This is a genomic window from Arenibacter algicola, from assembly GCF_000733925.1.
Lineage (GTDB): Bacteria > Bacteroidota > Bacteroidia > Flavobacteriales > Flavobacteriaceae > Arenibacter > Arenibacter algicola.
On record NZ_JPOO01000001.1, the window covers coordinates 173,015 to 230,685 of the forward strand.

General features: G+C 39.8%; 59 protein-coding genes, 1 tRNA gene and 1 pseudogene (2 of these 61 running past the window's edge). 33 read left to right on the top strand and 28 right to left on the bottom strand.

From position 1 onward, the window contains the following. The 5 genes from U735_RS0100650 to U735_RS0100670 all read left to right on the top strand — a co-directional run. Positions 1-412: the 3' portion of an L-fucose dehydrogenase gene (locus U735_RS0100650; protein ID WP_031441980.1), read on the top strand. Its footprint begins 371 nt before the window's first position; only the last 412 of its 783 coding nucleotides appear in the window; its start codon lies off the left edge, out of view; its stop codon occupies positions 410-412. Between the two features lie 66 nt (positions 413-478). After that, a complete protein-coding gene (gene fucP / locus U735_RS0100655) occupies positions 479-1,789 on the top strand; it encodes an L-fucose:H+ symporter permease (RefSeq protein ID WP_031441981.1) in 1,311 nt (436 codons plus the stop codon). Between the two features lie 59 nt (positions 1,790-1,848). Next, positions 1,849-2,178 carry an L-rhamnose mutarotase gene (locus tag U735_RS0100660; RefSeq protein WP_031441982.1) on the top strand — a complete coding sequence of 110 codons (330 nt, stop codon included), beginning with the start codon at positions 1,849-1,851 and terminating at the stop codon, positions 2,176-2,178. Between the two features lie 35 nt (positions 2,179-2,213). Then, positions 2,214-3,473: a DUF6786 family protein gene (locus U735_RS0100665; protein WP_198036607.1), complete on the top strand. Its 1,260-nt coding sequence runs from the start codon at positions 2,214-2,216 to the stop codon at positions 3,471-3,473. 98 nt (positions 3,474-3,571) lie between these two features. Then, positions 3,572-4,732: an alpha-hydroxy acid oxidase gene (locus U735_RS0100670; protein ID WP_031441984.1), complete on the top strand. Its 1,161-nt coding sequence runs from the start codon at positions 3,572-3,574 to the stop codon at positions 4,730-4,732. A 53-nt stretch (positions 4,733-4,785) separates the two neighbouring features. Here the strand turns inward: U735_RS0100670 and U735_RS0100675 are convergent, their stop codons facing one another. The 8 genes from U735_RS0100675 to U735_RS0100710 all read right to left on the bottom strand — a co-directional run bounded on the left by U735_RS0100675 (position 4,786) and on the right by U735_RS0100710 (position 17,127). Next, positions 4,786-5,799 carry a LacI family DNA-binding transcriptional regulator gene (locus tag U735_RS0100675; protein WP_031441985.1) on the bottom strand — a complete coding sequence of 338 codons (1,014 nt, stop codon included), beginning with the start codon at positions 5,797-5,799 and terminating at the stop codon, positions 4,786-4,788. A 400-nt stretch (positions 5,800-6,199) separates the two neighbouring features. Further along, the gene (locus U735_RS0100680; protein WP_031441986.1) at positions 6,200-7,684 is read right to left on the bottom strand and encodes a sodium:solute symporter; all 1,485 of its coding nucleotides are present in this window, start codon (positions 7,682-7,684) and stop codon (positions 6,200-6,202) included. A gap of 353 nt (positions 7,685-8,037) precedes the next feature. After that, positions 8,038-9,504 (bottom strand): sulfatase, encoded by a 1,467-nt coding sequence (locus U735_RS0100685; RefSeq protein ID WP_051891805.1) that lies wholly within the window; start codon positions 9,502-9,504, stop codon positions 8,038-8,040. 331 nt (positions 9,505-9,835) lie between these two features. Next, positions 9,836-11,053, bottom strand: coding sequence for an exo-alpha-sialidase (locus U735_RS0100690; protein WP_198036608.1), 1,218 nt, complete (start codon positions 11,051-11,053; stop codon positions 9,836-9,838). 63 nt (positions 11,054-11,116) lie between these two features. Then, on the bottom strand, positions 11,117-12,277 hold the full coding sequence (locus tag U735_RS0100695) for a sialidase family protein (protein WP_034248174.1): 1,161 nt from the start codon (positions 12,275-12,277) through the stop codon (positions 11,117-11,119). Positions 12,278-12,348: 71 nt separating this feature from the next. Continuing rightward, the gene (locus U735_RS0100700; RefSeq protein ID WP_051891806.1) at positions 12,349-13,536 is read right to left on the bottom strand and encodes a sialidase family protein; all 1,188 of its coding nucleotides are present in this window, start codon (positions 13,534-13,536) and stop codon (positions 12,349-12,351) included. 91 nt (positions 13,537-13,627) lie between these two features. Beyond that, a complete protein-coding gene (locus U735_RS0100705; RefSeq protein ID WP_031441991.1) occupies positions 13,628-15,409 on the bottom strand; it encodes an L-fucose isomerase in 1,782 nt (593 codons plus the stop codon). A gap of 32 nt (positions 15,410-15,441) precedes the next feature. Next, complete coding sequence (locus U735_RS0100710; protein WP_031441992.1) at positions 15,442-17,127, bottom strand: ribulokinase; 1,686 nt, start codon at positions 17,125-17,127, stop codon at positions 15,442-15,444. A gap of 288 nt (positions 17,128-17,415) precedes the next feature. Between U735_RS0100710 and U735_RS0100720 the strand changes: the two genes are divergently transcribed. Continuing rightward, positions 17,416-17,487, top strand: a tRNA-Arg gene (locus U735_RS0100720). A gap of 236 nt (positions 17,488-17,723) precedes the next feature. Then, complete coding sequence (locus U735_RS0100725; RefSeq protein WP_051891807.1) at positions 17,724-18,998, top strand: site-specific integrase; 1,275 nt, start codon at positions 17,724-17,726, stop codon at positions 18,996-18,998. 343 nt (positions 18,999-19,341) lie between these two features. On the opposite strand, the pseudogene U735_RS0100730 reads toward U735_RS0100725, so the two are convergent. From U735_RS0100730 to U735_RS0100750, 5 genes and pseudogenes are all read right to left on the bottom strand, one after another. Beyond that, positions 19,342-20,607: pseudogene (locus tag U735_RS0100730) on the bottom strand (efflux RND transporter periplasmic adaptor subunit); the annotation flags it as partial. Between the two features lie 347 nt (positions 20,608-20,954). Beyond that, positions 20,955-21,497: a DUF3347 domain-containing protein gene (locus tag U735_RS0100735; protein WP_051891808.1), complete on the bottom strand. Its 543-nt coding sequence runs from the start codon at positions 21,495-21,497 to the stop codon at positions 20,955-20,957. A gap of 28 nt (positions 21,498-21,525) precedes the next feature. Then, the gene (locus U735_RS0100740) at positions 21,526-22,761 is read right to left on the bottom strand and encodes a TolC family protein (RefSeq protein ID WP_031441996.1); all 1,236 of its coding nucleotides are present in this window, start codon (positions 22,759-22,761) and stop codon (positions 21,526-21,528) included. Then, the gene (locus U735_RS0100745; RefSeq protein WP_031441997.1) at positions 22,758-26,537 is read right to left on the bottom strand and encodes an efflux RND transporter permease subunit; all 3,780 of its coding nucleotides are present in this window, start codon (positions 26,535-26,537) and stop codon (positions 22,758-22,760) included. Before U735_RS0100745 ends, U735_RS0100740 begins: the two co-directional genes overlap by 4 nt. A gap of 111 nt (positions 26,538-26,648) precedes the next feature. Next, positions 26,649-27,071: an HYC_CC_PP family protein gene (locus U735_RS0100750; RefSeq protein ID WP_031441998.1), complete on the bottom strand. Its 423-nt coding sequence runs from the start codon at positions 27,069-27,071 to the stop codon at positions 26,649-26,651. Positions 27,072-27,538: 467 nt separating this feature from the next. Here U735_RS0100750 and U735_RS24330 point away from each other — a divergent pair, with 467 nt between their 5' ends. The 8 genes from U735_RS24330 to U735_RS0100785 all read left to right on the top strand — a co-directional run bounded on the left by U735_RS24330 (position 27,539) and on the right by U735_RS0100785 (position 31,928). Further along, positions 27,539-27,778 (top strand): helix-turn-helix transcriptional regulator, encoded by a 240-nt coding sequence (locus tag U735_RS24330; protein WP_031441999.1) that lies wholly within the window; start codon positions 27,539-27,541, stop codon positions 27,776-27,778. Between the two features lie 104 nt (positions 27,779-27,882). Further along, positions 27,883-29,079 (top strand): primase-helicase family protein, encoded by a 1,197-nt coding sequence (locus tag U735_RS0100760; RefSeq protein WP_031442000.1) that lies wholly within the window; start codon positions 27,883-27,885, stop codon positions 29,077-29,079. A gap of 95 nt (positions 29,080-29,174) precedes the next feature. After that, on the top strand, positions 29,175-29,327 hold the full coding sequence (locus U735_RS25420) for a hypothetical protein (RefSeq protein ID WP_157364988.1): 153 nt from the start codon (positions 29,175-29,177) through the stop codon (positions 29,325-29,327). 6 nt (positions 29,328-29,333) lie between these two features. Next, positions 29,334-29,603, top strand: a complete 270-nt coding sequence (locus U735_RS25860; RefSeq protein ID WP_103103967.1) for a hypothetical protein — start codon at positions 29,334-29,336, stop codon at positions 29,601-29,603. Further along, positions 29,604-30,197, top strand: coding sequence for a toprim domain-containing protein (locus U735_RS24335; RefSeq protein WP_103103968.1), 594 nt, complete (start codon positions 29,604-29,606; stop codon positions 30,195-30,197). An 85-nt stretch (positions 30,198-30,282) separates the two neighbouring features. Then, complete coding sequence (mbpA, locus tag U735_RS0100775; RefSeq protein WP_031442001.1) at positions 30,283-30,579, top strand: mobilization protein MbpA; 297 nt, start codon at positions 30,283-30,285, stop codon at positions 30,577-30,579. After that, complete coding sequence (locus tag U735_RS0100780; protein WP_031442002.1) at positions 30,576-31,445, top strand: relaxase/mobilization nuclease domain-containing protein; 870 nt, start codon at positions 30,576-30,578, stop codon at positions 31,443-31,445. Before mbpA ends, U735_RS0100780 begins: the two co-directional genes overlap by 4 nt. An 18-nt stretch (positions 31,446-31,463) precedes the next feature. Continuing rightward, on the top strand, positions 31,464-31,928 hold the full coding sequence (locus U735_RS0100785; RefSeq protein WP_031442003.1) for a DUF6730 family protein: 465 nt from the start codon (positions 31,464-31,466) through the stop codon (positions 31,926-31,928). A gap of 422 nt (positions 31,929-32,350) precedes the next feature. Here U735_RS0100785 and U735_RS0100795 read toward each other — a convergent pair whose 3' ends face one another. Further along, positions 32,351-32,656 (bottom strand): type II toxin-antitoxin system RelE/ParE family toxin, encoded by a 306-nt coding sequence (locus tag U735_RS0100795; RefSeq protein WP_031442004.1) that lies wholly within the window; start codon positions 32,654-32,656, stop codon positions 32,351-32,353. Continuing rightward, complete coding sequence (locus U735_RS0100800) at positions 32,656-32,904, bottom strand: hypothetical protein (protein ID WP_031442005.1); 249 nt, start codon at positions 32,902-32,904, stop codon at positions 32,656-32,658. Before U735_RS0100800 ends, U735_RS0100795 begins: the two co-directional genes overlap by 1 nt. Positions 32,905-33,845: 941 nt before the next feature. Between U735_RS0100800 and U735_RS0100805 the strand changes: the two genes are divergently transcribed. The 7 genes from U735_RS0100805 to U735_RS0100845 all read left to right on the top strand — a co-directional run bounded on the left by U735_RS0100805 (position 33,846) and on the right by U735_RS0100845 (position 38,216). Next, complete coding sequence (locus tag U735_RS0100805; protein ID WP_031442006.1) at positions 33,846-34,205, top strand: hypothetical protein; 360 nt, start codon at positions 33,846-33,848, stop codon at positions 34,203-34,205. A 499-nt stretch (positions 34,206-34,704) separates the two neighbouring features. Further along, positions 34,705-35,133: an energy transducer TonB gene (locus U735_RS0100815; protein ID WP_031442008.1), complete on the top strand. Its 429-nt coding sequence runs from the start codon at positions 34,705-34,707 to the stop codon at positions 35,131-35,133. Between the two features lie 81 nt (positions 35,134-35,214). Then, the gene (gene map, locus U735_RS0100820; protein WP_031442009.1) at positions 35,215-35,979 is read left to right on the top strand and encodes a type I methionyl aminopeptidase; all 765 of its coding nucleotides are present in this window, start codon (positions 35,215-35,217) and stop codon (positions 35,977-35,979) included. A 297-nt stretch (positions 35,980-36,276) separates the two neighbouring features. Continuing rightward, positions 36,277-36,720 carry a molybdenum cofactor biosynthesis protein MoaE gene (locus U735_RS0100825; protein ID WP_031442010.1) on the top strand — a complete coding sequence of 148 codons (444 nt, stop codon included), beginning with the start codon at positions 36,277-36,279 and terminating at the stop codon, positions 36,718-36,720. Positions 36,721-36,722: 2 nt separating this feature from the next. After that, complete coding sequence (gene moaC, locus U735_RS0100830; protein WP_031442011.1) at positions 36,723-37,154, top strand: cyclic pyranopterin monophosphate synthase MoaC; 432 nt, start codon at positions 36,723-36,725, stop codon at positions 37,152-37,154. A gap of 56 nt (positions 37,155-37,210) precedes the next feature. Next, positions 37,211-37,585 carry a hypothetical protein gene (locus tag U735_RS0100835; protein WP_031442012.1) on the top strand — a complete coding sequence of 125 codons (375 nt, stop codon included), beginning with the start codon at positions 37,211-37,213 and terminating at the stop codon, positions 37,583-37,585. A 121-nt stretch (positions 37,586-37,706) separates the two neighbouring features. After that, positions 37,707-38,216: a hypothetical protein gene (locus U735_RS0100845; RefSeq protein WP_146032816.1), complete on the top strand. Its 510-nt coding sequence runs from the start codon at positions 37,707-37,709 to the stop codon at positions 38,214-38,216. A 122-nt stretch (positions 38,217-38,338) separates the two neighbouring features. Here the strand turns inward: U735_RS0100845 and U735_RS0100850 are convergent, their stop codons facing one another. Continuing rightward, on the bottom strand, positions 38,339-39,061 hold the full coding sequence (locus U735_RS0100850) for a hypothetical protein (protein WP_034247937.1): 723 nt from the start codon (positions 39,059-39,061) through the stop codon (positions 38,339-38,341). Positions 39,062-39,523: 462 nt separating this feature from the next. Between U735_RS0100850 and U735_RS0100860 the strand changes: the two genes are divergently transcribed. The 9 genes from U735_RS0100860 to U735_RS0100900 all read left to right on the top strand — a co-directional run bounded on the left by U735_RS0100860 (position 39,524) and on the right by U735_RS0100900 (position 47,262). After that, entirely contained in the window at positions 39,524-40,981 is a 1,458-nt protein-coding gene (locus U735_RS0100860; protein WP_051891809.1) for an arginine decarboxylase, read from the top strand. Positions 40,982-41,001: 20 nt separating this feature from the next. Continuing rightward, positions 41,002-41,946 carry an agmatinase gene (gene speB, locus U735_RS0100865; protein WP_031442017.1) on the top strand — a complete coding sequence of 315 codons (945 nt, stop codon included), beginning with the start codon at positions 41,002-41,004 and terminating at the stop codon, positions 41,944-41,946. Next, a complete protein-coding gene (locus U735_RS0100870) occupies positions 41,933-42,910 on the top strand; it encodes a deoxyhypusine synthase family protein (RefSeq protein ID WP_031442018.1) in 978 nt (325 codons plus the stop codon). Before speB ends, U735_RS0100870 begins: the two co-directional genes overlap by 14 nt. Positions 42,911-42,913: 3 nt before the next feature. After that, positions 42,914-43,228, top strand: a complete 315-nt coding sequence (locus tag U735_RS0100875) for a hypothetical protein (protein ID WP_031442019.1) — start codon at positions 42,914-42,916, stop codon at positions 43,226-43,228. A gap of 6 nt (positions 43,229-43,234) precedes the next feature. Next, entirely contained in the window at positions 43,235-44,020 is a 786-nt protein-coding gene (locus U735_RS0100880) for an RMD1 family protein (RefSeq protein ID WP_031442020.1), read from the top strand. Positions 44,021-44,192: 172 nt separating this feature from the next. Next, entirely contained in the window at positions 44,193-44,609 is a 417-nt protein-coding gene (locus tag U735_RS0100885) for a VOC family protein (protein ID WP_031442021.1), read from the top strand. 121 nt (positions 44,610-44,730) lie between these two features. Then, positions 44,731-46,107: a 30S ribosomal protein S6--L-glutamate ligase gene (rimK, locus tag U735_RS0100890; protein WP_031442022.1), complete on the top strand. Its 1,377-nt coding sequence runs from the start codon at positions 44,731-44,733 to the stop codon at positions 46,105-46,107. A gap of 167 nt (positions 46,108-46,274) precedes the next feature. Beyond that, positions 46,275-46,769 carry a hypothetical protein gene (locus U735_RS0100895; RefSeq protein WP_031442023.1) on the top strand — a complete coding sequence of 165 codons (495 nt, stop codon included), beginning with the start codon at positions 46,275-46,277 and terminating at the stop codon, positions 46,767-46,769. Positions 46,770-46,827: 58 nt separating this feature from the next. After that, positions 46,828-47,262, top strand: coding sequence for a nuclear transport factor 2 family protein (locus U735_RS0100900; RefSeq protein ID WP_084681048.1), 435 nt, complete (start codon positions 46,828-46,830; stop codon positions 47,260-47,262). A 97-nt stretch (positions 47,263-47,359) separates the two neighbouring features. Here U735_RS0100900 and U735_RS0100905 read toward each other — a convergent pair whose 3' ends face one another. The 4 genes from U735_RS0100905 to U735_RS0100920 form a co-directional block, all read right to left on the bottom strand. Continuing rightward, on the bottom strand, positions 47,360-48,064 hold the full coding sequence (locus U735_RS0100905; RefSeq protein WP_031442025.1) for a tetratricopeptide repeat protein: 705 nt from the start codon (positions 48,062-48,064) through the stop codon (positions 47,360-47,362). Between the two features lie 137 nt (positions 48,065-48,201). Then, positions 48,202-48,576, bottom strand: a complete 375-nt coding sequence (locus tag U735_RS0100910; protein WP_031442026.1) for a hypothetical protein — start codon at positions 48,574-48,576, stop codon at positions 48,202-48,204. A 122-nt stretch (positions 48,577-48,698) separates the two neighbouring features. Beyond that, positions 48,699-49,508, bottom strand: coding sequence for an SDR family oxidoreductase (locus U735_RS0100915; protein ID WP_031442027.1), 810 nt, complete (start codon positions 49,506-49,508; stop codon positions 48,699-48,701). Further along, positions 49,505-51,787, bottom strand: coding sequence for a M28 family peptidase (locus U735_RS0100920; RefSeq protein ID WP_031442028.1), 2,283 nt, complete (start codon positions 51,785-51,787; stop codon positions 49,505-49,507). The genes U735_RS0100915 and U735_RS0100920 overlap by 4 nt, the downstream gene beginning before the upstream one ends. 213 nt (positions 51,788-52,000) lie before the next feature. Between U735_RS0100920 and U735_RS0100925 the strand changes: the two genes are divergently transcribed. Further along, entirely contained in the window at positions 52,001-52,465 is a 465-nt protein-coding gene (locus U735_RS0100925; RefSeq protein WP_031442029.1) for a CBS domain-containing protein, read from the top strand. A 118-nt stretch (positions 52,466-52,583) separates the two neighbouring features. Here the strand turns inward: U735_RS0100925 and U735_RS0100930 are convergent, their stop codons facing one another. The 8 genes from U735_RS0100930 to U735_RS0100970 form a co-directional block, all read right to left on the bottom strand. Then, positions 52,584-52,934: a hypothetical protein gene (locus U735_RS0100930; protein WP_031442030.1), complete on the bottom strand. Its 351-nt coding sequence runs from the start codon at positions 52,932-52,934 to the stop codon at positions 52,584-52,586. A gap of 7 nt (positions 52,935-52,941) precedes the next feature. Next, entirely contained in the window at positions 52,942-53,550 is a 609-nt protein-coding gene (locus tag U735_RS0100935; RefSeq protein ID WP_031442031.1) for an LbetaH domain-containing protein, read from the bottom strand. After that, positions 53,547-53,933 (bottom strand): SMU1112c/YaeR family gloxylase I-like metalloprotein, encoded by a 387-nt coding sequence (gene gloA2, locus U735_RS0100940; RefSeq protein ID WP_031442032.1) that lies wholly within the window; start codon positions 53,931-53,933, stop codon positions 53,547-53,549. Before gloA2 ends, U735_RS0100935 begins: the two co-directional genes overlap by 4 nt. After that, positions 53,930-54,418: a DUF6265 family protein gene (locus U735_RS0100945; RefSeq protein WP_031442033.1), complete on the bottom strand. Its 489-nt coding sequence runs from the start codon at positions 54,416-54,418 to the stop codon at positions 53,930-53,932. The genes gloA2 and U735_RS0100945 overlap by 4 nt, the downstream gene beginning before the upstream one ends. 70 nt (positions 54,419-54,488) lie before the next feature. Beyond that, complete coding sequence (locus U735_RS0100950; RefSeq protein WP_031442034.1) at positions 54,489-55,061, bottom strand: pentapeptide repeat-containing protein; 573 nt, start codon at positions 55,059-55,061, stop codon at positions 54,489-54,491. A gap of 119 nt (positions 55,062-55,180) precedes the next feature. Continuing rightward, positions 55,181-55,558: a DUF1304 domain-containing protein gene (locus tag U735_RS0100955; RefSeq protein WP_031442035.1), complete on the bottom strand. Its 378-nt coding sequence runs from the start codon at positions 55,556-55,558 to the stop codon at positions 55,181-55,183. A gap of 177 nt (positions 55,559-55,735) precedes the next feature. Further along, the gene (locus U735_RS0100965) at positions 55,736-56,617 is read right to left on the bottom strand and encodes a DUF3037 domain-containing protein (protein ID WP_031442036.1); all 882 of its coding nucleotides are present in this window, start codon (positions 56,615-56,617) and stop codon (positions 55,736-55,738) included. Beyond that, entirely contained in the window at positions 56,614-57,408 is a 795-nt protein-coding gene (locus tag U735_RS0100970) for a HipA family kinase (protein WP_069859039.1), read from the bottom strand. Before U735_RS0100970 ends, U735_RS0100965 begins: the two co-directional genes overlap by 4 nt. Positions 57,409-57,559: 151 nt before the next feature. On the opposite strand from U735_RS0100970, the gene U735_RS0100975 reads away from it, so the two are divergent. Further along, positions 57,560-57,671, top strand: the start of a protein-coding gene (locus U735_RS0100975; protein WP_031442038.1) for an IS1595 family transposase. It continues 842 nt past the right edge of the window; 112 of the gene's 954 nt are visible here — the first part of the coding sequence; the start codon lies at positions 57,560-57,562; its stop codon lies beyond the right edge, outside the window.

The window sequence follows — 57,671 nt, forward strand, 5'->3', positions numbered from 1 at the left end:
TTATGCATTGCCAGAATTAAAGAAAACCCAGGGTGCCATTGTTAATATAGGCTCCAAGACCTCTGTAACCGGGCAGGGCGGAACATCGGGCTATGCCGCGGCCAATGGGGGTCGTAACGCAATAACACGGGAATGGGCCGTGGAACTATTGCCATATAATATACGGGTCAATGCGGTTATTGTGGCCGAATGTTACACCCCATTATACGATAGATGGATCAAGACTTTTGATAATCCGGAAGAAAAATTAAAGGCTATAACCGATAAAATTCCGTTGGGACAAAGAATGACTACGGCAGAGGAAATTGCAAGTACGGTAGCCTTTTTGCTTTCCAATAGGTCTAGTCACACTACAGGACAACTGCTCTTTGTAGATGGCGGATATACCCATTTGGACAGGTCAATTTCTTAAACACTTAAAAATAATAAACAACAAGGTAGACCAGATAATAATCAATTAACAATAATCAACAATTCAATGAAAGACCAAAGACCACCAGTAGTATCCAAGAAGGTACTAATTCCCTTTATTTTAATTACCTCCCTTTTCGCCCTTTGGGGCTTTGCCAACGCAGTTACCGATCCCATGGTACAGGCATTTAAAAAAGTATTGGAACTTTCAAATTCCCAGGCTGCTTGGGTGCAAATGGCATTTTATGGAGGTTACTTCTGTATGGCGCTTCCGGCTGCGCTTTTTGTGCGTAAATACTCTTATAAAGTGGGAGTTTTAATTGGGTTGGCCTTGTACGCAGGAGGGGCTCTATTATTCTATCCCGCGGCCATTACGGAACAATTTTGGTTTTTTTGTTTGGGACTCTATGTGCTTACTTTTGGATTGGCATTTTTGGAAACTACGGCCAATCCCTATATTTTGGCCATGGGCGCGCCCGAAACGGCTACCCAGCGTTTAAATCTGGCCCAGGCCTTTAATCCAGTAGGATTATTGTTGGGCTTGTTGGTGGCACAGCAATTTGTACTTAAGAAATTGCAGTCGGATGATATCGCGGATTATTCATCCCTTGATGAGGCTAAAAAAGCATTGATCAGGACTACGGACCTAATGGTAATTCGGGATCCCTATGTTATTCTGGGCTTGGTAATTTTGGCTGTTTTTGTCCTGATTGTTATAAGCAAAATGCCTCAGGCCAAGGATGAAGGTGGTGTTCCAAGTTTGGGGGATACTTTTAGCGGTTTGTTCAAGAATAAGAAATATGTGCTGGGTGTTGTGGCCCAAATATTTTACGTAGGTGCACAGATCATGTGCTGGACCTATATTTATCAATATGCAGAAGCTATAGGGATTTCTAGTGAGGATGCCGCCAATTACCAGTTTGCTGCCTTTATCCTTTTCTTGGTGGGCAGGGCCATTGGTACTTATATGTTACGATTTATGAGCCCGGGCAAACTGTTGATGTACTTTGCCGTATTTGCAACGCTATGTTGTGTAGGGACCATTTATATTGAAGGTATGATAGGATTGTACTGTTTGGTCGGAATTACCTTTTTTATGTCCCTTATGTTCCCTACCATCTACGGAATTGCTTTGAACGGACTAAATGAGGAGGAATCCAAGATTGGTGCAGCAGGTCTTGTGATGGCAATTGTAGGGGGGGCTTTAATGCCTAAACTGCAGGGAATGATTATTGATGCCGGGGGTAATGCAGTAAATGATATAAAGATAATGGGGGCCACCGAGGTGAATTTTTCCTTTATCCTTCCAGCCTTGTGTTTTGTCTATATCGCATGGTACGGATTAAGGGTATTTAAAAAATATGAACTAGCAGCTTAGGGTACAATTCTGCTACTTAGAGAGGATATTAATAATTATTAACTAAAAAATTTAAAGTGATGAAAAGATATTGTTTGGCGTTGGATCTTAAGGATGATCCTGAGTTGATCAAGGCCTATGATGACTACCATAAGGCGGTCTGGCCAGAGATCCTTCAAAGCCTTAGGGAATCGGGGATAAAGGACATGGAAATATATAGGGTGAGGAACCGTATGTTTATGATAATTGATGCGGATGATGATTTTTCCTTTGAAAAAAAGGCAAAGGTTGATGCAAAATATCCGGAAAATGAAAAGTGGGAGGTATTGATGTGGAAATACCAACAGGCACTTCCATTTGCAAAACCAGGGGAAAAATGGATGCTTATGGAAAAGGTTTTTCAATTATAAAAACCAAAAAAAAGCAAAAACTAAAAGATGGGAGCATGAAAAGTATAATTAATTTTTGCGGATCTGGAATGGTCCTTAGGTCAATGGTGTTTTGTACTCTTCTATGTTCTTTGGGATGTAAAACTAAAACTGAACAAAGTGCAAATACCTTGGGGAATGACGAGGTAGCATTTTCAAAGGGATCATATGGATATGACAGGGAGTTTTTATCCAGGCACTATAAAGACTTGGTAATTCTGGAAAATGGGGAGTCGAGCATCTTGATTTCTCCAGAACTTCAGGCTCGTGTTATGACCAGTACGGCCACAGGTGATGAGGGAAAAAGCTTTGGTTGGATCAATCATGATCTCATCAAGTCCGGAGAAAAGAACGAGCATTTTAATCCTACGGGTGGAGAGGAGCGTTTTTGGTTGGGACCTGAAGGCGGACAGTATTCCCTCTACTTTGAAAAGGATGCCAAGTTTGAGTTGGCCAATTGGTATGTTCCCAAGGAATTGGATACCGAAGCCTTTAATTTGGTACGAAGTACTGAAGATAAAGCCTTTTTTGAAAGGGATATGAAATTGGTGAATTATACCGGAACTACATTCGATTTGCGTGTTCAAAGGAATATTACACTTTTGGATAGGGAAGATGCTGCTGAAATTCTTGGGATCAATATTCCTGAGACCCTAAAAATGGTAGGATTTGCTTCGGAAAACAACTTGACCAATATTGGACCGGAGGATTGGGACAAGAAAACTGGCTTAATGTCCATCTGGATATTGAGCATGTTCAATGCTTCGGACCAGACCAGCATAATTGTACCATTCAAAAAAGGGGAGGATGAAATTTTGGGCAAGAAGGTAACGGACGATTATTTTGGGAAGATTCCCAAAGAGCGATTACAGGTCAAGGATAGTGTCCTATTTTTCAAGGCAGACGGAAAAGAGCGGGGTAAAATTGGAATTTCCCCCCAAAGGGCACTTCCAGTGATAGGGAGTTTCGATGCCAAAAACAAGGTACTTACCATTGCCAAGTTCAGCCTGCCCGAAGGTGCTACGGATTACGTTAATTCACTATGGGAGTTGCAGGAGTTTCCCTTTTCGGGGGACGCCGTAAATGCCTATAACGATAGCGGTGATTTAGGTCCTTTCTATGAATTGGAAAGCTCATCCCCAGCAATGGATCTAAAATCCAGTGAAAGTAGCAGCCATATTCATCGGACTTTTCATTTCGTTGGAGACGAAGGTGAACTGGACAAACTGGCCAAAGGAATATTGGGAGTGTCCATTACAGAATTATCAGGAGAGTAGTAAATAAAAATATCTTCTCCTTTCAGATTTTGCAATATTAATTTGGGAGCGGGAAAACAAAAGAAAAACATTCAAGAATAATTGCAGATTAAAATGCCATGGAGAAAAAAAAAGAAATAAAGATCAACAGCAAATATCCATCTGTTGTTGATTTGCGGAACAAAGCCCAAAAAAGGATACCCAAGTTCGCTTTTGAGTACTTGGACGGGGGTTGTAATGAAGATGTAAACCTACATAAGAATACTGCTGAAATTAGGGATATAGAGCTCTTGCCCTATTACCTTAGCAAGCATACCGGGTCCAGTATGAAGACCGAATTGTTCGGACATGTATATGATGCCCCGTTTGGAATTGCCCCAGTGGGACTTCAAGGATTAATGTGGCCCAATGCCCCTGAAATATTGGCTAAATCTGCCTTTGAACATAATATTCCTTTTATTTTAAGTACGGTGACCACCAGCAGTATAGAGCGCATAAGTGAGATCACCGAGGGTAGGGCCTGGTTTCAACTTTATCATCCTACAGAGGATGCCGTTAGGGATGACATTATTAAAAGGGCCGAGGCCGCAGAATGCCCTGTACTGGTTATTCTATGCGACGTGCCCACTTTTGGTTTCCGTCCTAGGGATGTGCGCAACGGACTGGCCATGCCTCCAAAAATGTCAGTAAAGAATATACTTCAGATAATGGGCAAGCCAAATTGGGCCATGCAGACCCTGATCCACGGGCAACCAAACTTCGAAACCCTGAAACCCTATATGCCAAAAGGCTTGGATTTGGCCCAATTGGGTAAATTCATGGACAAGACCTTTTCCGGGAGATTAAATGAGGAGAAGATTAAACCTATAAGGGATATGTGGAAGGGTAAATTGGTGATCAAGGGAGTTGCCAACGAGGCCGATGCGGAGAGTGCCATTAAACTTGGATTGGATGGTATTATCGTTTCCAATCACGGGGGTAGGCAATTGGATGCCGGTGAATCTACCATAAAGCCTTTGACAAGAATTGCAGCAAAATACGGTGACCAAATTAAGGTGATGATGGACAGTGGCCTAAGGGGTGGTCCGGATATAGCTAGGACCATGGCCAGTGGTGCGGAATTTACTTTTATGGGGCGTTCCTTTATGTACGGGGTAGCGGCATTGGGCGCCAAAGGTGGCGACCATACCATTTCACTTTTAAAAACGGAACTACAACAGGTAATGGAACAGATTTGCTGTGAAGAGGTAAAGGATTTTCCAAAGCATCTTATTTCATAGGAGTTTTTTTAGGAGTTCTATAGAACTAGTAGGCATTGGAACCCTAAAGGAATTTAGGGTTCCAATGAGCTGCTTTCCAATCTGGCGTCAAAAGATATCTGTTGCAACTCCAGGGTAGGTTCTTGGATCTGTTCTATTAGAATACGCAATGCTTTTTGTCCAATTTCCTTTATAGGTTGATGGAGATAGGGAATAGGGTCTTCCAAGAAATTGTACGATGAATTTTGGTCGAATACGACCACATCGACCTTTTTGAGTATTTTTCTGTCCAAGCCCAACATTTGAGTTAATCCTTCCTCGGCCAAGGTGTTGGTATGAAAATAGATGGCATCTACCCCAACATCCTGTACCAATTCTTTTACCACCCTTTTCATATCTGCTTTAAGGGACCTGTGATTAATTCTTTTGATCAATTCGGTATCTACGGTCAAGCCGGCCTTTTTAAGAGCTTCTACGTAGCCCTGAAGTCTTTCTTTGTAGTGGTGCAAGCTTGAATTGTAAAGCACGGCACCTATTTTTTTATTTCCCTTTCCCAGTAAATAATTGGTAGCCTGCATAGAGGCCTTAAAATTGTCTACGGTGACGTAATTGGTTTTAAGATCATTGAAAAATCTATCTATCAAAACAAAGGGAATTCCCGCTTTTGCCAGGTCGGCAATAATATCTTTGGAACCTTCGGGGGCCGCGATAATAAAACCATCGACCTGTCTCATTTTTAGAAAATCCAAAACTTTGTTGAATTTCTCTACCTTTTCGTCCGAAGATCCGAATATTACCGTATAGTCCTGGGAAAATGCCTCGTCCTCTATAGTCCTGGCCAAATTGGAGAAGAAGGGGTTGGAAATATCCGCCACTATAACTCCTATGGACCTTGTTTTGTTGGTTTTAAGACTTCTTGCATTCCAGTTGGGGTGATAGTTCAATTCCTTGGCTACCTCCCTTATTCTTTTTGCAGTCTTTTCGGATACCCTGTTTTCTTTTCCTTTATTGCTAAGAACATATGAAACCAAGGGTATGGAAACACCCACAATTTTTGCGATATCCTTTAATGATGTTTTAGGCTTCATGTTCGTCTTAGGTTAAAATTGTCGGTACCAATCAGATTTTAATTCGCTGTTAAACAATAAATTAACATGAGTTCGATATGTATTTTATTTAAAATCAGTTGTTTATATGACATCTGTCCGGTCGAGCGGAGTCGAGGCCTCATTGTAAATACATTACAGTAAAATAACCTCTCGACTCCTCTCGAGGGGACCGTAGCATTTAATATAACTTACATTAAATCAATGTGTTGATAATATTTTTATGTCGAACTCACGTTAAGTTATTTAATTTAGTGGGCAATAAATCCAAGATGTTAAAATTACGAAATTCATACTAAATAGAGATAATCTACCTTATGAGGTATTTGATTACATAATCCTATTGTTGCGCCCATTCAATCCCATAAAACTACTTTCTTATTTAATTTTCATAGATTTCATCGGTCTTTTTATTGAAAATGGATATCAGGAAGCCCACTAAGAATATGGCCGCGGTCCCAAATACAATGGTCAAATAGGTGTGGAAGGAAGCGCCTAGGGAATCCTCTCCGAAAAGCGTGCCGGATAGGCTCATCCAGACAATGACCAAAATACCTACCAATACCCCAATAAGGGCTCCTTTTACATTTTTAGTTTTGGAGAATAATCCCAAAAGTAGCAGCCCCAACATGCCCCCACTAAAAATGGAAGACAGTTTCCACCAGGCATCCAAGGCACTTTTTACATTGATCATAGCAATGGCAATAACGATCCCTATAACGCTAATGATAGCGGATGAAATATAGAGCACTCGCATGCCCTCTTTGTCGGACGCCGTCTTTTTAAAATATTTATTGTAATAATCCGTGAGAAAAACGGTTGCGGAACTATTAAAACTTGTTGATATGGTACTCATCCCAGCAGCAAAGATAGAGGCGATCATTAGTCCTGTTATCCCAGCAGGCAGGGCATTTACTATAAAATGGGGGAATACACTATCGCTCTTATTTATGTCCTGTAACTCTACGGGCAGGGTAGCTGCGGAATGGTAATAGGCAAAAAGCGAGGTGCCAATAAATAGAAATACCGCTGAAATAGGCAGATAGATCAGACCGCCTATCAGGGCCGATTTTCGGGCTTCCTTGTCAGATTTCGAGGCCATATATCGCTGAACATAATTCTGGTCTATACCATAATTCTGTAGGTTAATAAATATACCGTAAACAAGTACTACCCAGAAGGTAGGTTCGGTGAGACTAAGACTGAAACTTCCCAGTCCAAATTTATCATTCTCTGCAGCTATTTGGAAAACTTGTCCCGGACCTTCTGGCATATTAAAGAGAATAAAGCCAACACATACCACGGCACCAAAGATCAATATAATGCCCTGTATGGCATCTGTCCATAATACCGCTGTAATTCCGCCTAACATGGAGTAGATGGATACAACCAAACCGGTAAAAATAATGATGGTGACCATATCCCAACCAACAATGGCATTCAAGGTAAGGGCCAAGAGGTATAAGATGGTCCCTATACGCATTAACTGGGTCAATAAATAACACAGGGAGACATAGATTCTTGCCCAGGCCCCGAAACGTTGTTCCATATAGGTGTAGGCAGAAGGGCTATTGATCTTTCTGTAAAGGGGGACAAAATATTTTACTGCAATCAACGAGGCAATGGGAAGGGAAAGACTAAAAGCCAAGGCATTCCAATTGGATTGATAGGCGTTTCCCGGTAGTGCAAGGTAACTTATGCTACTTACAAAGGTGGCAAAAATGGACATGGTAACTACCCAGCCAGGGATATCGTTGTTGCCCATGGTGTAGGAGGAGGATGTTCTACTCTTCTTAAAAAACGAACCTCCGAAAAGGGCTATTCCCCCTATGTAAATGAAGAATACGATTAAATCTAAACTGTTCATTATTATTGGCTATTTAGTTTATTTGGTATAAGCTTTAAAAGTAGGATATTCGCGCTACTTAAGTGTTGGTTAATTGTAAATTCCTCAATTTGCTATAATGTTCAAAACAGAGGATTAATGAGTCGTATTAAATAAAATGGATTTTCAGACTGTTAATTATTGCTTTATCGATTAAGCAATGATAATTAATTATTTCCTGATTTCAAAAGAAAGTGGGTTTATTTTGAAAGAAGCCTATTGATTGTGGTTTAAATTTAACAATCTGCATATTCCCCAGCAGGAAAGGGTTTTATTTGATACTATATCTTGAAATCATCCAAATCCGAAATTTTTATTTTCTGCTAAGCCTTTCCCTACCAATTCCCTGGAACATACAAAGGATTATAACTGGGAAATTGGGCGTCTATATCCTTACGCCAGGTTTTAAGCTCCTCATATATTTTTTTTGCCTTTTCAGGATAGGTATCTGCAAGATTGTTTTTTTCGCCTAAATCCCTGTCCAGGTCATATAGCTCCAAATGGTCGTCCTCAAAATAGTGTATCAATTTCCAAGGGCCTTTACGAATGGCACTAACAGGGGAGGTTGTGGTATAATAATGGGGGGAATGCCAAAAAAGCGCCTCCCTTTCCAATGGCAATTTTGGGTCTTTTAGAACATGCATCAGCGAGATCCCATCATGCCGGTCAAGTTCTATTTGGGTCTTTTTCAATGCCGGAATTTCCATTAAAGTGGGAAAGAAATCGTTCGAGATCACAGGAGAATCACAGACGCTTCCTGCTTTGGTAATCCCTGGCCATTTTATAATCAGGGGTTCCCGTATTCCTCCTTCATATAAGGATCCTTTTCCTGAACGTAAAGGAGCGTTGTTGGCAACTGTCTCCCAGTCCTTGTATTTGCCAATTCTTCCCCCATTGTCCGAAAAGAAGATAACAATGGAATTGTCCGCGATTCCCGCATTATCTATCGCCTGTAGTACACGGCCGACATTTTCATCCAAACTAGCGACCATGGCGGCATATTCATAATTCTGATCTTTCATGCCCGGTTTAACCTTCTTTTTGTAGTATTCAACCAATTGAAGTTTCCCCTCTATAGGCGTGTGTACGGTGTGGTACCATAGGTTTAGAAAAAATGGGGTATTACTGTTTTCTTTTATGATCTGTACTGCCTTATCAGTAAGTGCATCGGTGAGGTAAGCGGGGGCCTTATTTTTTTCATCAGTGGACGCTGACCCTAAATCTGGGATATATCTATACTCATTTTGAAATTTTTGGCCTCTATAGGGCGACCAATAGGTGTCAGGGGCTCCCCACATTGTTCCTCCGATATTAACCTCAAATCCATGTGTTTGGGGATAATGGGCGGCGTCTCCCAAATGCCACTTTCCAACATGGGCCGTGAAATAGCCGGCCTCTTGAAAAACTTCGGCAATGGTGGTTTCGTCCAATGGCAAATTGCCAACGGTAGCCGGGGCCACCAATTTATCTTTGTTATTTGGAGTTGGTGTTCCTGAATTCTCATGCCATGTGGTCATATGTAATCTTGCCGGAAATTTTCCGGTCATTATAGATGCCCGGCTGGGAGTGCAAATAGGAGCTGCGGCATAGGCATTTGTAAATTTCATTCCCTGCTTGGCCAAACGATCCAAATTAGGAGTTTCATGTAGATCGCTACCGTATCCACTCAGGTCTGACCAACCTAGGTCGTCCGCAAGAATAAATACCACATTTAATTTTTCAATATCTTCTTGGGCCAAGGCTGGATAGGCAAAAAAAATAATAAGTAAACAAGTCTGAATTTTTATTAAAATATGTCCCATTCTAATTAACCTGAGTTCCATTTATATTTAATTGTTAATGAGTTATTTATGATAAACTTGTACGGTCGATCCTGCCTATCGGTAGACAGACGAATCCCGATATTATCGGAAGAGATCTCAATTAAAAATCGTTATGTACAATAACCTCTCGACTCCGCCTGCCTTCCGCAGGCTGGCTCGAGGAGACAGTAGTAATTTTTTAATTTACAGAAAATCAATGTCTTGTAATTATTTCTTATGTCGAATTCACGCTAATTAGGTTTATGGTGTTTTCCGATACGGATGTTCAAATTTCAATTATTCCCTTCATTGGGCTAATCAATTATGATATTTAATCCATAGTAATTTTATCCAAATCCGAGACCTTCACTTTTACCACTTCAATTTTTTGTTTGGCATCTCCGGCAAAGGCTATCAATAGATATCCATTATGCTCCAACACATGGGGGTAATCTATGTGTCTTCCTCCAACCAAATACCCCATTTTTGTAAATACCATGCCATCTTCGCTGATGGCCAAGGTTAAAGGGTCCCTTTTTTTATAATTGGAATTGGAAACAAGAACATATCTTCCATCCTGTAATCGCAGGCCGTGGAATTTGGACCTTGCGTCCGGAAAGTTGGTTTGTACAGGTGAGCTCCAAGTACGGCCATTGTCCGTTGAAAAGGAGCGATACAAGTACCCGCTTTTGCGATTGTCCCTAAAAAGCGCCATCAGGTTTTTATTGTCGGGCAAGATCCACCAGTAAGGTTCCTCCGCTTCCAGATGTGTACTTGTTCCAAAAACTGGGTAGACTTCCCACTGATTAAAATGCTCTTCTGCCCCTACCATAAAATCGACCCCACTTTCCACATAATCAAAAGATCTGCGCGACATTAGCCACTCCCCCGTAGGTAATCTTTTGGGAGGAAAATTATTGATTGCATTTTCCATAACTAATCCATGGGGTTCCCAGCTCTGGCTTTCTTTGTTCCACTTAAAGGCATGTAGACTGAGGGAGGGACCAAAAAAACCTGCGGCCTCGTCCAGGGAGGCCAAGGCCAAAAAATCGCCCTTATATTCCCAAAATCCTCTTGAAATCCACCTTAGGCCCTCATCCGTTCTTGTATTATAATGGGGAGATCCCGGCTCTGAACCTTCAGGATAGGAGGTAAGGAATTTTGGTTTTTCCCAGTTTAGGCCATCCGTGCTGGTGGAGTATTTTACCACTTGTCCCGCCCTATCCTCAACCCCTGGGCCATCGCTCCACATAAGCCAATAACGATTGTCATAGTAGGCCAGATAATTGTGTTGGTTAACTCCCTCTGGGGTAACATCGCTTACCACAGCATGCTGCAGAGAGATCTTGGGAAGTTCATCAAAATCAATTTGATGGGGGTCCTTTAGCCAATCTCCTTCTAGCATCAGTTTGGAACTTGGATTGGTAAGCGGATCCGGATAATCTATAGTTTTATTCCCTTTACAACCAAAGAACATGATGGTAATTGCAAACAACAGCATTATAACAGCTGTGAAATACAGTTTTACTACACCCTTCAAATTTTTCATCTTCATTTCTTGGTTATAAAAAGCTTTCCCATACTATCCAATCTTCTTTTTATCTATTACTAACTACAACTGCTTAGGATCTATGACCACATGTTTTACGGACTGTCTTAGATAGGTGTAGGTGATCTGCACCAAGCCATCCGAAGTCTGTATAATGGCCGGATAGGAATAGCCAGACTCTGCCGGAACATTTTCCAAGGTCATTACGGGTTTCCAATTGATGCCATCGTCCGATATGGCCAGATTTATCATATTTCTGCCTTTGGGCTCTTCCCCTTCCTTTGTGGTGTGATTGTATATAAGTAATTGCCTGTTATCTGTCAGGGTTACGGCATCGGTTCCCGAATTGGGATTGGGAAGTTCGGTAGCCGTCATTTTACTCCAGGTCTGGCCTCGATCCTCGGACCAACTTTGGGAAATTACATTTTGTCTTGTTCTGCACAATACCTGCATTTGCCCATTGGGATAGGTAAGTATACTGGGCTGAATTGCATCAAACTCTTTCCCATCATTAATGGGCCCCACTACCTCCCAGGTCTTGCCATTGTCCTTGCTTATTTCAAAATGTACCATCCAATCCACATCTCCGTCCTCTAGCATAATTTCTGTACTGCTAGGGCTAATGATAGTGCCGTCCTCCAATTGAATGGGCTTGTTCTTGACAGGGCCCAACAAATGACCAATTTTCGGGTCCGTTCCCATTTTTTCCGGTTTGGACCATGTTATTCCCCCATCGGAAGATGTCATCAACATGCCCCACCAAGTCCTTGGGTCTGGTCCCTCTTTATAAAATAATAACAAAGGTCCTTCCTTGGGTTGAAATAGCACTGGATTCCACAAGGGGTAGCGCAATGTGTCGTTTTGTACTCCATTGGCGACTTCTTCCGGCCAGGTCCATTTGCCATCCACCATTCTAGATACCCGGATCCCCACATCCGGATTTTTCTCATGGGTACCCGCAAAAAATGCGCTTACAAGACCAGTCGGGGTTTCCACTATGGTAGAGGCATGGCATTCCGGAGTGGGTTTATTGTCCAAAGGGTAGATAAGCTCCCCGCTTAGATAGGCACCCTGCCCAGGTTGGGACAAGGGAGGTAAAGTGAACTTTCCGGTGATGTCGTTGCCACTTTTAAGTTCTTCTGTAGTGGCAGTTTTCTCCGTTTTGTTCTTGCAGGAAATGATGATAAAAGTCAGTGCTGTTAGAAAATAGTGAATGCTTCTCATGGTCATTTTTGTTTTATTTATCAATCAATAATTGGGAACTTATATCAGGCTTTAGTTTGTTATAATGAACTTTAATTTTCAAAGGATGGTGGATCCCAAATGGTGGCCGCAATATAGCGTTCAGGACCAGTATCCTTGTCCATAAAATAATAGAGGGCTACAATTTTACCATCTGCACGCTGTACTACCCTTGGATAGCCAAGATCTTTTCCGGATCCGTCGTCGCGTAGCACATAATCCTTGCTCCATGTACGTCCATTGTCATTGCTAATTTTGGCTCTGATCTCGCTCTTGTCCCGATTGTTTTTGATATCCTCTTCCAGGGCCCGGTATCCATAGATCAGGCAAATTCTTCCATCTTTCATTTTTACCATGGCGGGGGGATTGCCCTGGCCACAATTCTCCACCGGGTTGGCCAAGGGTTGCCAAGTTGCGCCATTGTCTTGGGAAAGATAGGCATCTATAAATCGGCCAGATTCTTCCCTTCTGCGAGTGGTGACCAATATTTCCGTATCGGATATTCTAACGGATGCGGGCATAATGGAAAAACCATCAGGTTCCGGACCTATCCAAGAAACGAAGTCCCAATTTTTCCCGCCGTCAACAGTTTTTACACCCATAACCCGACCCTCTTTTCCATTGGCCTTTGCTGCGGTAAGAAAAAGCATGCACTCATTTCTGCTATCAATGATATAGTCGGTCCGTGCCCCAATACCCGGTGTTCCAAAATTGGGAAGTCCAAATGGGCCCTTCCAGTCCTTCCCTCTGTCATAGGAATACCAAATACGGGATTCGGCGCCGTGGTGGTCGGTCATACGCACCGTAAAAGCCAGATTGGGATGAGTGAAATCGATTTGTTCGGCCGGAATCGGTTCCGGTGCTTTAACATCTTTTCTCATTAGGCCATGATAACTTCCGTTATCGGGAACCACAAGGTCTCCATCCCCAGCACCAGGGTCTTCCAACTTCCATGTTTCACCTCCGTCAAGACTTCGTGCCAGCACATGTAGCTCCGGATTTTCCTTGTCGAAATTATGACGATCGGGTCCCAAATCCTTGTAATTGCCTTTGGAAAATCCAACCAAAATCTCATCGCCCCAATTCCAGACCTCATGGTTGGCCGGCCAGCCGCCGAACATGCCCGGTTCATAATAGACTTTTACATGTTTTACCGATCCTTGTGCAAGCTGGGCTTGTAGATTTAGTGTCAATGAAAAGTACAGCAGCGCAATAATCCAGGTGCATTTATTGGTAATCATATATTTAGTTTCAGGGTGAGGGCATAATTTTAATTTTCTTCAATATATAAAATATGGTCGTTCCTTGCAGTCCGAACAATTTTTTACAAGCCTAATAAAGCGGGCCGTAATTCTTACATGCCCTGTAATCGGCAGCTTCCTGATCCATCCCAAACGAAGCCCAGTCCTTGGGTCTAAAAATACGTTCGGGTTCTACATTGTGCATATTTACCGGAATCCTGAGCATGGAACAAAGTGTTATTATTTCGTCCCCAAAATGGCCATAACTGAAAGCGCCGTGATTGGCTCCCCAATTGTTCATAACGCTGTACACATCCTTGAATGCTTGGTCATTGTTCAATTTAGGGGCAAACCAAGTGGTGGGCCAGGTTGGATTGGTCCTTGCATCCAAAGTATTATGTACTTCCTCAGGAAGATCTACCGTCCATCCTTCCACGATTTGCATAACCGGCCCAAGGCCTTTTATCACGTTGATCCTGCACATGGTTACCGGCATTTCGCCTTTGGTGACAAAATGGGAAGAGTATCCTCCGCCACCAAAGTATTCGTACATGGCAGGAGGCCAATCTGTGGCTTCCAAGCATTTTTCCGCTTCGGTTTCCGATATTTCCCAGAAGGGTTTCATGGCCGGTTTCCCATCTATTTCCTGTTGTCCGGTACCATCCAGCGTGGATGAACCTGAATTGATGAGGTGTATAATTCCATTGGCCGCCTTGCCCTTGAGCTCGTGACCAGTGACCCTTTCTACTGAAGCCGGACTCCAATAGGTCCTAACGTCCGAAAACATCTGTGCCTGATTGGTAAGTAGATAGCCAAATAGCATGGAGATGCCGTTTAGGCTGTCATTTTCGGTCGCCATCATATAAGGGGGGCGGATTCCGCCCCAATCAAAGGAGGAGTTTAGTATGGCTTCCATAAAATCCCCGTTCGGCATATAGTCGTTCCACTGTCGTTGTCCTTGGAATCCGGCGGCTATGGCACCGTGACCCAGGGACTCTTCCCCAAAGCCCAATGCAGCCAATTTGGGGTTGCCGATCATAAGATCTCGGGAGATAAGTGTCATTTTTACCACGGTCTCCCATTCTTCATCCATACGCTCCCTAGATTTCTGTATTTCTTTCGCATTGTAGTTTTTACCTTCTTTGCAATGCTCTTTGGTCCATTTTATGGCTTTTTCAAATTCTTCAGGATCAAATATTCCGAGTTGCATACGGCGGTTAACCTCGCTCATATCCACATATTCGTTCCTCATGCCCAAGTAGTCCTGAAAGAAACTCTCATTTACAATAGATCCGGCAATTCCCATGGACACAGAGCCTATGGATAGGTAGGACTTTCCGTTCATCATGGCAACGGCCAGTCCGGCTTTGGTAAATTGCAGCAATAGTTTTTGAACGTCCTCGGGAATGCTTTCATCGTTGCCGTCCTGTACTTCTTTGCCATAGATGCTAAAGGCCGGCACCCCTTTTTGGGCATGGCCGGCCAAGGCGGCGGCCAGGTAAACGGCTCCTGGTCTTTCGGTACCGTTGAAGCCCCAGATGGCTTTTGGTCGGGTTGGATTCATGTCTATGGTCTCGGTGCCATAGCACCAGCAAGAAGTTACCGTAATGGAAAGCCCTACGCCTTCCCTAAGGAATTTTTCCTCACATTTTTGTGCTTCCGGGACCCTGCCAATGGTAGTGTCGGCAATAACGCATTCTACCCTGCTGCCGTTATAGTTTCTTAGGTTGTTGGAAAGGAAATTGGCCACACGTTCGGCCATGGCCATGGTGGTCTGTTCCAATGATTCCCTTATACCGCCCAGACGGGCATCGATTACAGGTCTTATCCCTACTTTGGGTATTGCTCCTAGATGGTTGTATTTGTTTTGCATTACTTTAATTTTTGTGTATTGAATTTTGTCTTTTAGACTTTCTGTAATTCTTGGGTTTCTATAAAGTCGCCCAAGGTGCCGTATTGTTCATACAGCTCCATATATTTTTTGACATTTTCCGGGATGGGGAGGTATTCTTTTTGAAATCCGCTGCCCATTGCATTTTGTGCTTCAAGAAAGGTCTTATAGATTCCCGAGGCCACCGCTGCTGCCATGGCTGCACCAAGGGCACAGGTCTGTTCCGATTTAATTATCCGAATGGGAAAGTTTAGGACATCGGCCAGGATCTGCATTACGAATTCCGACTTTTGGGCCACTCCGCCGATGGCGATAATGCCGTCTATACGGACTCCCTCAGCTTGGAATTGTTCCACTATTTTTTTGGAACCAAAAGCCGTGGCCTCTACCAATGCCCTAAAGATGTGCGGGGCCGTAGTTCCCAAGGTCAGGCCCTGAATGGCGCCTTTAAGATTTTGATTGGAGTCCGGCGTTCTCCTGCCGTTCATCCAGTCCATCGCAATTATTCCGGAGGTATCGATTTCTATTTTACTGGCGGCCAATGTCAATTCGTTAAGGATGCCATCGGCCATTTCTTCCATTAATTTGGCTTTGGTTTCTGCCTCCAATAAGCTGCTGTTCCCTATAATTTTGTTTGCGGGCCATAGCAACAACTCCCTAAACCAGGCATAAAGATCGCCAAAGGCGGCTTGTCCTGCTTCGAGTCCTATCATGTTCGGAATAATGGAGCCATCTACCTGTCCACAGATACCGCGGATAGCTTTTTTTCCTATTTCCTCTGTGGGAGCAACAATCATATCGCAGGTAGAGGTGCCGATCACTTTTACCATATGATATGGTTTTATGGCACTGCCAATGGCCCCAATATGGGCGTCAATAGAACCACTACCGATAATTACATTCTTGGGCAGGCCCAGAATCTGTGCCCATTCCGCGGAAATTGTACCCACGGCATGGTCGGAAGTGTAGGTATCGGTATATAACCTATCCCTTAATCCGGTCAATAGAGGGTCCAGCTCTGTCCAAAATGCGTCGGGAGGTAATCCGTCCCAGTCGGGGTGCCACATGGCTTTGTGCCCTGCCGCACACCTGCTTCTTTTTAATTTTAGGGGGTCGGTATTTCCTGTAAGGAGGGCCGGAATCCAGTCGCAGTGTTCTATCCATGAGAAGGCTGCTTGGCGGACGGTTTTATCTACTCTCAGGGTGTGTAGGATCTTGGCCCAAAACCATTCCGAGGAATATTCCCCTCCACTGTATTTGGTATAGTCAATTCCATTTTCATGGTGTGCCAATGCGTTGATTTCTTTGGCTTCCTCAACTGCTGTATGGTCTTTCCAAAGTATAAACATGGCGTTTGGATTTTCCTCAAAGCCTGGGAGCATTGCCAAAGGGGTTCCCTCCTGGCTAATAGCTATGGGCGTTGAGCCGGTGGTGGCCACGGAAATAGCGGCTATGCCGTCTATGACTTCTTGGGAAAGTGGAGCTATGGCCTCTTTGACGGCTTTTTTTAGGCCATCAATGTAATCCAAGGGGTGTTGTCTAAACTGATTGGTTTCCGGTTGGCAGTACATGCCTTTGCCCCATCTTTCGTATAAGGCAACGGCCTGACCCATAATTTTGCCATTGCTGGTATCTATTATCATGGTCCTTACGGAATCCGTTCCATAGTCGACCCCAAGGGTATATTTCCGGTTTTGCATAAGTGGTTTGGATGAATTATTTAGATTAATTTAAACGTTTAAGCAGGCAATGTAAAAAATTATCTCCATACTGCTGTTATAAATCCAATTTTTTAACAAATGGGGATATTGGTGAGTAAGTGTGGAATTTTGAAGCTTAAAAACGGAATTTTGGGCTGTTCTAAGGTAGAAAGGCATCGAAAAATCGCAGTCCATTGCAATTATTCAAAAACTATCTATAAAGTATCGAGTTTTTTTATCAAATAAATTTTATTTTTGCACCCGCGGTTTAAATATTTAACTGCGAATGGCCTCATAGTTCAACGGATAGAATAGAAGTTTCCTAAACTTTAGATCCAAGTTCGATTCTTGGTGAGGTCACTTTTTAACTTGTAAAGTGGGTTAAATTAATGCAAATTTAACTGATTTACAGTGTTTTAGATAAATTTTGATATCAAATGGGTTTATTTGATATCAAAGGATAGAGTTCACAAATCGTCAACATTTTTTTCAAATGTTTTCGTAACTTGAAGCAACTTATTTTCAAGGTCTAAGATGAACTATTTTTGGTGATTTGACTTTCGTCTTCAATTAAGTTCAACTTAAAGAGGATTGTTATGCGCTCTACCACAACTTTTTCTATCCTATTCTGGATATACGCCAAAAGAACTAAGAATAATCTTGCTCCGCTCTATGCAAGAATAACCGTAGATGGGAAAAAGCTCAATATTAGCCTTAAAAGGCGAATCGATATACAGCTTTGGAACCCTCAAAAACAAAGGATAAGGGGAACAGGCAAAACTGCAAGGGACCTCAATCAGTACTTGGACGAGGTGCATTCTAAACTATTTCAATGTTATCAGGAATTAAGGGCGGAGGATAGGCGTATTACTCCCCAGATAATCAAAGCCAAATTTGTTGGGGATGCTAAAGTGGTGCATTATACCTTAAAGGATATTATTGAGTATCATAATACCAAAATGTTCCACAAACTTCATTACAATACTTCAAGGCTATACCTCATTAGCCAAAAGTATATCTTACTTTTTTTAAAAAAAGAATACAAAATGGACAACATAGAGTTATCCGAACTCGACTACCAGTTTATCTTGAATTTTGAGAATTTCCTCCGTGGTCATACTCCTAGGCATTACCAAAAGAAAATAGGAAATAATGCGGTTATGAAACATATACAGCGACTTCGCAGAATGGTTACCCTGGCCTATCAAATTGAATGGATAGACAAAGACCCTTTCCGTAAATTCAGACAAAAATTGGTTCCCACACACAGGGGATTTTTAAATGCCGAAGAACTAAAGGATTTGGAGGAATTAAATATTGACTCCGAAAGGTTAAAGACCGTAAGGGATATGTTTATATTCAGTTGTTATACTGGTATTAGCTATGCAGACTTAATGCTTTTGACCAAGAATAGTGTGGTACTGGGTGTGGATAAAAGCTATTGGATCATTACCAAAAGGCAAAAAACAGGAAATGCAGTCAAGATCCCTCTTCTATCAAAAGCATTGGATTTGATAAAGCGTTACATCAATGATAAACGGTCTATGATCAACGGTACCTTATTCCCAAAAATCTCAAATCAAAAACTAAATGCTTATTTAAAAGAAATAGCCGAGCCTGCGGGAATTCAAAAGAACCTTACATTTCATATGGCGAGACACACCTTCGCAACCACTGTCACCCTGACAAATGGGGTGCCCATTGAAACCATTTCCAAAATGTTGGGCCACACCAAACTGGCAACAACTCAAATTTACGCTAAGGTCATCGAGAGAAAGGTATCCGATGATATGCAGATGTTAAGGGAGAAATTGGAAGAAGTTCATGAAGGTGGTATACGGGAATTAGAAAATGAATCGAATTGGAAATAAAAATTGGATATTGTTTAGCTACTTACCCTTATAAATTTTTAAACATAAGAATTATATATTTCTTTGAAGTCAATTGATGTTTGGTTTAGTACGTTAAATGGCATAGACAATAAGGCCATAGAACATGTTGGTAATAAATACACTCGAGCTTCTTTGACTAGAATGCTCAATTATACTCTGGGTTTTTAGGATATCATTTAATCTTTCTAATATGCTTTTTTTTTGTGAGAATTATTTTGTCATAATGGTTCAACCAGCATACATTATGGTATTTTTTATCTTGTTCAAAAGATCACATTTTATACCCCACAAAACTTTTGATTTAGTAATTGGAAACTTAGTTCATCCCTTCATGTCCTTCATGGCCAGTCATTGTTTTTCCGCTTTCTTTATTCATCATTGATTTTTTGCCCTGCAATTGTGCTGCTGCATCTATAGTGAATGTGCCATTGGTGACTATTTCATCACCATCGTCCAAACCATTTAAAACTTCATAATTTTCTCCAATGGGAATGCCTAATTTAACTTCTCTCATCTCAAAAACTGGTTTGTCGGGATTTGTTTTAATATAGACTACGGATCGTTCGCCTGTCCATAAAATGGCAGATGAAGGAATATTTAACACTTGTCCTTTAGTTGGTGTGGTAGTCTGAATTTTACCTTCGACAAACATACCAGGTTTAAGGATGTTTCCCGTATTATTTAATACAACTCTTAATTTTACCGTTCTTGTTTGCGGATCCAATACAGGGTCTATGAAAGATACATTGCCTTTGATTTTCTGGTTAGAATAGGCATTTGTAGTAATAGTTATTTCTTGTCCTTTTCTGAATAAATCAATCTGATTTTCATATACATCGAAATTTGCCCAAACGGTATTTAGTTTTGCGATTTTTAAAAGTGGTTGTCCCTGTTTTATATAGTCGCCTTGCTCTACCAGTTTTTCTGAAACTGTACCGGAAACGGTAGCGTATACTGGGAAATTCTCCAAAACTTTTCCTGAAGTTTCAATTTTATTAATTTGACTTTCGGATAGTTTCCACAGTTTCAATTTGTTTCTAACAGCTTCGTACAAAGCTGGTTGGGATTCTTTTAAAGTACCTGCCGTAATCAACTCTTGTTGGGCAGCATATAGTTCTGGCGAATAAATAGTGGCCAATAATTGTCCCGTGCGAATCTCTTCTCCAGTAAAACTCACATTCAAGCGTTCTATTCTTCCAGAAAAATAACTCACTTGGACTGCATTGGAATCTTCATTTTCAACAATCTTCCCCGACAACTTCAAGGCATTTCCATTTGATGATCTAACGTTTACCGTAGTTGTTTGGATATTGGCCAACGCCATTGCGTTTTCAGTTAGCTTAAATTGGTCTGCCAACAAACCTTCTTCTCCACTTTCTGCAGGAATTAGATCCATGCCACAAATAGGGCAATCGCCCGGTTCTGTTTGCATAATCTGTGGGTGCATGGAACAGGTCCACATCTCACTGTGTTCGGCCACGTCATTATGATTATGTTCTGTTTCGTTATTGGAAGAATTGCCAAAGAACAACCCACCTAGGAGAAACCCCAGTGCTAATATTCCGAAATATATGATATACTTTTTCATCTGTTCATATTTATTGTTTTTTATCGGTCAGACCTGCCCGAATTCTTCATTCAGGCGGGTGTAATATCCAAGTAATTATTTTGTCCAGATAATTATCGGGAGGTTTTAAAATTTTGCTAATGGATATTTCATCTGTTTATAAATTTTTTAATTACTTCTTTTTAAACCAATTAAAAAATTTATAAACAGATGTAACCACTTCGTTCCCGCCCGTACCGAAAAGGTACGTTCGGGCGGGTTTGCAAAAACTTATTTTAATCATATCGGTATGGAATGTTTAAAACAGTTCATGCTCATTTCATCGTTTTCAATTTGTTTTATTTTACATTTTCCATAACGATATGGTTTTATAGTTTATTTATTGTCTCTGTAATCGTGCCACATTTTAACATCTTTTGTCCGTAGTAAGGATTTTGGATTAACTTGTCATTGGAGAGCCAGTATCCTCCCGTGTTGTTAAATGCCATGGGGCAATATTGTTTGTAGATTTCCCCAGATGACAATGATGTTTTAAGGAGGGGCTCTATTTGGGCGGTAACATCAGAAAATACTTTACGCTGCATTTCAATATTATCGGTATCTACAATGGTTGAAGCGGTAGATTTCAATGCCGCATTGTCCGTATTTTCAATAATCATTCTTGCGCCCGATTGTGCCTCGGCAATATCGGAATTTACCAAGGCGGTCTTTATATGAATGTAATGCTGAAATATTGCCTCGGTTTTCACATCATTAAACTTGGTCTTGGTATTTACTTGGTTCGAATTGTTCATTTCGGGATGCATTGAATTATCCTGTGGGATCTCTTTTTTTGCTTCTTTACAAGACATAGTAATTAGGCTCATAAAAGCCATTCCCATAATTGTTGTCGTTAATCTTACTTTTTTCATTGTTATTAATTTTAAATTAAACTTGATTTTAGTTGCTTAAATAATTGATTATCGTTGTTTGTACATAGTAGGTCTTAATAGATTCGATTTGGTTGATCTGAAATTTTAATTGTAACTCCTGAATATCCAGAACGTCCTTAAAATCAATCGTACCAGTTTCATAACTTCGGATCAAAATATCTTCTGCATCATTTGCCTGTTTTAAGTTTTTGGATTGCGTCTTATAGCTGATTCTTGCAGAAATTCTATCGTTAATGGCTTTGGCCAAAATTGATTCCAAATTGTTTAAGCGATCTTGTTTCTGTGCGCTTATCTCCAATTGCTGCAGTTCGTTTTGTTTGCTTTGGGATTTATACTTCTTGTTAAAAAGGGGTATAGACAAAGACACCATTGGCATTATAATATCTTTTCCATTATCGCGGAAATCCATATCCGGGCGTTCATCAACATTGATATAATCCAATCCAAAACCAATCATTGGAAGACTTTCTTTCTGGTTCAGCAATTCAGATTTTTCAACCGAATTATAAAGCTTGTCGTATTTCAGCAATTCAGGATGTAATGCTAAATTCTCGGGAGTGATGTCAAAATCCTCTAAAGGCATATTCAAATCACTTATAACATTGACTGACATATCTTTATCTCGATTTAAGAGCTTATTAAAATTGGTTTGTTCTGCTAAAAATTGTTGAATCAAAACATCTAATAATTGTTGCATTTCATTTTGACGCATTTGTAACCGCAAGACATCTACGGCTGAAGCTTTGCCAACTTCTAGTGAAGTCAAGGCCAAGGTTTCATAGGTTTTTAGTAATTCTATGTTTTCAAGGAATACAGTTTGTTTTGCCATGTTTGCATATAGATTATAGTAGGCTTGTGATACGGAAGCCACTAGTTTTCTTTTGGCAATCACTATTTCTTCATACTTTACATCAGCCAAAGAACTTACATAGTTTTCTCTTGCAGTAATGTTTCCAAACCAAGGCAACATTTGCTTTGCAGAAACCTTAAAGCGTTGCGCACCGGTTCTTGTTTCAGGTTCGCTAACAAAATAGCCCACTCCAAATTCAGTATTGGGAATAGCGCCTACTTCATTTACTTTTTCCGAGGCAATACCATATTGCAATTCAAATTTTTGAATTTCTGGACTATTGGAAATAGCCTCATCAATATAGGTTTGCAAATTTTGACCATAACTGTTGAATGCCAAGAATAACTGGCTCAGAAATACGACCAACTTTAAATGTGTTTTCTGTTTTATCATGGTTCAAAATTTAGGGTGTCCGATTCGTTTTTTAATCTTCGTTTGGCAATCTGTTCCTTTCTCCAACTATAGAGGACAGGAACAAGGAAGTAAGAGGTGGTGTCCAATAACATTCCCCCGAAAATAGGGATGGACATAGGGATCATGATATCACTTCCTTTACCTGTTGAAGTCAAGACTGGTAAGAGAGCCAAAATGGTGGTTACTGTAGTCATCAGGCATGGCCGTATGCGCTTGGAAGCTGCTTCCAAGGTAGATTTTCTTATTTCTTGAATATCTGTAGGGTCGTTTTTGTCAAAGGTCTGTGTGAGGTAGGTGGCCATAACGACACCATCATCGGTAGCAATACCAAATAGGGCAATAAAACCAACCCAAACCGCCACGCTCAAATTGACGGTTTTAATATTGAAGAGTACCCGAAGGTTTTCACCAAAGAAATTGAAATTCAAAAACCAGTCTTGTCCGTATAGCCAAATCATCACAAAGCCACCGGCAAAGGCCACTGCAATTCCAGTGAAGACCATTAATGTTGTGGAAACCGACCGGAATTGGAAATAAAGAATCAAGAAAATAACCAACAAGGCCAGAGGAACAATAATCGATAGCGTTTCTTCGGCACGCATTTGATTTTCATAGGTTCCCGTGAATTTATAACTGATCCCTTTTGGAACTGTTAATTCTCCATTGTCAATCTTATGCTGAATAAGGGCTTGGGCATTTTCAACCACATTTACTTCCGCGAAACCGTCCAATTTGTCAAACAACACATAGCCCACCAAAAAAGTATCCTCACTTTTTATGACTTGCGGACCTTGTTCGTAACGAATGCTTGCCAGTTCACTCAATGGCACTGGGTTGCTCTTTTCTACAGGCACATATATACGCCCTAAATCGGATGGGTTTGCCCGCAATTCCCTTGGGTAACGAATTCGAACATCATAGCGTTCCCTGCCTTCCACGGTTTGCGTCAACGACATTCCTCCAACAGCTACTTTTAGAACATTCTGTACTTCCTCAATAGTTATTCCATAGCGCGCCAGCTTTTCCCTGTCAATGTCAATAAGAAGGTATGGTTTGCCTACGATCCGGTCGGCGAAAACAGCTTCTTGTTTTACGCCTTCAACCTCTTTCAGAACATTTTCCAATTCCAGGCCAAAATTTTCTATCAGTTTTAAGTCCTGACCTTTAACTTTGATACCCATTGGTGCACGCATTCCTGTTTGAAGCATTACCAGACGCGTTTCTATGGGTTGTAATTTTGGGGCGGAGGTCACACCTGGTAGTTTGGTGACCTTTACAATTTCATTCCAAATATCATCTGGGGAATTGATTGCTGGTCGCCAGTTTCGGAAGAATTCGCCATCATTATCAGGAATTAGATTATTGGGCGATTCGTCAACTGTTGTTAGAACATTTTTGCCATTTTTTCGTGCATTTTCAATTTTTTCCAATTCCACTGAATGATTAGGGTTATCAACCAAACTACTGTCCTTTAGAATAAATAATCCATCATCGTTAACTTTATAGCGTTGGCGATTTCCTTTTTCATTCAATATATATTCTGATTTGTACTGGATTATATTTTCGTACATAGATAAGGGAGCTGGATCCAATGCAGATTCTGTTCTTCCGGCTTTTCCGACGACGGTTTCAATTTCGGGAATGCTTGCAACCGCCATATCCAATTGTTGTAATACCCGTTTATTTTCTTCAATCCCTGCATGCGGCATCGAGGTGGGCATTAAAAGAAATGAGCCTTCATTTAGGGATGGCATAAACTCCTTTCCCGTATTTTTATAAATGACGAAACCTAGGATGAGAAGTGATGTGGGAATGGTCAAAAAAAGTAACCGATTTGCCAAGGCCCATTTAAGGATTCTGGAGTAGTAATTTTTGAAAATTGAAAAACTTGCCAACAGGCCAAAGCAGATAATGCCCACGAAAATTAGATTCCAGAAAACGCTCTTGTCAACTCCCAATGGACGCCAATATTCTGCCAATAAGAATACAATGGCCAATGCCGAAAGATAGATGCTGTATTTGCTGGAGCGCTCTTTTGACCAATTGCCACGTAGTTTTGCGAATGCCAGAAAACTAAAACCCATCAAAATAAGGCCTAACCAATGGCCAAAAATTGCCACAATAAACCCGGCGACCAACAATAGCCCGTTGATACCATAGTTGGTACTCCTCCTAATTTTTCTACTCTTGAACAAAAATGCTGCAAATGGTGGAATCAAAAACAGGGCAATAATAATGGATGCAGTAAGTGCAAATGTTTTAGTAAATGCCAGGGGCCGGAATAGTTTCCCTTCAGCTCCAATCATCGTAAATACCGGTATGAAACTTATGATTGTTGTCATCACAGCTGTTACGATAGCTCCTGATACCTCAGCTGTGGCATTGTAAACTATTGTGTTTATCGGAAGTTTACGGTCATCTTCATCCAAATGCCTGATTATATTTTCAGAAAGGATAATTCCTACGTCAACCATGGTGCCAATGGCAATGGCTATACCAGAAAGCGCAACAATATTAGCATCAACCCCAAATATTTTCATGGCTATGAATACCATTAAAACCGCAACCGGTAGTAGTCCAGATATAAGTACTGAAGCACGGAGGTTGAAAACCATAATGATGATGACCAAAATGGTAATTAGTATTTCTAAAGTTAGCGCTTCATTAAGTGTTCCTAAAGTTTCTTGGATAAGCTCTGTTCTGTCATAAAAAGGTACAATCGTCACTTGGGACGTTCTTCCGTCACTTAATACTTTGGATGGCAAGCCCGCACTCAATTCCTTTATTTTGTCCTTTACATTATTGATGACCTCCAACGGGTTTGCTCCATAACGGGCAACAACAACGGCCCCAACAACTTCCGCACCTTCTTTGTCGAGTAACCCTCTGCGAGCTGCTGGACCTAAAGACACTTTGGCAATGTCTTTGATCTTGATAGAAATATAATCTTCAGAGGTAACTACGGAATTTTCTAAGTCGGTAATAGATTTGACATATCCCAGGCCACGTACCAAATACTCGACTTTATTTATTTCTAAGGTCTGTGCACCAATATCTCTATTGCTTTCCTTGACCGCTTTTACAACTTGGTTCAAGCCAATGTTGTATTGACGCATCAATTCTGGATTTACGTCTATTTGGTATTCCTGAACGTATCCTCCAATTGATGCTACCTCGGAAACACCACTTGCCGCTGACAATGCATATTTTACGTAGTAGTCTTGTATGCTTCTCAATTCCTGCAAATCCCAACCACCAGTTACATTGCCATCCGTGTCCCTACCTTCTAAAGTATACCAGAAAATCTGTCCTAAGCCGGTGGCGTCGGGACCTAAAGCAGGATTAACCCCTTCCGGGAGCAATCCACTGGGTAAGGAATTTAGCTTTTCAAGAATCCGACTTCGGCTCCAATAAAATTCTATATCCTCCTCGAATATGATATAGATGCTTGAAAACCCGAACATTGAGGAACTACGTATGGTTTTTACCCCTGGAATACCTAAAAGCGATGTGGTTAAAGGATAGGTGATTTGGTCTTCTATATCTTGTGGTGACCTACCATCCCATTTGGTAAAAACGATTTGTTGGTTCTCACCAATGTCCGGAATTGCGTCTACGGCAACCGGGTTGCGGGGCAAAAATCCAGTATCCCAATTGAAAGGTGCGTTGATAGTGCCCCATCCTACAAACAATACGAGCATGAGTACCGCAACCAATTTATTCTCGATAAGAAATTTAATTCCTTTGTTGAGCATTTTAAGTGATTTTTAAACATTTTGAAATTGAATTGGCCTAAACCCTACGAACAACAGGTTTAGCCCTTAAACAGCGATGGCCGTTGGGCTTTAATTTCTAACGTTTAATATTCAAATAAGGAAGGTTTGATCCAGAATTTGGATATCACGTATCAGAGGTGGAGGAGAGTAATCCCCAAAAGGAACAATATTTTTGTCAAACCCTTCAAATAAGTTTACGTAGGAATAAACAAAGGAGGCAAGAAATAGTTGTTGGTCAAAAGAAATGTGGTCGAATGTAATTTTTAAATCATCCTGTCCGTCCTGGGAAAATTTAACGTCAGTGCAGCAATCCATGTCCATTTTCTCGATTGAGCATTCACTGCCTGAATTTAAATTGTCAGCCTTCATCAAACAGGCATCAACCTTTTCAAAAAAATTGAAATCTACCAAATGGTCACCACAATAGTGCATATCCACAGAAAAGGACATCGTGGAGAATAGCACTATTAATGCCATTGCAATGGATACTATTTTTCGAAAAAATTCTATCATTACTTTGCAAAATTACAAAATTTATAGATTTGTTGTCTTTTTTAACGGAACATTAGAATTCTCAGTAATTCTTTTTTGAATTATGTAGAGAACTCAAATGCGATATTATTCAGGAGTAAAATGAGCAGGACTTAAAAAGTGTAAATATGGTTTTTCCTGGTTCCTATATAATTATCTCTTGGACTTTAATTGTTGATAACTACGGATATTCAAGTAATAGGTCAATTGTGGGGTGATTTTTTTTGACATCATTTGATAACAAGTGATATTCAATAAAATTAAGGAGAGCTTTATGCAATATTATTTGATATGATTTGACGTAAATAATTATATATCAAGTAGTTGTGAATAACTATTACAGTTTTTTACATTCCTTTTTTGCCTATTTTTATACATTTACCCTACCTACAATGGTGTAGGAAGACAAAAGCGCTTTTGTTCATTTAACAATCTTAAATAAGAAATAAATGGACAATTTTTTAATCTTGGAGCGATTGGATCGTTTGGAAAAACTATTGATCGCCAATAAGGAAGTATTGACTTTTGAGGAGACCTGTGACTTTACGGGAATATCCAGAAGTTATCTGTACAAACTCACCGCTGCTGGAAAGATCCCACATTCCAAGCCCAATGGAAAAATGCTCTTTTTCGAGAAAAAGAAAATCGTAGACTGGCTGCTCAGGAACGGGCAAAGTTCTGCGGAATAGCAGGAAGCCCTAACCTGGGCCATGGCCATTATAAAGGCCAATCAAGTAATCTCTTAAATTAATATTGCGCCAGTTGGATCTCTCTGGTGCCAAACACAATACACATGGACGACATACCCTACATTCGCGTGGGCACCAATTATTACAAATTAGTGAGTGTCCCTACCATATCAGGGAATTTGAGGGAGGTCATAGTACCTTGGACCCTTGAGGCCATTCGCCAGGATCACGGAAGGAATTATATCGGGGGCATAAAAAAATACGATGGTTTCACCTGTCTTCCCAGCCATATCCATTTTGAACAGGAGTGCCACGGTTTTTACAATACCTATTCTCCCTTGCCCCATAAACCCCAAGAGGGAGACTTTCCCTATACCCGGCAGCTTTTGGAACACATCTTCGGGCAACAATCGGATCTCGGGATGGACTATATGCAACTATTATATTTAAGGCCTGTGCAAATGCTACCGATCCTCTGTTTGGTATCCAAGGAAAGGTCCACAGGCAAGAGTACATTTCTTAAATGGCTGAAGGTAGTGTTCGACAACAACATGACCTACCTTACCAATGACAGTTTCAGCAGCCAGTTCAACGCCGATTGGGCGAACAAGCTCTTGATCTGCATCGACGAGGTGCTTTTCAATAAGGAAGAGCTGACCGAGCGCATCAAGTATATGAGCACGACCAATATCAATAAGCTGGAGGCCAAGGGCAAGGATAAAAGGGAGGTCGAGTTCTTTGGCAAGTTCATCCTTTGCAGCAACAATGAAGATAATTTCATCAAGATAGACAATAATGAGACCCGTTTTTGGGTGTTGAAGGTACCCTCCCTGAAGAAAGAGGAAACCCAGTTTTTGGATTTTTTGGAAGCGGAGATACCTGCTTTCCTGTATCATCTACAAATTAGAAAACTCAACAGTCCCAATAGGACCCGGATGTGGTTCTCTCCTTCCCAGATCAGGACCAGGGCCCTGGAAAGTTTAATGCGGAACAATAGGAACCGAGTGGAAAAGGAACTCGCCAGTGTAATCCTGAGTGCGATGGAAACCTTTGACCTTGAAGAGCTTGAGTTATGCCCCTTGGATGCCCTTCAATTATTGAACCGTACCCGGATCAAAACGGACCTTACCCAATTGAGACAGATCCTGAAAAAGGACTGGAAGCTGATTAATCAGAAGAATTCCATGGTCTACCGGAAATTGATGATCTGGCCGGAAGGAGTGATGGGATGGATAGATGGCAAGGGAAGATATTATACCATAAAGAAGGATTTCCTGTTGGAGCAGTTTGGGGAAGAATAGAAAAACGATGAAACGATGACAAATCGATGATGGGTGAAACGTAATGTCCATGGGTGATGCGGCGGGTCTGTCATCATTTGCCAAAAAAATTGCCAATGAAAAGAAAAAACACCCCTCTATTTATACTTTTTTTTGATGAAACGATGACAGATAGAGTTCAGGTCAATAAAGACGGGGGTTGGGCCGTCATCGTTTTGTCATCATTTTGTCATCAAAAAAGAATGATGATGGGAAATGGGATCAAATGACAAGAAATGCACAATAAGAGAACATTTAGGACACGGTGTGAAACAGCCCGGGATTTTCCCATCGAAAGGGCGCTGGCAAAATTCGGGCACTTTCCCACACGGACATCGGTCAAAGAAGCTTGGTTCCTGAGTCCTTTCAGGTCAGAAACCCAAGCCTCTTTCAAGGTGTCCAAGGAACTCAATAGATGGTACGACCATGGGGCGGGGAAAGGGGGCAACGTGATCGACCTGGTCTGTATTGTAAACGGATCATCCGTTAGGGAAACCTTGGATTGATTGGAAAACGGCCAGATCTCTCTTTCTTTTCACCGGCAACCTTTTAATGAATTTAAAGAAGAGGGGATCAAAATTAGGGAAGTAAAGATACTGGGCCATAATGCCTTGCAAGAGTATGTGGAAGTAAGGGGAATTTCCTTGCCAACGGCCCTGGGACTGTGCAGGGAGGTCCACTATAGCTTGAGGGACAGAATGTACTTCGCCATCGGTTTACAGAACGATTCCTATGGATGGGAACTGCGCAACAAATATGTCAAGAACTCAAGTTCCCCAAAGGATATGACATACATCAATTATGGGAAAAGAAGGCTTATTGTCACCGAGGGCATGTTCGATATGTTGAGCCTTATGGAATGGGACAAAAAACTACGGGGTGAAAATGACCTATTGATATTGAATTCCCTTGCCTTTGTGGAAAAAATACCCGGACTATTTGAAAGCTATGAATCCGTACAGCTCTACCTGGACAATGACAAAGCAGGGAAAAGTGCCACAAAAATATTGATGGAACAGAGCCCAAAATGCAGGGACATGTCAAACTTGTACAAGGATTTTAAGGATGTGAACGCATGGTGGATGTCGAAAAAACTATGACCCATCGGGGAAGGAATTCAAGATGTGTCTTTGTTGCCACAAAGACGATCTTGCTTTGCTCCCGGAGGTCGCAAAGAAACAAAAAATGAAAAGGACCTACATCAAATTCCGATGTTCCCTCTTCGAGAAGAAACTGCTCAGGATCAAGGCCAAAAAGAGCGGTCTGAGCCTAAGCGAATATTGCCGTCGTGCCGCTTTTGGGGACAAGATCATCGAGCGCTTGACGGAGGAACAGATAGACATCTATAAGATGCTGATCCAGTATGCAACAAACTTTAAGCTGATCGGGAACATGTTCCGAAAACGAAATCCCAGACTGGCGGAAGAGGTCACAAAGCTGGCCGAGGAAATACGGAACCACCTTAAAAATTTCAAAAAATGATAGGCAAGGGAAAATCGATATCGCACACCCGGGCCTCCATGTCCTATGGCTGGAACCAGGAGAAGGATGCGGAGGTAGTTTATTCCAAACATCTGGCCGGGGAAACTCCCGAACAGATTACGGAGGAATTCAAGATCATCCAAAAACAGAATGCCAGGTGCACGAACAATACCCTGAGCTTTGTCCTCAGCCCTACCATTCAGGAGGGAAAGGAACTTGATTCCAAAGGGCTTGGCGAGATAACTGAAAAGTTCCTCAAGGAAATGAAACTACAGGAGCACCAGGCCATCGGCTTTGTACACAGGGACCAACAACATACCCATGTCCATTTATACGTGAACCGCATCGATTTTAGCAGTAGGGCCTATAACGATAGCTTTATCGGAAAGAGGAGCCAGCAGGCCGCTGAAAATGTTGCCAAGGAAATGGGGCTCACCACGGCAAGGGAGGTGCAACAGGAAAAATTGGAACGGATCAAACTTATACGATTTGAGATCAAACAGGTCCATGAAAAGGTCATGGCCGAACACCGCCCCAAGGACCTGGACCGGTACATTAAACTTATGGAAGAAAAGGACATAAAGGTAGTTCCCAGTATCAACAAGTCGAACCGATTACAGGGGTTTAGGTTTGAATTTAAGGGACATAGCCTAAAGGGGAGCGAGGTGCACCGTTCCATGTCGGGCAGCAGATTGGTGATGGGGATAGGGGAAAACGCAGGTAAGGGCTTCGTCAAGAACAAGGACAATACAGTCAGCCTCATGGAAAGGGCCACCCAGCTCAGTGGGAATATCGCCTTGAAGTTGGCAAAACAGGCCATCAAACAGGCGATCCAAAAAAGTGCGGGATTCGAGATAGGGTACTAATAATAAAACGAAAATAATATGGCAAAGTTGGACGAGATTACGGAACTATTGACCGACGAACTGGAAAGTTTGAGACGGATGTTGGTGAAACTGGAGACCTTGAGCAAGGAACTCACGGGTTCGGAACCGGTACAGGATATTTCCCTAATAAGAAATGAACTGGAGGAACTCAAGAGAACGCAGGAACATCATTTTCAAGGGCAGGATACTAGAACCAACCAAATTGAGGAACAATTGAAAAAGGCGCAGATCACCCCTGAATGGTTATTGTTCATGGTCTGTTTGATATTAATTATTTCTTTATCCATTTCGGGCTATTTGGGCTATCAAGTGGCACAGTCCAGTGAAGAAAAGGAGAAGGCTTTCGAAGAGGGCAGGACCGCAATTTCAACCGAATTGAAGAATTACTTTGGTGAATATCCGGAGGCTTATAGGACGTTCTTGAAGTGGTCCGAAAAAGAGGGAAACCCAAACCCACAGTAGGTTGCGCCCTATGCTGTTTTTGCTTGACGCTTATCTGCCTGAACACTACAAAAACAGCACAGGATCCATGCGCAAAGTTTTTGTAAGATTTGGGTCAAAATAATTCTAATTTCCTTAAAGTTGGGTTGTAGATTAAACTGCGGTCAACTAGAGGATCCAATGGAGATATCGTTGTCGCCCAAAATTAATTGGCATAACCTAGCTCTAAGTTAGCTTTTGTGTGTTGTAAAAAGTAAAACCCTAAAGCCAGAGCCATGATACCTCACAGGGTAACAGGAAATACACTAAAGGGTTTTCGTGAATTTAGTGATATTCAAGGTATTTATCAATATGAATTAAAATCAATAGCCAACAATGCATTTATTTTTTAGAAACTATGCAGGTTGCCGACATAAATTATGCCTATCCGACCAGTTTATGGATTATTCGTTCTCATCCATCAATCTTTCTGGGTTCCTAAGGGTATCAAAGATCCTTAAAATAATAATCTTTCCCTTCTCTTCTTTGTAGATTAGTTTGTAGTGTCTAACCACAATCCTCCTATAATTGGGGTTAATATCGTCCTTTTGGTATTGTTCGGCGTAGGTAACTCCTTTACTTGCTTGGATCAGGTCAGCTTTGACATTCGCTGCGCCTTGTGGGGTCTTCTTTTCGTATTTTAGGTAATCGTGTATCTGTTTCAATTGGGTCTTTGCCTTGGCCGTCCACTCGGTCTTAAGTTTTCCCATTACCAGTTTTGCGATTCTTTTTCTAGGTCTTCGACCGATGTAAGTTCGCCTCTTTGAATTTCTGTTTCGGCATCCACGAGTTCCTGATTGTACTGCTTCCTTGTCAAAGGTTTTCCATCAACGGTATAAGCTACAATTTGATCTTCTTCATGGTAGCTTTCCACCAGTGCCTTTATCATTTTGAGAAGCCTGTTGTCTGCTGTATCAATATAGTTCTGTACGCTTTGTTTTAAATCCGAACTTACCATTTTACCAGTGTTTTTACATAATAAAGATACAAATTCCGTTCCATTGATTTTAATTTATCGGCTTTAAGTGGGAAGAAGATTAATCATTCCGGGCAAATATCCCATATTTGCTTACATAAACCATTACCTATTGGGCCTGAAATAGGATTGAATTGATAATAATGGACCATGAAGAAATTGGGTCTATTTAGTGCGTGGAAGCAGAAGAAAGTAATTTAAGAACGGAAAGATAAATCCTGCAGAAACCGAAGTTAGTAACAAATATGAATATGTAGTAATTCAGAATAGTACCATTTATATCCATTTGACTACATTTGTAAAGACGGAATAAAAATCCTCAAAAAAGTTCACAAATCGTAAACATTAGAAACTTAAAAAATGTGAACCCCTTATAAATAGGGCGCTCACAGAAAGAAGTTCGATTCTTGGTGAAGTCACGAACCAAGGGTGCGCAGCACCAAAGGCGCCAGCTTTTGAATCGGAGCCTGTACTGAGCGTCGTCGAAGTAATTCTTGGTGAGGTCACGAACCAAGGTTGCGCAGCACCAAAAGCGTCAGCTTTTGAATCGAAGCCTGTGCTGAGCGGCTTCGAAGGGTTCTTTGGTGTTTTAACTACTCTTTCTTATGCCACAGGGTGTCGTGAATATATTGCGACCGACTTCCCAAATTGTCAATATTTATTTGAAATACTTCATTAGGGCAAAGTTCTTTGCTTTTATACCCGCAGCTATTTATGGTTTATTCTTGGATTAAAAAAAATAGCCGGGGAATAAAAAAAGGTAGAAAATCTCAACCCAAAATAGAACAGTTGTTTGTTTAGGGCTTTTTTGTGTTTAAATGTATTTCAGATATTTATAAGGTTAATTTTAAAATACTTAGAGCAAAGATAGTAATGTACTCTTTGCTAAATTTATAGGTAATTAACATTAAAATTTTATTCAAATGATTAGCGAAAATAAAAATCAAGATAAGAAGTCCGCTTCCAAGGGTTTGAATAATGAGGTTCAACAAAATCGTGGAATTAACCGAGATAGATACCCTAGTAAAGATTCAAATGAAGCGGTTGGTAAACCCGTTGATAATGGCGGGGTGGTAACCTCAAAATATGATGCGCATTTGGAAAAGCAATGGTTGGCCGTACGGGATAATTATCTTGCAAATTTCCCGGAATTAAACGATATGGACACCACCTATGAAAAAAAGAGTTTTAGTGCTCTAATAAATAGGCTTGCAAAAAGAAGACAACAAACTTCAGAGCAGATACATGAGGAAATAATGAATTGGCCTTCAGATAAAAAGTAGGTATATAGTTTACTGCCTTATGAAAAGTTTATATATCTCCGTTACCTGTTATTGAAAAGAAGTGAATTTTAGGTTGTCCACTGAAAGGGATTGATCTATTAAATTTCTTAAATTGTAAAAGAGCAAAAAAAGCAATGTTAAACACACTATATCCTTTACTACTACAATTGCCTATAGGCACTCGAAACCCGGATGACAATAGTCCTATCGACCTTACAAGTGCATTTGATGTCATTGTATTCATTATTCTGCCGATTCTAGTGATCATATTTTATATCCTTTGGAGGAAGAAAAAGAAGAAGAATTAAAATGTCCTTTAGATAACTTATTTATCCACTGTTGACCTGGTTATGTACTTTCGAGGTGGTTATTCTATAGCAGCTCTATCTATATCCTTATGTGTTAAATTTAATGTTAGAAGTCTTTAAAATGATTTAGATTAGTAATTCTAAAATGGGAATATAGTAACTTGTTGCTATATCCGTACGTTACCTGCAATATGAAAAAAATCCTTTACTTAGTTTTAATCATATCTATTATCGGTTGTAAATCTGAAAAAAATAAGTCCGATTTATCGACTGATTCTATTGAACATAATGGAGACCCTATACAGCCAATACAACGTAACCCGGAATTTAAATATGGACTGGACAGTATTTCAAACCTTATCTACACGAATATGGATTTGACGGACGAAAAGGGTACAGTATGGATTTCAATCAAAATTGACAGTATTGGGAATATTGAAAAAACGGAAATAACTAAAAGTGAGAACGAAAAACTGAATTCAGAGGCGTTACGTCTTGCTGGGTTAATACCCAATGAATGGAAACCAGCTGAATTAGGACCAAAAAGAACAAAAATATCTTCGAGATACAATTTCCCTATTAAATTTGACAAAGCTGTAAAAATATTATATGCAGACTAATCAAAACGAAAAATACTGCAGGTAAACAAAACCTATAAACAATACGGGTTTCGGGCTTAATCGAATTAGAAAAACATAAAGATGTCAATTACCAAAGAATCCGAACTGATCGGAATGAAAGAAATTAGTGAAGTTGTGGGAACTACGCTCAAGCTAATGAGGGAATACGCTAAAGTGGGTATGTCCACCAAAGAATTGGATGAATATGGAGGATATATTTTAAAAAGTTACGGAGCTAAATCGGCTCCTTATGAAACTTATGGGTTTCCCGGTTACACTTGTATAAGTATCAATGAAGAAGCTGCCCATGGAATCCCTTCCGAGAAGAAAGTTCTTAAAGAAGGAGATTTAATTAATATTGATGTTTCGGCCGAACTCAATGGATTCTGGTCGGACAATGGGGGGTCTTTTGTTCTTGGAAATGATGTTCATAATCATCAACCCCTGGTGGATGCCTCTAAAAATATTTTGCATAAGGCTATTGGCCAGATTAAAGGTGGGGTAAAAATAGCCGACATTGGATATTTGATAGAAACTGAAGCAAAAAAATCTGGATTTAAAGTAATTAAAAATTTAGCCGGACACGGAGTTGGAAGGAGTCTTCATGAAGAGCCTGATAATATTTTAAATTACAGGGTTAGAACTAATAGGGAAAGATTTAAAAAAAATACCACGGTTGCCATTGAAACTTTTATTTCAACGAATTCGACTATAGCCGTTGAATTAAATGATGGCTGGACATTAGTCGGAAATAAAGGGGGATACGTTACTCAGCACGAACAGACAATCCTGGTAACGGATAAACATCCGGTGGTCCTAACGGAATCCAATGGAATTTGGGATTAAAAATCTGTTTACACCACATGCCCGATGACTAGTCCTAATATATCCTAAAAAGACTTGACTGTATTGTTAAAGTAGTAACCTTCATCGATGTATTTATTACTTATATGTCCGGATTCAATAAGGATTTAGTACTCACTTAATTAAAAGGATAAAAACACCTTTATTCAAGGGCTTTCACTTTTCTTTTACTATTTACAAAAGATTCATAGTAGGTTGTAATTTACCGGATATGCTATCCATTTGGTTCATACCCTAAAATTCCTGAATGTTGATTACCTTAGCACTAAAGTATTTTTCATGGAAAAGAGCAAAATCAAAAATGTATTTGTAGAAGGTGCAATAAGCCCGGAGTTCATTGCCAATTCCATTGCCAAGCACCAATCCAAAACCGCAATTGGCGCCCACGATATTTTTTTGGGCCAAGTAAGGGCAGATCTTATTGACGGGCAGGAAGTAGCCGCTATAGAATACACGGCCTATGAGGAAATGGCCAATCTAAAGTTTCACGAAATTAGGGAGGCTGCCTTTGCCAAATATAACTTAAGTTGTATGCATATCTATCACAGTTCGGGAAGGGTAAACGCGGGAGAAATATGCCTTTTTGTTTTTGTGTCATCACCCCATAGAAAAGAAGTTTTTGAGGCCCTACATCATGTTGTGGAGGAAATAAAAAATCAGGTTCCTATTTTTGGAAAGGAAGTTTTTAAGGATGATTCCTATCAATGGAAAGTAAATAAATAACAATGGTAGATATTACCCATAAAAAAGCCACATTACGCACTGCTATTGCCCAGGCTATAGTCCAGGTAAGTAAGGAGGATACTATAATGGCGATAAAGAATAATACGGTCCCCAAGGGGGATGTGTTTGCCATGAGCAAGGCTGCCGGTTTATTGGGAGTGAAGAAGACTGCAGACCTATTGCCCGACTGTCACCCCTTGCCCATAGAATACACCGATATTTCCTACTCTATAGACGGTTTGAAGATTACGGTTTTGATTACGGTGAAGACCATTTACAAGACAGGCGTAGAAGTAGAGGCTATGCACGGCGCCAGTATAGTGGCCCTTAATATGTACGACATGTTAAAGCCTATAGACAAGGGAATTGAAATCCAAAATATTAAGCTGTTAAAGAAAACGGGGGGTAAGTCGGATATTGGCATAAATGAGTAATCATCACTTTTAATTTTTAACAAATCTTTTGGAATAACTCTGTATATCTTTGTGCTATGAAAGTATCAAGGTGCTTACATCTTTTGAGGTTTCTGGTTGTTATACTCTTATTTGGTATAGGCCAGGTATCGTTGGCTATCCCCAAGGAGGCCAAGGAAGTTGTAACTAGGGTTAATGGTGAGATCCAAACAGACCATCATTTAACCTACGAGATGCCGAATTCTGGGCATACCATGCTGTTGGTAGAAGGCAATTATCAATTGCCTACGGTCAACGAACTAAGGCCCAATCTCAATTTATTTTATCCCAATGCCATAAGTTGCCTCTCCGAACTCAAGGAAAAGGAACTTTTGTCCTTAAAAAGGGAGGTCCAAATTATTGCTAGTTTGGATGGGCTTACCATTATCTATCCCTTTCACACTTTTTTATAAATTATTCCATAGGTCATATGTAATTCCAGAATAAGCAATTTTGGAAATTTCCCCATGCCATAAACTGACATTTTTAAGTGGGGATGTAATTAGTAAATGGAATAATTTAAAAAAATATATAATGAATGTATCAATGCTATTGGTATCAGCTTTATTGGTGCTTTGCACCATCATACCTTTTGTAATCCTTAATAAATCTGGAAAAGGGGATTTAAAATTAATGTCAAAGGAAATTAAAAACATAATGGTCCAAACAAAATTGAAATTCGACTTAAAGGAAAGTTGGGGCAATTCTTTTATCGGCCTGGATTCCAATAATAAGAAACTTATTTTTTCCAAAGTATTCGACGGCGTTGTAGCGCTGGAAAATATAGATCTCAATGAGGTGTCCAACGTTAAAATCGTAAAGAAAACCTATGAGCTCAGGCCCAAAAATAAGAAGGAGACCGTTTTGGAGAAATTGGATCTGGAGATCGGCTTTTTAGACCATGACAAGCCCACTAAGGCTCTTAATTTTTATGACATCAACAGTATTTACATGGAGGATTATGAACTTGTCCGAGCCGAAAAATGGAATACTGCCATTACAGGTGTTTTAAAAACAAACATTAAACGGGACCAAGTGGCCTAATTTATTAGGTTTTAATCTCGATTATCGAGTAAAGAGCAATCTGTATTTTGGAAAATAGACCTTTCGGAATACAGATAGCTCTTTTTTTGTATGATTTACTTTTGGACGCAAAGGAATAAGAATTAGTCCCGTATTGTCCAAATTTCATTTAAGGGGTCGCCCTTACTGCTTTTGCCGGTATGGTGCCAATCCTTGCCGTTTAATTCGTAATTGAAGGAAAGGGCGGCTCCCACTCGGGAATTGTCCCTAGAGAAGTAGCCTATATTTTCTGTGTATTTGCCATTGGTAGCCTCATAGGTTCCTCCCCCGCTACCAAAAAACTCAAAGGTTTCGGTGTTGTAGGCAATCCATTGAAAATGTCCGTTCAATAAGTATTTCATAGTCTTTCGTGGCCTGGAGGTATCCCTTCTCTGCTCGCCCTGATCCGTTACACGGCCGGTCATTAACCACTTGCCGTCAAGATCTTGGGTGCCAAGTTTAGTGGGCGTAAAAGTCATGGGCTTGGCCCCTTCGAGTATCAAGTTTCCTTTTTTTAACTTATAGGGTACATTTATACTGGTAATTTTGTCTTCTTTATGGTTGGAATTAAATTCAAGATCAACCATTAGGTTATTGCCCGAGGTCTTGTAGTAGCCCCCCATCGTTTTTATAAATTCTGCAGGGGACTCTTTATAGACGGTATGCACATAATAATCCGCGTCCAATTTCAACTCGTGATGAAGGGTTCCATCCTTGCTTTTTTCCTCAAAATGATAGACGTTGGCCGGAATTTGGGCCGTAATTCTATCAAAAAAAGAGAGGAAGAGAATAAGACCAATAAAAACACTAATTTTTGTAAGCTTCATGACTATCTGGTTTTTATTTAAAAATAGTCAAGAAAAGGTTAAAAATCAACGCTTTAAATTAAATTTTTAGTTAATTTTTTACTGTTGGGTGAATTCATTTTTTACTTCAACGTAAAATTTTTTAAAACGCTTGTTTTTTCATTTTTTTTGTTTTCATTTGTCACATCAATTTAGCCTTAAATTTTATCTTGATATTAGCATCTAGTTGAGTACAATGAACCATATTTACAAATTTGGGCTTCTGGCAACAGAAAGATTCAGGCAACTGAAATTTAAAGGTATAGGTGGCCAAAATTTACTTGGTGTTCCAAATTTTTCTTCTATCGTGTGCAGTCAGCACGACTATTTTTTTATACCCACCACTGAAAAGCAGATAATTGTTTAGAGATTTAGTTATAATTCCTAATATTATTTGCATTTGGCGATGCTATTTACTTATTTACAATTCATATATTTAATTAAATGAACACGAAGTACATTAATCTTATAGATCAAACCTACTATTTTCCACAGGAGGAGTTTACCTTGGAGGGTGAAAACCTAAAGTTCCATGGAATTCCATTAATGGATTTGGTGGAGGAATACGGTAGTCCTTTGAAGTTTACCTATTTGCCAAAAATTTCCGAAAATATCAATAAGGCGAAGGAATGGTTCAAGATAGCCATGGAAAAAAATAACTACAAAGGTAAATACCATTATTGCTATTGTACCAAGAGTTCCCATTTTAAACCGGTTCTCAACGAGGCCTTAAAAAATGATATTCATATTGAGACCTCTTCGGCCTTTGATATAAATATCGTTGAAAAATTAAAGGAAAAGGGAAAGATCAAGGACAATACCTATATCATATGTAACGGTTTTAAAAGGGATCAATATATTGCCAATATAGCCAATCTAATAAACGGCGGACACCAGAATTGTATTCCTATTATTGACAATTATGAGGAAATAGACCTTTTGTCGGATGCTATCAACGATACTTTTAAAGTGGGGATCAGAATTGCCTCCGAGGAGGAGCCGAAATTCGAATTTTATACCTCGCGACTGGGAATCGGATACAAAAATATTGTACCTTTTTATGAGAATCAAATTAAGGACAATGACAAGGTAGAGTTAAAAATGCTACATTTTTTCATTAATACCGGTATACGTGACAATGCCTATTATTGGAATGAATTGGTAAAGTGTTTAAAGGTGTATGTGAGGCTTAAAAAGATTTGTCCATCCTTGGACAGTCTTAATATTGGTGGTGGTTTCCCCATAAAAAACTCTTTGGCTTTTGATTACGATTATCAATATATGATAGATGAGATCATCAACCAAATTAATATTGCCTGTCAGGAAGCGGATGTTATGGTGCCAAATATTTTTACCGAATTTGGAAGTTTTACAGTAGGTGAGAGTGGCGGGGCCATTTATGAAATACTTTATCAGAAGCAGCAGAACGATAGGGAGAAGTGGAATATGATCGACTCCTCCTTCATTACGACATTGCCGGATACCTGGGCCATTAACAAACGCTTTATTATGTTGGCCATTAACCGTTGGCAGGATGAATATGAGCGGGTATTGTTGGGTGGACTAACCTGCGATAGTGATGATTATTACAATAGTGAGCAAAACATGAATGCCATTTATTTGCCCAAGTATAGAAAGGATAAACCGCTTTATATTGGATTTTTTAATACAGGGGCCTATCAGGAAACTATTGGAGGATATGGGGGGTTGCAGCATTGTTTAATACCACATCCAAAACATATTTTAATAGATAGGGACGAAAACGGAAATATAACAACCAAATTATTTAGTGAACAACAAAAGGCAGAGGACCTGCTTAAAATTTTGGGATATGAAATGAAACCCAGTGCCAAAGCCAAAGTTGGCCAAAGCCCTGTGAAGCAAATTAAATCTGACCTTTAAAATCAATAAACTTTAAACAAATGAATACAACTAACAATTACGCTGGCATACCAGACGAGTTTGCGCAATTGGAAAAGGCAAAGGTTGTTTTGATACCTGTGCCTTATGATGGAACCAGTACCTGGGGAAAAGGGGCGGACAAGGGGCCAAAGGCTTTTTTGGAAGCATCGGAAAATATGGAATGGTATGATATAGAAACCGATACGGAGGTCTATCAGCAAGGGATATATTTGGCAAATGCCATAGAGGAGGACAGTTCTCCAGAGGCTATGGTAAATGCGGTACACAAGGTTACCAAGGAGTATATTAAACGGAATAAGTTTGTTACTCTTTTCGGGGGCGAGCATTCAATTTCCATAGGCACCATTAGGGCCTTTAATGAGTGTTTTGATAACCTTACCGTGTTGCATATAGACGCCCATGCAGATATAAGGAAGTCGTACAATGGTAGTAAATTTAATCATGCCTGTGCGGTTCATGAGGCAAGTCAGACTACCAATCTTATCCAAGTTGGGATACGCAGTATGGATGCCATTGAAAAAACCTTTATAGACGAAGAGAAAACATTCTTCGCCCATGATATGGTGAACGACGAGTATTGGACGGATAAGGTAATAGACCTTATGACGGACAATGTTTTTATAACTTTTGACCTGGATGCATTGGATCCGTCCATTATGCCATCTACGGGAACCCCGGAACCGGGAGGCTTGTTCTATTATGAGACCTTGGAGTTTCTAAAGCAGGTTTTCGAGGATAAAAATGTTGTAGGATTTGATATTGTGGAACTTTGTCCCAATAAAGCGGATAAAACTTCCGATTTCCTGGCAGCCAAATTATATTACAAAATGCTTAGCTATAAATTTATGGGTGAGGCCGTAGAGGATGAATACGACAACACTTATGACGTTGATTCCAAAGTGGGAGGCAATAATAATTCAAAATTCGACGATGACGAAGACTAAAGGAGAGATCTCCAATTTTATTGAAAAGTATTATTTACATTTTAACGCGGCCGCTTTGGTGGATGCCGCCAAGGGATATGAAGATCAACTAAAACAGGGTTCCAAAATGCTGGTTTCTTTGGCAGGGGCCATGAGTACTGCAGAATTGGGGAAGATATTTGCCGAGATTATCCGTCAGGATAAGGTGCATATAATATCCTGTACAGGTGCCAATTTGGAAGAGGATATCATGAATCTGGTAGCCCACTCCCATTATAAGCGCGTGCCCAATTACCGTGATCTAACCCCTCAGGACGAGTGGGATCTGTTGGAGAAAGGCTTGAACAGGGTAACGGATACCTGTATTCCGGAGCACGAAGCCTTCCGAAGGCTGCAAAAGCATATTTTTGAAATTTGGAAAAAAGCTGAGGACGCAGGAGAAAGATATTTGCCACATGAGTTTATGTACAAATTGTTGCTTTCCGGGGTTTTGGAAGAGTATTATGAGATAGATCTTAAGGATTCGTGGATGTACGCCGCAGCCGAGAAGAATTTGCCCATAGTTTGCCCAGGTTGGGAAGACAGTACCATGGGGAATATCTTTGCGTCCTATGTGGTAAAGGGGGAGTTAAAGGCCAGCACCATGAAGTCCGGGATTGAATATATGACCTTTCTGGCAGATTGGTATACCGCCAATTCTGAAAAAGGGATCGGATTTTTTCAGATAGGTGGTGGAATTGCCGGAGATTTCCCAATTTGTGTGGTGCCTATGTTGTACCAAGATCTAGAAAGGACAGATACGCCGTTTTGGAGTTATTTTTGCCAAATCAGTGACTCTACCACAAGTTACGGTTCCTACTCCGGGGCAGTGCCGAATGAGAAAATTACCTGGGGAAAATTGGATATAAACACCCCTAAGTTTATAATTGAAAGTGATGCAACCATTGTTGCGCCCTTAATTTTTGCGTACCTATTAGACATGTAGTATATGGACAATTTAAAAAGAGTTATTGTAGACTTTAAAAAACTTACTCCCGAAGTTTTGAAACTTTTGGTTGAGAAGTATCCGGATGGGTACGACGATCTTAATATCATCTCCTTCAAGAATGCGCAAGGAGAGCGTATTGAGGCCGTTGAGGTGACCACCGAGGATACTAAATATCTTGTCAAGATTAGTGCCAAGTTGGAAAAGACTATGGCCAATTACGATGAGGATGATTATGAGGATTTTGACGATGACGATCCGGAGGCTATTCCAGATGTGGATCTGGAAGGAGTAGAGGGAGATGATGACGATGATTAACGCGTGATGTTTGAGGTTGTTGCCGTTCATATAGCATCTTCGATCAATATTAGGCAATGTAAATCCCAATTGCCTTTAAAAATATTGTTTTCGGACAGTGATGAACTCTATTTGAAAAATGGCGAAAAAAAATTCGTCTATATCTTTCAATATGGTCTGGTATCCTTTTTTAATCATTCCGAGGATGAAAAAGCAAAGGTTCTAGACGCCCTTTCCGCTATTACCAAGGAGAAAATTGCTCCCCAATTTACAGAGACAATACAAGTAGAAATAATCGAAGGCCACCAAAAGGTGGCTTTCGATAAAGTAATCCTGCCCAGTTTTGATTCCGAGTTTATTAGATTGGTAATGCTGAATACTTCCCAATCCGTGGCCTTGGACCAATATTCCGAAATTACCCAACAGTTATTGGAAGAAACCAATGAACACACCCAATATTTGGAAAAAAAGGGAAAGTTGAACATTTCGGGAATCAAACTCAAGAAGTTTATAGGGAAGGTCCTGAATATAAAAAATCAGATTTCAGAAAACCTATATATTTTTGATGAGCCGGAAAGTACTTGGGAAAATGAGCAGCTGAATAGGTTAAACCTAGAACTGAAACAAACCTTCGACCTAAAGATAAGGTATAGAAATATACACGAACAATTGGGAATCATTAAGGAAAACCTGGAGTTGTTCAAAGATATCTGGGACCATAGGGAAAGCAGTAGGTTGGAGTGGGTCATTATTATCCTAATTTTGGTAGAGGTTCTGGATCTTTTTGTATTTAGATTGTGGAGTAAATTGTAATTGATCTTTTTACTACCTTAGTTAAAGCATCATTATTATAATAAAGCCATTTGAAATAAGCCTTTATACTACCTTAAAGCACCGAATAATTAGCGGGAGTGGATGTTTAATGGCGAATTGCACCCGATTAGGTGTCGGGATGTTTCAATTATTATAAATTAAATTTAAATAGATGAAAAATGCACCCTTCCATATGTCATTGCCCTGCCTAAGCATAAGCAAAACAGAAGATTTCTACGTAAACGTCATCGGTGCCGAATTGGGAAGGCACTCTTCCCGATGGCTGGATATCAATCTCTTTGGAAACCAGATTACGTTTACCAAAGCCGGCATTTTTAATTTTACCTTTAAGACCTATAAGTTTGAAGATACGGTGCTGCCATCTTTTCACTTTGGGGTAATTGTGGATGAAAGTACCTGGAATAATTTGCATGCCAAATTAACAAAGTCGGAATATGAACTTACCACCGAGGTAGTTTTTTTAAAGGACAAAATAGGGGAGCATAAGTCCTTTTTTATTCAGGATCCAAATGGACACATGGTAGAATTTAAATGTTTCAAAAAGCCTAAAGAGATGTTCTTGTCCTGATTTTCGGGATTATCTCCGTAAGCCAATCGTTATTTAATAAATTAATAATCAATAATTCTTGATTCCCAGGGGTCAAGTGTTTTATTTTGCAATTAATTAAAAAGAAAATTTAGACATAGAAATGAAGTATAAGGACCTGGATATTATTGGTAGTGAGGAATGGTGTGTATTTGAGGATTTGGAGATTCCCGCTATAAAGGCCAGGGTAGATTCCGGGGCAAAAACCTCGTCCATACAGGCAAATAATATAAAAGTGTATACCAAAGGGGCCCACGAATGGGTAAAGTTCGAGGTTAACCCCTTACAGGACAATAGGGGTATCAATATAGACTGCAAGGCGCGTTTGGTAGACAGAAGGACGGTTAAGAGTTCTTCAGGGATATCCGAGGAGCGTTATGTGATAAGAACCCCGGTAAGGGTAGGCAGCCTTACCTTCGAAATTGAACTGACCTTGGCCAACAGGGATACTATGGAATACCGTATGCTGTTGGGCAGGGAGGCGCTAAATGAACGTTTTGTGGTAAACCCCGCGATAAGTTTTAATATGGGGGAGTTCACAGCAACTGAAATAAATCAGAGATATTCCTCTCATTTTAAGGAGAAAACAGGGCTTAAAATTGCATTGTTGGCCAGTAACCCAATGTTGTACAGCAACAAACGAATAATGGAGGCCGGTGAGGCCTTGGGTCATGATATGGTATTTTTAAATGTGGAGCACGCCTATATGAAACTGGATGCCAATTCACCGGAGATCAGATATAGGGGAGGGAACATATTAAATGAGTTCGATGCCATTATTCCTAGGATAAAACCGGCGGTTACCTTTTACGGCTGTGCCTTGATAAGGCAGTTCGATAATCTTGGGGTGTATTGTTTAAATTCGGCAGAAGCCATAACCCAGTCCAGGGATAAATTGTTCGCATCCCAACTTTTTTCCAAAAATGATATACATATCCCTATTACCGGATTTGCCAAATCTCCCATGGATACCAAAGATCTTATCAGGATGGTCAACGGGGCTCCCTTGATTATAAAACTATTGGAAAGTACCCAAGGTAAGGGCGTAGTTTTGGCAGAAACAAACAAGGCCGCTGAAAGTGTTATCAACGCCTTTAAAAGTGTGCAGACCAATATTTTGGTGCAAGAGTTCATAAAAGAAGCCAACGGCCAGGATATCCGCTGTTTTGTGGTCAACGGAAAAGTAGTGGCCTCAATACAGCGCCAAGCCGAAAAAGGGGAATTCCGTGCTAACCTGCACCAAGGAGGCAAGGCATCAATTATAAAAATTACTTCCGAGGAAAGGAAGTTGGCGGTAAAGGCGGCCAAAGTCCTAAACCTGGCAGTTGCCGGTGTGGACATCATCCGTTCCAACAAAGGGCCCTTGTTGCTTGAAGTAAATTCGTCCCCGGGATTGGAGGGAATTGAAAATGCTACAGGGAAGGATATTGCCAGTATTATGATCAGGGCTATAGAAACTAAGATTAAATTTAACTCCTAGCCGCTAGTTTTAAGAGGAAATAAAATAAATTGGGAAGGTGTTGCCATTGTTCATGCCTTCCCAATTTGGCTATATCACTTAATGATTGGACTGATTTTTGAATTAAAACCTAGTTAAATTTAAATGCTGCCAAAGCTGGCGTTTATTAAAATTTGTACCTTCGCCCTATGGGAAGAATATTGTTTTACCTCATTGTTTTCATATTGTTGGGCTCTTGTAAACAGCAGGCAAGCACAGAGGGCGTTATAGAAAAGGCAGAAGAATTTTTCAGTGTGGATTCACTCCCCAAACCCAATGAAATTAATGATCAGGCCCTGACTATTCTAAAGGAATGGCAGGAATTCAACGGTTTGGAAACTACTTTTGAATCGTTGTATAGGGTGGCGAATAGGGAGGATTTGGAATTGGTCATTGAAGACTTGATCGAGAAACAAAAAACACTGGAAGCATCTACATATCCGGCAACATTTGATAAGCCCCAGATTAAGAGCAGGCAAAAGGTCTTTAAGACCTATATTCTTAAAACAAAGGGAAATTTAGAGTATAGGTCGGGTACCAAAGCCTCCACTATAGAAATGATCGATGCTTATAATGCATTTAGGAACCAGTTCAATGTTATTGTCAATAGCCAATTGGACACTACCCTAATTTTGAGTGAGTAGGGCCCTGCTGCTTGTGTTTGCAGTCCTTTGGTCCTTGCAGCTCAGGTCTCAGGTGCAAATGGATAAAAAAGAAATAGGGAACATCTTGGATAGCTGGCATAGAGCGGCAGGAAGTGCCGATTTTGATGCCTATTTTAATTTAATGACTTCCGATGCCGTGTTTATTGGTGCGGATGCTTCCGAGAATTGGCAGATCGAAGAATTTAAGGCCTATGCAAAGCCTCATTTTGATAAGGGAAAGGCGTGGAACTTCAAAGCCGTGGAACGGCAAATATACGTCAATGATGAGGGGGATTATGCTTGGTTTGATGAATTGTTGGATACCCAGATGAAATTATGTCGCGGCTCCGGGGTGCTAAGAAAGGAGTCCGGGGATTGGAAAATAGCGCACTATGTATTGTCTCTCGTGATTCCCAATGAAAATGTCTCCGAGGTAATCCTGATCAAACAGGAAAAGGATGACAGGATTATTGAAGAGTTAATTAAACAGTAAATCTCTGTGAAAATGGGGAGCTTATAATCTTTAAAGCATAAAAAAACCACTGTTGTACAGTGGTTTTTTTATGCTCTTAAACGCACGCAGATATTGGCTATTCCTTGGTTTCTTTATTTTCAAGTTTGTCCTTTCTGGACTGTAAAGCTTGTCTGCTTAGACTGGCCAAATTAAAATTGGGATCTATTTTTAATGCTTCATCAATGGTAGCCAGAGCTCCATCTATGTCGTTTTGATCTTTATTGAATTCTACCAGGGCCTTCAAATGGATAAAGGCAGCCTTTAAAGCAACCTCGTATGGCTGTTGCCTTTCATAGAATGCATATTTCATATCGTCTTTCGCATTGGCAATTCCATATTCAATATTGACGGCTGCACCTTCATTGTCACCGGTCTGAATTTTTAAATCTGCCAATTCATATGCTAAATACGGATTTGGTCCTCTCTTATTAAGAATTTCAAACTGTTCCAAGGCCCTCTTTGGTTGGTTCAATGCCTTTAAGGAAATAGCTTTTACCTGGACCGCCAAATCCGAGTCAGATTCGTTTTTTTCAATCCCGATTGTGTTTAGCGCCTGTAAATGTTGATTGTCCGTGGTGTAAATGTAAGCCAAGGTATCATTGCGCTCTTTGCTTGGGGAAAGTATGTTTAGGTGGGTTATGGCGCTTATTACACCATTTATATCCCCCTGTTGTCTCATTTGGTCATAATAGGCCTCATAATGTTTAAGCAAATCACTTTTTGTCTGTGCATTTGCTGTAAATCCTGCCATAACCAGCAGAATCAGTACAATTTTCTTCATTGTTCTAAATTTTAGTGTGCCAAAACTAGTAAATTATTTCTAACCATTTGTTAAGGAATGTCTTAAACCTTGGATAGGTAATAAAAAAGGATGCCGATCGGCACCCTTTTTTCTAATATGGTTGGTCTGGGTCTTGTTTAAACAACGGTAAGCGTAACATTCCTGTTTTCGTATGCCCTTAATAATCTGGCATAAAATGCAATGCTCACGTTGTCCTTGTCCAAGCTAGAACTTAAAAACTCCTTTAAATTCTTAAAAAGTAAATTTGCCCTAAGAATAGGAAGGCTGGAATTCACTTTTTTTGGGTCATAACAGCTATCATCCATAACAATATCCATAATGACTCTCTTTCTGTGGTAGTCTATGGATACATCTGCTGCATTGTAATATTTTTTCAATATGGCAACATGCAGATTTTGAAATTTTTGGGACATTTTGCTTTTGGAGCAGCTTTTAGAAATTAAATTTTCAATTTCGGTAAGTACTCTTGTTTTTAGACCTGAATTTTCCATGATAATTGAATTTATTCGTTTACTTAAAGATACGGACTAATCGATAAACGGTTAATAATCAAGGATATAATTTAACCAAAACTGGATGACTTTGTTGTGAAAGTTCAAAAAAGTGTGGTGAATTAACTTACAATTGAGGTGTTATAAGGGTATATTTTAACATTTAAATACTTACTTTCAATGCTTTTGTTTCCTATTTTTGTTGAATTTTTGATGTAACTGGGTGGCAAAAGCCCTCTTTTTATTGCTTCCGAAGTATAATAAGCCTCTTTTGTAGGATGGTGGGGATACACTCCATTAATGACTTTATTTTCCCAATTCCCATTTAGGACCATCTTGATAATACCGATACAATCGTAAAGATGTATGAGATTTACCGGGTCATTGCCATTGGTAAGTTCGGTTTTGCCGGCAAGATGGGTTACCGGGTGCCTGGAAGGGCCAATTAGGCCTCCAAATCGTATAATGGTGGTATTCAGGGCCCCATCGTTCAAAAAAATATTTTCCGCAGCCAGAAGTTGCCTGCCTGACTCTGTATTGGGTCGGGTAGGGGAGTCTTGTGTGACAAGCCCGTCGATGTCCCCATAAACAGAGGTACTGCTTATAAAAATTATGCGGGCCAGCGCGGTGTTTTTTATTGCGTCATATAAATGCAGCATTTTTTTTATAAAACTCTCTTTAGGAGCCGAACGTAGCCTTGGAGGAACATTGATGATCAAGACGTCCAATTCCCCTAAAAAGTTTTCAATCTGTCCTTCAATGCCATTTTCCGTTAGACCTATGGTGTATGCTATTATATTCGCTTTCTGCAATACCGCTATTTTGGAACCGGAAGTGGTTGTCCCAAACACGGTATGTTTATCAGCGACAAGGGATTTGGCCAAAGGTAGACCTAGCCATCCACAACCTAGAACCCCGATCTTTTTGTTCAAAATTTTATCTTTTTGCTTACCAAAATAGCATCGTTTAGGACAAATGGCATAGGAATATTGTTTTCTGGCCTTGGGGGCACTGTAAATAGGGGATTGTTCAATAGATCGTTGGAGGCCTCATATAGGGTCAGTTCCAAAGCACTTTCTTTGGGGATAGTGATCTGTAATTCGGTATAATCGTTATTGCTGACATAGTGGGTGACCAACTTACTGTTTTTCCTGTTCTTAAGATAGTACTCGGATAGTTCAATCCTATTTATAGTGGCCTTAGTAATTTCTACATCATTCGTAAATATTTCCAAACGGTTGGTGCTTCGCTGTGGCGTAAGACATATTTCCAATTTTCTATGGTCGCCAATAATGGTATCCAAGATAGTTTCTATTTTAGGAGGGGCAATGTTTTTTACCGGAGCTTCTGACGTGTAAGTGAACCCTGTTCCATATTTACTGCTTAAGATATCATAGCTTGGATTTTTGGGCTCTGCCTTATTGGCCTCTACGTACTGTGATGTCCAACTGGATAGCACATGGTCATAAGTGGCCCATTGCGCAGTGTTTTTGTCGGCGTCCAGTATATAGACCAAACTGGTAGGTTTAGCATTTTCTTTATCAAAGCCCGATGAAAAGTGGGCGGACAACAGAAAACCAAAACAGAGTATTAGAAATAAATAGGCCAAGCGGTTTTTCTTCTTTATGGGCCCAAAAATAGGAAGCAACAGGAAAAATGCCAAAGAGGTCAAAAGGGTAGCGGTAATCATCATTTTAAGGCCGAGCCCCACGGGGAACATTTTAATAAGCGGGGAGTAGATCCATATGGCTGGCAAAGCCAAAACCAACAACAGATAAGGACTGGGCAATTTTTGGTGTGTTAGGATAAGCATGGAGGCGAGCAATGCGAATAAGGGGATTACAAAAAAGCTGGCACCTTTTAAATATACGGCAACCAGGGTACAAAGAATTAGCCACAACAACAACGGGGCAATTAAGAGGTTTTGAGTCTGTGCCTTTCCAAATTTATGATAGGCCCAAAAACTGACTGCCACTGAAAATAGAACAAAAGCCGCTATGTAGGAATAACCGTTATAAGTGAAACCATGAAGGATATCCTGGTATTGCGGGTAAATATTTTTAAGAACGGTCCAGCCAAAATAACCTACCAGTCCGTTAATGGCCAAAATTATGAATAGGGGAACAAAGCCCCTTCCAATTTCTTTAATTTCCAAGGAACTATTTCTAAGTCCAAGGAACAAAAGGGCCAAAAAGCCTGCTATGGCAAGTACCAGCATAGGGAAAATCCAATCGAAGGGATAAGAGACCAGTCGGAAGAATGGCATATTGAAATATATGGAATCGTTTGGGCTTTTTAAGTTGGTGAGGTCGGAATTGCTAAAATGCTTCAGCAAGGGCATCAGATAACTGCCTTGGTGGGCAAGGGTATTGCGATCCAGACGCTCATAATTATCACGAGCGGTATGGTAGTCATAATGGTCGTCAATAAAGGCAAAATTGAGTCCTTCTATGTCCATGTCTTCCCTAAACACGGTAAGGTCGGTATCATTGGGAAGCATTTTGTAAACACTATATACCAAGCTATTGGCTGCAGGGTATTTTGGATTAGCCTTAATAAACTCATCTATGACCTTGGAATTTCCTCTATTGGTTTCCAGTAACATATAGGAGGGTCCGCCACTGCCCCTTGCCTCAAAATTCAATACCAATCCTACTTCCTTTACCCATGGATGATGGCTTACAAATAGATCAGCTCCGTTAAGCCCTAATTCCTCGCCATCAGAAATTAGAATAATGATATCGTTTTTAGGCGTATTATTTTGCTCTAGGAAGGCTCTTACCCCTTCCAATATGGTTGCCACCCCACTGGCGGCATCGCTGGCGCCCAAAGATGAATGGGGATTACTATCATAATGTGAAAGTAAAAGAAGGGCCTTTCCCTTTTCGCTGCCTTTTATCCTGGCCAATATATTGGTTGCACTGCTAAAATTTCCCCAGTCCCCTGCGGTATAACCTTGTTGGGTTGATGTTTCCAGTCCCAGCTTGGTCAATTCCGATATAATATATTCCCTAACCTCGGAATGGGCAGGAAAACCCACGGCATGTGGTTTTTGGGACATATTTTTTACATGGACAAGGGCCCTATCCGTAGAAAATGAAATATTTTCAATATTGGTATCCGGAGTGTAGCTTGGCATGGAGGCTTCAAAGCTCCAATATATGGCAAGCAGAACAAGGAGAAGGGTGATGGCAGAAGAATATTGCTTCATAGTATTTGGTAAAAACTTAAAAGTAAGAAATTATCCCTGTATTACATTAAAGTGTGCGGTATAACCAATAATTTGTGGTTTTTAGGATTTTTTAATTTTAAATTATACGCAACAATTTAATCTAATATTTATCAATACAATCAATTAAATCTTAAATAGTTGTGTAATTATTTAAAAAATACTATCTTTCAAATTAACCTAAAAATAAACGGTATGGGAATAAAAAGTTTTCAGGGAGTTCGCAAGGTCGTAAAAAAGGAATTTGATGCTCCCATTTTAGTAGAGGACTATATGACAAAAAAACTGATCACCTTTAGTCCTGATCAATCTATTTTAACGGTTATGGAGCATTTGGCCAAATACCATATTTCTGGAGGTCCAGTATTGGATAACAACGGATTTTTGGTCGGTATCATCTCCGAGGCGGATTGTATGAAACAGATTTCGGAAAGCCGCTATTTTAATCAACCTATCTTGGACAAGAGTGTTGAGCGATTCATGACAAAAAAGGTGGAGACCATACCTCATGATATGTCTATTTTTGATGCCGCCGGCATTTTTGACAAGCATAAAAGAAGAAGATTACCAGTTATGAAAAACGGGATCTTGGTAGGGCAAATTAGCCGCAAGGATATTGTAATTGCAGCCCTTAAATTAAGTGGACATAACTATAAGTAGTAAACTATTTTTGCTTCGCATTGAAGCTGACACCTAACAAAACAACGACACCCATAATTTTTTTGCCTTTGAACAGCTTCTAGCAATTGTTCAAGGGCATTCTTTATTAAGTTAGCCCCTATTCCCTTTTCACTATCATATAATAATCATTGTCCAAGGGCAGATACCCTAGATCATATACAAAATAGTAGGTGGTTCCCTTTTTGGTGGTATATAAATTGGTGATATATTCAAAATCGAAACCCTTGTCCATTAATCTGGTCTTGGTAGTTTTGGTCTTGCCCTCGGTTAGAGGATAACTATCCAGGATTCTGTAATTTTTGCGCAGGCGGTTGTTTATGTTCCTAACCAGGTTTTTACTGTCTTTGTTCAGCTTATTATTGTAGGCATTTCTACAATAGTCCGAACAGAATTTCTTGTCTATCCTGCCCAAAATTTTATCTCCGCATTCCAAGCATTTTTTTTCCATGGTTCGTTCATTTGTTTTGTTCTATAAGCTCCAATCGTTTTACTATGAATCCCTTGGGCAATATGGTGCCGGGAGAAAGTACGGCATTGGCTCCTATTCTTGAATTGTCTCCGATCAAAGCGCCAAATTTAACGGAGCCGGTATTGGTCCTGCTACCCTTTACTTGGGCCCAAATGGTCTTGTCCGACCTTTCGTTATAGTGGTTGGCAATAAGTGCTCCCGCCTCAAAATTTACATGCCCCCCAATTATGCTGTCTCCAATAAAATTAAAATGGGCCATGGACGAATGATTGCCAATAAAACTGGACTTAATCTCACTTCCCGGACCTATCCGAACCCCTTCGCCCAAAAACACTCCTCCGCGCAGATATGCGTGGCTTGCAACAAAGCAGTTTCCGGATATAATAACGGGCTCTTTTAAAATTACCCCTTTTTCGATAATGGCGGTTTTATGGATGGCAATACCAGCTGCCATTGCATAATCATCAGTATTAAGCTCCAGGATCTTCTTGGATATAATAGTTGATATGTATGGGGTAATTTCCCATGGAAGAACTCCGTTCTGGCTTGGGAAATGACTATAAAAATCGTCTATATACTCCGTTATATCCCTCATTTTTGATATAGTTCTATGGGTAAATTATCAGGGTCGAATATAAAAGTGAACTTTTTTTGGGTAAACTCGTCAGTGCGAACAGGTTCTGGCACAATGCCTTTTTTGCATAATTCCAACAAGTGGGATTCCAGATCATCCACCTCAAAGGCCAAGTGCCTTAATCCGGTTGCCTCTGGCCTAGTGGATCTGGGAGGTGGTTTGGGAAATGAGAATAGTTCTATGATGTAATTTCCGTGCAATGCCAAATCCAATTTGTAGGAGTCCCTATCTTCCCTATAAATTTCTTGCAGGGGTTCCAGGCCTAGATCTTCCACATAGAATTTTTTGGATGTTTTATAATCCGAGCATATGATGGCAATATGGTGTACTTTATTTAGGGTCATTTTTTATAATTAAATTTTACCTCTTCTTTGGAACCATTTTCCTGTTCAATAACAACGTAAATATTGATTTCTGACTCATTTATTTTCTCGAAGGTAAAATCGTCAAAATAAACCCGATTCCCCTCCAATTTCACCAATTTAAAGTCCACCGTCTTGTCCTTTTCCTCCCATCCGGTCAAATTACTATTAAAGTGCTTCAGTCTAAGGATAAGCGTTTCCCCTTCCTGTCTAATATGGCCAACCTCATAAAAGGCCACTTTTTCGTCCACAACCAATTTAAACACGAACATCATGGAATCTCCCAAAGGTGGACTCCATATTTCCTCGGTTATTCCGCCAAAGGCCTCTCCCTTCCAGTGTCCTGCTATCCATGCCACATCGGATAGGCTGGCCTTAGGAGGGGGGTTGTTGTTGGTAAAGGAAATGGTATTCTGACCAAAAGAAGGAATATAGACAAAGAGCAAAAGGATTAGGGTCCATTTCATTTGTGAATCCGTTTTAGGACCAATAAGGTACAAATTATCCGATTACAAACGATTAATTCTTTGTTAGGGTTTAGGTGATTTGGATATTGTACTTCTTTAATAAGCCCAGGGCACCTTCCTTGGAGAATTTGGCTTTGGCAATTTTATTCTTTTCGGGATCCAGGGAATAATTGAAGGCCGTTCGGAAATCGACTTTCTCCAGATTGCAATTTTCAAAGAGGGCACCTTCAAGATTACAGGAATCGAATATGGTTTCGGTTAGGTCGGTTTCCGTAAAATCGACCGAAATCATTTTGCAATTATTGAAGATAGTATTCTTGAGTTTCAATTTATAAAAAGAGGAAAGGTCTAAGGTACAGTCGTTGAAATTAAAGGAAAGTAGAAAATCATTACAATGGTCAAAATGTATCCCTAGTAGTTTGCTCCTTTTGAAAACTACTTCCTTAAAGGTGGTATTTTTTAGGTTTACATTGCTTAGGTCGCAATCGGTAAAAATACATTCCATAAAGGCGATGTTGGATATATCCCCTTTGGAAAAGCTACAGGAGTCAAATACGCAGTTTTCATATTCGCCCTTCTCTAGGCGTTTGGAAGTAAAATCCATTCCCTTAAAGCTTCGGTCGGTAATAAATGGGGTGTTCATGCGGCTATTTGAATTTTGGGCATTTTAATATTAATAATGGAGGCAAAGGTCAACGGAAGTAATTCTTACGGTAGGGCAACCTGATACTGCTTCTTTTTATTAGTTGGACTTTAATTAACTTAAACAAAGTAAGAAACTAACAACTGTAATAAGAGCGCTATAATTGCGGGGAGGGCCTGGACAACAAATATTTTCTTACTGGCGGTCAGCGCACCAAAAATACCGGCAATGGCTACACAACATAAAAAGAAAATGGAGATGTTTGTACTCCAAGTTTGGTCTTCGATAAAAAATGTCCATATGAGTCCTGCTGCCAAAAAGCCATTATAGAGCCCTTGGTTTGCAGCCAGGCCTTTGGTGGGTTTAAACATATGCTCCGGAAGTGCTTTTCTAAAAGTTTTTTTGCCCAAGGTTTCCCAGGCAAACATTTCCATATATAAAATATACAGGTGTTCAAGGGCTATAATAGCTATAAAAATGTTTGAAAGGGTCTCCATATTTTGATTTTTGAAAGGATTATTTCGTACTAAATATAAGGGATTCCATTGATTTATCGCTGTGGAGTTTATGAACCGTAATATGGGCATCTATATACATTATGGGACAAACATTAAAAAAATAAAACCCAAGAATTGTTTTCTTGGGTTTTATTTAAAATTAAAAACGATTATTTATTAATACTCATCCTCTTTTCTAATCGTTTCTATTAGTTTTTTCTTGTACTTATTCAATTCGTCTTCTTCAAAAACTTTAACCTTAGGCAGGTCATCTAGCAACTTAATTGAATTATCGTACGTTCTGAATAATTCCTTGTGAGTTGGCTTACCTATAATCAAGTGGTATTCAAAATCTTCTTCGGTATGTTCTATTTTTAAGTTGCTAAAAATACCAAAGTTCTCATACCCTTTTTTTTCCAAAGACTTAGCTTGTTTTAAATCGAAATTTAAAGGCTTAACTAGATTTGTTGTCCCATTTAGCCATGCATACTTGAAATTATATTCAACCCCGCTAGATTTGTTTTGGACAGTATAGTCTTTATAGAAATTAGGTTTATTGCTAGTTCCTTTTTCTCTAACGTTTGGATGATGACTTATAGTGTCATAGAATTTCTTACCTAATAAATATTCCTTGTTATCTGAATGTCCAGTTAATTCAAATAAAAACAAATCATTAAGGTAGTTTAGAATGTACTCATCAGAGTTTTCATATTGATTATTTTCAAAACTTTTTGAAAATAATAAAGAACTTCCGTTTTCAGATAAAATATATTCTTCAATAAAATCATCAAAAGAATTCTCTATTTCAAATCTTAAAATATCATCATTAAGATTGCTAAATCTTTTTGCTCTTAAAGAGATTTGTTTTAGATATTGTTTGATTGTTTTTTCTGCTACAGAGAAATAAATGGATTTTATTCTACCGAGATTTTTTGAATATTCAAAAACAAATTCTTTACTTTTGTGGAAATATACAAGCAAACCAATATTTAGGCTTTCATCCAAAAGTGATGAATGCCTATATCTAAGCAGCGTATATGTATATTTATTAGAATTCATAATATTCTTTCTTTCAGCTTCTTACAAACAAAATCTCTTTCTTTTTTAAGCCAAACAAAGTAGTCAAAAATACGATTTTTTTCACCATATTCAATGTTAAAACTATCAAAATCATTTATTATTGTATCAAATTTATCTAAGTTAATGGCTTTTAGATATTCATGAAACTCATCAAACATTAAGTCTTTTTTATTACTTCTTCTTAAGACATCGGTAAAAATATGTTTACTGTGATCGTAACTAGAAAATTTAGATTTATAATCAATATCCATACCATTGGAGCGATTATCTATAAATGGAAACGTAAGCTCATGATCAATTAGCAGCATTTCATTATCTAGTATCAATAGATTTGTTTTCTTTATTTTATTTCCCCTGTCTACATTTAGAACTATATTGTCAAAAGCGAAAACATTTTCTATTTCATATGATTTTAAATAGGCATTAGGTACAAATCTATTAAAGTCTAACGCTCCCATATGGTATTCACTACAAAACTTAAATCCTTTGTCCAGTGTGGATATTTTTACTAAATCATAGTGCTTTGTCAAAGCACTATGATCAAAATTTATTATTGCATATTCAGGAACTGGCAAATCAAATTCACTTGCCATCTGGCAGCATAATATTTCTTTAGCCACAGTGTAGTTTTGAGCAACGAAATTTTCTTGATAAGTCTTTAAAACATATTGTTTTATTTCTTTGTTTTGACATTGCGCGTTGATTAATAAAGGATAAGTGCTTCCGCCTTCTAAAATTTGATGAATACCCACTAATTTTAATTCTTGCAACAATTCTGTTTTTTTTGGTAATGAAATGTAGGAAAAATAAATCTAACATTAACATTTGTCCGTATATTATCTTTATTAAAGCAAAATAAGTTACAAAATATTAGGTATTTAATGGGACAAAATGTATCTTTGAGTATCTAAATAAACCACCATGCAATTCAAATCACTTCCACAGCTTTTAGACTACTTCAAAGAAGAATCAACTGGTATAGCGTATTACGAAAATATCAGGTGGGGAGATTCTCCTGCTTGCCCTCATTGCG

What these genes read in the sequence shown, in the direction of transcription:
- fucP (WP_031441981.1), top strand. Translation starts at nt 479, where the DNA reads ATGAAAGACCAAAGACCACCAGTAGTATCCAAGAAGGTACTAATTCCC.
- U735_RS0100660 (WP_031441982.1), top strand. Translation starts at nt 1,849, where the DNA reads ATGAAAAGATATTGTTTGGCGTTGGATCTTAAGGATGATCCTGAGTTG.
- U735_RS0100665 (WP_198036607.1), top strand. Translation starts at nt 2,214, where the DNA reads ATGAAAAGTATAATTAATTTTTGCGGATCTGGAATGGTCCTTAGGTCA.
- U735_RS0100670 (WP_031441984.1), top strand. Translation starts at nt 3,572, where the DNA reads ATGGAGAAAAAAAAAGAAATAAAGATCAACAGCAAATATCCATCTGTT.
- U735_RS0100675 (WP_031441985.1), bottom strand. Translation starts at nt 5,799, where the DNA reads ATGAAGCCTAAAACATCATTAAAGGATATCGCAAAAATTGTGGGTGTT.
- U735_RS0100680 (WP_031441986.1), bottom strand. Translation starts at nt 7,684, where the DNA reads ATGAACAGTTTAGATTTAATCGTATTCTTCATTTACATAGGGGGAATA.
- U735_RS0100685 (WP_051891805.1), bottom strand. Translation starts at nt 9,504, where the DNA reads ATGGGACATATTTTAATAAAAATTCAGACTTGTTTACTTATTATTTTT.
- U735_RS0100690 (WP_198036608.1), bottom strand. Translation starts at nt 11,053, where the DNA reads ATGAAAAATTTGAAGGGTGTAGTAAAACTGTATTTCACAGCTGTTATA.
- U735_RS0100695 (WP_034248174.1), bottom strand. Translation starts at nt 12,277, where the DNA reads ATGAGAAGCATTCACTATTTTCTAACAGCACTGACTTTTATCATCATT.
- U735_RS0100700 (WP_051891806.1), bottom strand. Translation starts at nt 13,536, where the DNA reads ATGATTACCAATAAATGCACCTGGATTATTGCGCTGCTGTACTTTTCA.
- U735_RS0100705 (WP_031441991.1), bottom strand. Translation starts at nt 15,409, where the DNA reads ATGCAAAACAAATACAACCATCTAGGAGCAATACCCAAAGTAGGGATA.
- U735_RS0100710 (WP_031441992.1), bottom strand. Translation starts at nt 17,127, where the DNA reads ATGCAAAACCGGAAATATACCCTTGGGGTCGACTATGGAACGGATTCC.
- U735_RS0100725 (WP_051891807.1), top strand. Translation starts at nt 17,724, where the DNA reads ATGCGCTCTACCACAACTTTTTCTATCCTATTCTGGATATACGCCAAA.
- U735_RS0100735 (WP_051891808.1), bottom strand. Translation starts at nt 21,497, where the DNA reads ATGAAAAAAGTAAGATTAACGACAACAATTATGGGAATGGCTTTTATG.
- U735_RS0100740 (WP_031441996.1), bottom strand. Translation starts at nt 22,761, where the DNA reads ATGATAAAACAGAAAACACATTTAAAGTTGGTCGTATTTCTGAGCCAG.
- U735_RS0100745 (WP_031441997.1), bottom strand. Translation starts at nt 26,537, where the DNA reads ATGCTCAACAAAGGAATTAAATTTCTTATCGAGAATAAATTGGTTGCG.
- U735_RS0100750 (WP_031441998.1), bottom strand. Translation starts at nt 27,071, where the DNA reads ATGATAGAATTTTTTCGAAAAATAGTATCCATTGCAATGGCATTAATA.
- U735_RS24330 (WP_031441999.1), top strand. Translation starts at nt 27,539, where the DNA reads ATGGACAATTTTTTAATCTTGGAGCGATTGGATCGTTTGGAAAAACTA.
- U735_RS0100760 (WP_031442000.1), top strand. Translation starts at nt 27,883, where the DNA reads ATGGACGACATACCCTACATTCGCGTGGGCACCAATTATTACAAATTA.
- U735_RS25420 (WP_157364988.1), top strand. Translation starts at nt 29,175, where the DNA reads ATGAAAAGAAAAAACACCCCTCTATTTATACTTTTTTTTGATGAAACG.
- U735_RS25860 (WP_103103967.1), top strand. Translation starts at nt 29,334, where the DNA reads ATGCACAATAAGAGAACATTTAGGACACGGTGTGAAACAGCCCGGGAT.
- mbpA (WP_031442001.1), top strand. Translation starts at nt 30,283, where the DNA reads ATGAAAAGGACCTACATCAAATTCCGATGTTCCCTCTTCGAGAAGAAA.
- U735_RS0100780 (WP_031442002.1), top strand. Translation starts at nt 30,576, where the DNA reads ATGATAGGCAAGGGAAAATCGATATCGCACACCCGGGCCTCCATGTCC.
- U735_RS0100785 (WP_031442003.1), top strand. Translation starts at nt 31,464, where the DNA reads ATGGCAAAGTTGGACGAGATTACGGAACTATTGACCGACGAACTGGAA.
- U735_RS0100795 (WP_031442004.1), bottom strand. Translation starts at nt 32,656, where the DNA reads ATGGGAAAACTTAAGACCGAGTGGACGGCCAAGGCAAAGACCCAATTG.
- U735_RS0100800 (WP_031442005.1), bottom strand. Translation starts at nt 32,904, where the DNA reads ATGGTAAGTTCGGATTTAAAACAAAGCGTACAGAACTATATTGATACA.
- U735_RS0100805 (WP_031442006.1), top strand. Translation starts at nt 33,846, where the DNA reads ATGATTAGCGAAAATAAAAATCAAGATAAGAAGTCCGCTTCCAAGGGT.
- U735_RS0100815 (WP_031442008.1), top strand. Translation starts at nt 34,705, where the DNA reads ATGAAAAAAATCCTTTACTTAGTTTTAATCATATCTATTATCGGTTGT.
- map (WP_031442009.1), top strand. Translation starts at nt 35,215, where the DNA reads ATGTCAATTACCAAAGAATCCGAACTGATCGGAATGAAAGAAATTAGT.
- U735_RS0100825 (WP_031442010.1), top strand. Translation starts at nt 36,277, where the DNA reads ATGGAAAAGAGCAAAATCAAAAATGTATTTGTAGAAGGTGCAATAAGC.
- moaC (WP_031442011.1), top strand. Translation starts at nt 36,723, where the DNA reads ATGGTAGATATTACCCATAAAAAAGCCACATTACGCACTGCTATTGCC.
- U735_RS0100835 (WP_031442012.1), top strand. Translation starts at nt 37,211, where the DNA reads ATGAAAGTATCAAGGTGCTTACATCTTTTGAGGTTTCTGGTTGTTATA.
- U735_RS0100845 (WP_146032816.1), top strand. Translation starts at nt 37,707, where the DNA reads ATGAATGTATCAATGCTATTGGTATCAGCTTTATTGGTGCTTTGCACC.
- U735_RS0100850 (WP_034247937.1), bottom strand. Translation starts at nt 39,061, where the DNA reads ATGAAGCTTACAAAAATTAGTGTTTTTATTGGTCTTATTCTCTTCCTC.
- U735_RS0100860 (WP_051891809.1), top strand. Translation starts at nt 39,524, where the DNA reads ATGAACACGAAGTACATTAATCTTATAGATCAAACCTACTATTTTCCA.
- speB (WP_031442017.1), top strand. Translation starts at nt 41,002, where the DNA reads ATGAATACAACTAACAATTACGCTGGCATACCAGACGAGTTTGCGCAA.
- U735_RS0100870 (WP_031442018.1), top strand. Translation starts at nt 41,933, where the DNA reads ATGACGAAGACTAAAGGAGAGATCTCCAATTTTATTGAAAAGTATTAT.
- U735_RS0100875 (WP_031442019.1), top strand. Translation starts at nt 42,914, where the DNA reads ATGGACAATTTAAAAAGAGTTATTGTAGACTTTAAAAAACTTACTCCC.
- U735_RS0100880 (WP_031442020.1), top strand. Translation starts at nt 43,235, where the DNA reads ATGTTTGAGGTTGTTGCCGTTCATATAGCATCTTCGATCAATATTAGG.
- U735_RS0100885 (WP_031442021.1), top strand. Translation starts at nt 44,193, where the DNA reads ATGAAAAATGCACCCTTCCATATGTCATTGCCCTGCCTAAGCATAAGC.
- rimK (WP_031442022.1), top strand. Translation starts at nt 44,731, where the DNA reads ATGAAGTATAAGGACCTGGATATTATTGGTAGTGAGGAATGGTGTGTA.
- U735_RS0100895 (WP_031442023.1), top strand. Translation starts at nt 46,275, where the DNA reads ATGGGAAGAATATTGTTTTACCTCATTGTTTTCATATTGTTGGGCTCT.
- U735_RS0100900 (WP_084681048.1), top strand. Translation starts at nt 46,828, where the DNA reads ATGGATAAAAAAGAAATAGGGAACATCTTGGATAGCTGGCATAGAGCG.
- U735_RS0100905 (WP_031442025.1), bottom strand. Translation starts at nt 48,064, where the DNA reads ATGAAGAAAATTGTACTGATTCTGCTGGTTATGGCAGGATTTACAGCA.
- U735_RS0100910 (WP_031442026.1), bottom strand. Translation starts at nt 48,576, where the DNA reads ATGGAAAATTCAGGTCTAAAAACAAGAGTACTTACCGAAATTGAAAAT.
- U735_RS0100920 (WP_031442028.1), bottom strand. Translation starts at nt 51,787, where the DNA reads ATGAAGCAATATTCTTCTGCCATCACCCTTCTCCTTGTTCTGCTTGCC.
- U735_RS0100925 (WP_031442029.1), top strand. Translation starts at nt 52,001, where the DNA reads ATGGGAATAAAAAGTTTTCAGGGAGTTCGCAAGGTCGTAAAAAAGGAA.
- U735_RS0100930 (WP_031442030.1), bottom strand. Translation starts at nt 52,934, where the DNA reads ATGGAAAAAAAATGCTTGGAATGCGGAGATAAAATTTTGGGCAGGATA.
- U735_RS0100935 (WP_031442031.1), bottom strand. Translation starts at nt 53,550, where the DNA reads ATGAGGGATATAACGGAGTATATAGACGATTTTTATAGTCATTTCCCA.
- gloA2 (WP_031442032.1), bottom strand. Translation starts at nt 53,933, where the DNA reads ATGACCCTAAATAAAGTACACCATATTGCCATCATATGCTCGGATTAT.
- U735_RS0100945 (WP_031442033.1), bottom strand. Translation starts at nt 54,418, where the DNA reads ATGAAATGGACCCTAATCCTTTTGCTCTTTGTCTATATTCCTTCTTTT.
- U735_RS0100950 (WP_031442034.1), bottom strand. Translation starts at nt 55,061, where the DNA reads ATGAACACCCCATTTATTACCGACCGAAGCTTTAAGGGAATGGATTTT.
- U735_RS0100955 (WP_031442035.1), bottom strand. Translation starts at nt 55,558, where the DNA reads ATGGAGACCCTTTCAAACATTTTTATAGCTATTATAGCCCTTGAACAC.
- U735_RS0100965 (WP_031442036.1), bottom strand. Translation starts at nt 56,617, where the DNA reads ATGAATTCTAATAAATATACATATACGCTGCTTAGATATAGGCATTCA.